General features: G+C 66.9%; 55 protein-coding genes, 1 pseudogene and 1 other annotated feature (1 of these 57 cut by a window edge). Of the genes and pseudogenes, 27 read left to right on the top strand and 29 right to left on the bottom strand.

The features are described 5' to 3' along the window. Positions 1 to 20: 20 nt before the first annotated feature. The 5 genes from PC39_RS10470 (at position 21) to merA (ending at position 3094) form a co-directional block, all read left to right on the top strand. Positions 21 to 419: a MerR family transcriptional regulator gene (locus tag PC39_RS10470; protein WP_353253398.1), complete on the top strand. Its 399-nt coding sequence runs from the start codon at positions 21 to 23 to the stop codon at positions 417 to 419. 89 nt (positions 420 to 508) lie between these two features. Beyond that, entirely contained in the window at positions 509 to 871 is a 363-nt protein-coding gene (locus PC39_RS10465; protein ID WP_353253332.1) for a mercuric transporter MerT family protein, read from the top strand. 27 nt (positions 872 to 898) lie between these two features. Then, positions 899 to 1198, top strand: a complete 300-nt coding sequence (merP, locus tag PC39_RS10460; RefSeq protein WP_353253331.1) for a mercury resistance system periplasmic binding protein MerP — start codon at positions 899 to 901, stop codon at positions 1196 to 1198. 6 nt (positions 1199 to 1204) lie between these two features. After that, a complete protein-coding gene (merF, locus tag PC39_RS10455; RefSeq protein ID WP_353253330.1) occupies positions 1205 to 1420 on the top strand; it encodes a mercury resistance system transport protein MerF in 216 nt (71 codons plus the stop codon). 24 nt (positions 1421 to 1444) lie between these two features. Further along, complete coding sequence (gene merA / locus PC39_RS10450) at positions 1445 to 3094, top strand: mercury(II) reductase (protein WP_353253329.1); 1650 nt, start codon at positions 1445 to 1447, stop codon at positions 3092 to 3094. On the opposite strand, the pseudogene arsB reads toward merA, so the two are convergent. The 13 genes and pseudogenes from arsB to PC39_RS10385 form a co-directional block, all read right to left on the bottom strand. Further along, positions 3054 to 4201: pseudogene (arsB, locus tag PC39_RS10445) on the bottom strand (ACR3 family arsenite efflux transporter). The gene merA and the pseudogene arsB sit on opposite strands and share 41 nt — an antisense overlap. Further along, positions 4198 to 4644 carry an arsenate reductase ArsC gene (locus tag PC39_RS10440; RefSeq protein WP_353253328.1) on the bottom strand — a complete coding sequence of 149 codons (447 nt, stop codon included), beginning with the start codon at positions 4642 to 4644 and terminating at the stop codon, positions 4198 to 4200. Before PC39_RS10440 ends, arsB begins: the two are co-directional and overlap by 4 nt. A 17-nt stretch (positions 4645 to 4661) precedes the next feature. Then, a complete protein-coding gene (locus tag PC39_RS10435) occupies positions 4662 to 5045 on the bottom strand; it encodes a metalloregulator ArsR/SmtB family transcription factor (RefSeq protein ID WP_353253327.1) in 384 nt (127 codons plus the stop codon). 250 nt (positions 5046 to 5295) lie between these two features. Beyond that, positions 5296 to 6300: an NHL repeat-containing protein gene (locus PC39_RS10430; RefSeq protein WP_353253326.1), complete on the bottom strand. Its 1005-nt coding sequence runs from the start codon at positions 6298 to 6300 to the stop codon at positions 5296 to 5298. Positions 6301 to 6425: 125 nt separating this feature from the next. Then, entirely contained in the window at positions 6426 to 6893 is a 468-nt protein-coding gene (locus tag PC39_RS10425; protein WP_353253325.1) for a DoxX-like family protein, read from the bottom strand. Between the two features lie 90 nt (positions 6894 to 6983). Further along, a complete protein-coding gene (locus PC39_RS10420; RefSeq protein WP_353253324.1) occupies positions 6984 to 7523 on the bottom strand; it encodes a heavy-metal-associated domain-containing protein in 540 nt (179 codons plus the stop codon). Between the two features lie 23 nt (positions 7524 to 7546). Next, positions 7547 to 8395, bottom strand: coding sequence for a hypothetical protein (locus tag PC39_RS10415; RefSeq protein WP_353253323.1), 849 nt, complete (start codon positions 8393 to 8395; stop codon positions 7547 to 7549). 229 nt (positions 8396 to 8624) lie between these two features. Continuing rightward, on the bottom strand, positions 8625 to 9743 hold the full coding sequence (locus tag PC39_RS10410) for a permease (RefSeq protein ID WP_353253322.1): 1119 nt from the start codon (positions 9741 to 9743) through the stop codon (positions 8625 to 8627). 131 nt (positions 9744 to 9874) lie between these two features. Beyond that, positions 9875 to 10195, bottom strand: coding sequence for a four-helix bundle copper-binding protein (locus PC39_RS10405; RefSeq protein WP_353253321.1), 321 nt, complete (start codon positions 10193 to 10195; stop codon positions 9875 to 9877). Between the two features lie 119 nt (positions 10196 to 10314). After that, positions 10315 to 10707, bottom strand: a complete 393-nt coding sequence (locus tag PC39_RS10400) for a heavy metal-responsive transcriptional regulator (RefSeq protein WP_353253320.1) — start codon at positions 10705 to 10707, stop codon at positions 10315 to 10317. After that, on the bottom strand, positions 10698 to 10961 hold the full coding sequence (locus PC39_RS10395; protein WP_353253319.1) for a hypothetical protein: 264 nt from the start codon (positions 10959 to 10961) through the stop codon (positions 10698 to 10700). The genes PC39_RS10400 and PC39_RS10395 overlap by 10 nt, the downstream gene beginning before the upstream one ends. Positions 10962 to 11099: 138 nt before the next feature. After that, positions 11100 to 11223: a sequence feature (AL1L pseudoknot), on the top strand. A 39-nt stretch (positions 11224 to 11262) separates the two neighbouring features. Further along, positions 11263 to 11832 (bottom strand): VapC50 family PIN domain-containing toxin, encoded by a 570-nt coding sequence (locus PC39_RS10390; protein WP_353253318.1) that lies wholly within the window; start codon positions 11830 to 11832, stop codon positions 11263 to 11265. Between the two features lies 1 nt (position 11833). Then, a complete protein-coding gene (locus PC39_RS10385; RefSeq protein ID WP_353253317.1) occupies positions 11834 to 12289 on the bottom strand; it encodes a helix-turn-helix domain-containing protein in 456 nt (151 codons plus the stop codon). Positions 12290 to 12795: 506 nt separating this feature from the next. Here PC39_RS10385 and PC39_RS10380 point away from each other — a divergent pair. The 6 genes from PC39_RS10380 (at position 12796) to PC39_RS10355 (ending at position 18501) form a co-directional block, all read left to right on the top strand. Further along, entirely contained in the window at positions 12796 to 14610 is a 1815-nt protein-coding gene (locus PC39_RS10380; protein ID WP_353253316.1) for a ThiF family adenylyltransferase, read from the top strand. Next, complete coding sequence (locus PC39_RS10375) at positions 14565 to 15155, top strand: Mov34/MPN/PAD-1 family protein (RefSeq protein WP_353253315.1); 591 nt, start codon at positions 14565 to 14567, stop codon at positions 15153 to 15155. The genes PC39_RS10380 and PC39_RS10375 overlap by 46 nt, the downstream gene beginning before the upstream one ends. Positions 15156 to 15204: 49 nt before the next feature. Continuing rightward, positions 15205 to 16389: a tyrosine-type recombinase/integrase gene (locus PC39_RS10370; RefSeq protein WP_353253314.1), complete on the top strand. Its 1185-nt coding sequence runs from the start codon at positions 15205 to 15207 to the stop codon at positions 16387 to 16389. A gap of 2 nt (positions 16390 to 16391) precedes the next feature. Continuing rightward, on the top strand, positions 16392 to 16619 hold the full coding sequence (locus tag PC39_RS10365) for a hypothetical protein (RefSeq protein WP_353253313.1): 228 nt from the start codon (positions 16392 to 16394) through the stop codon (positions 16617 to 16619). Positions 16620 to 16712: 93 nt separating this feature from the next. Further along, positions 16713 to 17363, top strand: a complete 651-nt coding sequence (locus PC39_RS10360; protein ID WP_353253312.1) for a helix-turn-helix domain-containing protein — start codon at positions 16713 to 16715, stop codon at positions 17361 to 17363. 313 nt (positions 17364 to 17676) lie between these two features. After that, positions 17677 to 18501 carry a hypothetical protein gene (locus PC39_RS10355; RefSeq protein ID WP_353253311.1) on the top strand — a complete coding sequence of 275 codons (825 nt, stop codon included), beginning with the start codon at positions 17677 to 17679 and terminating at the stop codon, positions 18499 to 18501. Here the strand turns inward: PC39_RS10355 and PC39_RS10350 are convergent. The 5 genes from PC39_RS10350 to PC39_RS10330 form a co-directional block, all read right to left on the bottom strand. Continuing rightward, positions 18490 to 19443 (bottom strand): XdhC family protein, encoded by a 954-nt coding sequence (locus tag PC39_RS10350; RefSeq protein WP_353253310.1) that lies wholly within the window; start codon positions 19441 to 19443, stop codon positions 18490 to 18492. The genes PC39_RS10355 and PC39_RS10350 overlap by 12 nt on opposite strands. Positions 19444 to 19530: 87 nt before the next feature. Then, complete coding sequence (locus tag PC39_RS10345) at positions 19531 to 20133, bottom strand: nucleotidyltransferase family protein (RefSeq protein WP_353253309.1); 603 nt, start codon at positions 20131 to 20133, stop codon at positions 19531 to 19533. Between the two features lie 36 nt (positions 20134 to 20169). Next, positions 20170 to 22512: a xanthine dehydrogenase family protein molybdopterin-binding subunit gene (locus PC39_RS10340; RefSeq protein WP_353253308.1), complete on the bottom strand. Its 2343-nt coding sequence runs from the start codon at positions 22510 to 22512 to the stop codon at positions 20170 to 20172. After that, positions 22509 to 22982 carry a (2Fe-2S)-binding protein gene (locus PC39_RS10335; protein ID WP_353253307.1) on the bottom strand — a complete coding sequence of 158 codons (474 nt, stop codon included), beginning with the start codon at positions 22980 to 22982 and terminating at the stop codon, positions 22509 to 22511. Before PC39_RS10335 ends, PC39_RS10340 begins: the two co-directional genes overlap by 4 nt. 185 nt (positions 22983 to 23167) lie before the next feature. Further along, complete coding sequence (locus tag PC39_RS10330; RefSeq protein WP_353253306.1) at positions 23168 to 24061, bottom strand: LysR family transcriptional regulator; 894 nt, start codon at positions 24059 to 24061, stop codon at positions 23168 to 23170. A 187-nt stretch (positions 24062 to 24248) separates the two neighbouring features. Here PC39_RS10330 and PC39_RS10325 point away from each other — a divergent pair, with 187 nt between their 5' ends. From PC39_RS10325 to PC39_RS10300, 6 genes are all read left to right on the top strand, one after another. Next, positions 24249 to 24644 (top strand): (R)-mandelonitrile lyase, encoded by a 396-nt coding sequence (locus PC39_RS10325; RefSeq protein WP_353253305.1) that lies wholly within the window; start codon positions 24249 to 24251, stop codon positions 24642 to 24644. Then, positions 24644 to 25375, top strand: coding sequence for a dihydrofolate reductase family protein (locus PC39_RS10320; protein WP_353253304.1), 732 nt, complete (start codon positions 24644 to 24646; stop codon positions 25373 to 25375). The genes PC39_RS10325 and PC39_RS10320 overlap by 1 nt, the downstream gene beginning before the upstream one ends. 91 nt (positions 25376 to 25466) lie before the next feature. After that, on the top strand, positions 25467 to 25940 hold the full coding sequence (locus PC39_RS10315) for a (R)-mandelonitrile lyase (protein ID WP_353253303.1): 474 nt from the start codon (positions 25467 to 25469) through the stop codon (positions 25938 to 25940). Positions 25941 to 25989: 49 nt separating this feature from the next. After that, a complete protein-coding gene (locus PC39_RS10310) occupies positions 25990 to 26736 on the top strand; it encodes an SDR family oxidoreductase (protein WP_353253302.1) in 747 nt (248 codons plus the stop codon). 233 nt (positions 26737 to 26969) lie between these two features. Next, positions 26970 to 27740: a hypothetical protein gene (locus tag PC39_RS10305; protein WP_353253301.1), complete on the top strand. Its 771-nt coding sequence runs from the start codon at positions 26970 to 26972 to the stop codon at positions 27738 to 27740. A 46-nt stretch (positions 27741 to 27786) separates the two neighbouring features. After that, a complete protein-coding gene (locus PC39_RS10300; protein WP_353253300.1) occupies positions 27787 to 29262 on the top strand; it encodes an alkaline phosphatase D family protein in 1476 nt (491 codons plus the stop codon). A gap of 105 nt (positions 29263 to 29367) precedes the next feature. Here PC39_RS10300 and PC39_RS10295 read toward each other — a convergent pair whose 3' ends face one another. Continuing rightward, the gene (locus tag PC39_RS10295; protein WP_353253299.1) at positions 29368 to 30000 is read right to left on the bottom strand and encodes a TetR/AcrR family transcriptional regulator; all 633 of its coding nucleotides are present in this window, start codon (positions 29998 to 30000) and stop codon (positions 29368 to 29370) included. A 128-nt stretch (positions 30001 to 30128) separates the two neighbouring features. Here PC39_RS10295 and PC39_RS10290 point away from each other — a divergent pair, with 128 nt between their 5' ends. The 4 genes from PC39_RS10290 (at position 30129) to PC39_RS10275 (ending at position 34475) form a co-directional block, all read left to right on the top strand. Then, positions 30129 to 31580, top strand: coding sequence for a flavin-containing monooxygenase (locus PC39_RS10290; RefSeq protein WP_353253298.1), 1452 nt, complete (start codon positions 30129 to 30131; stop codon positions 31578 to 31580). Positions 31581 to 31701: 121 nt separating this feature from the next. Further along, positions 31702 to 33156, top strand: a complete 1455-nt coding sequence (locus PC39_RS10285) for a sodium/proline symporter (RefSeq protein ID WP_353253297.1) — start codon at positions 31702 to 31704, stop codon at positions 33154 to 33156. 4 nt (positions 33157 to 33160) lie between these two features. Beyond that, the gene (locus tag PC39_RS10280) at positions 33161 to 33673 is read left to right on the top strand and encodes a universal stress protein (protein ID WP_353253296.1); all 513 of its coding nucleotides are present in this window, start codon (positions 33161 to 33163) and stop codon (positions 33671 to 33673) included. Positions 33674 to 33704: 31 nt separating this feature from the next. Continuing rightward, positions 33705 to 34475, top strand: a complete 771-nt coding sequence (locus PC39_RS10275; RefSeq protein ID WP_353253295.1) for a hypothetical protein — start codon at positions 33705 to 33707, stop codon at positions 34473 to 34475. Between the two features lie 51 nt (positions 34476 to 34526). Here PC39_RS10275 and PC39_RS10270 read toward each other — a convergent pair whose 3' ends face one another. The 3 genes from PC39_RS10270 to mrtJ form a co-directional block, all read right to left on the bottom strand. Further along, positions 34527 to 34904, bottom strand: coding sequence for a hypothetical protein (locus PC39_RS10270; protein ID WP_353253294.1), 378 nt, complete (start codon positions 34902 to 34904; stop codon positions 34527 to 34529). A 157-nt stretch (positions 34905 to 35061) separates the two neighbouring features. Then, positions 35062 to 36639, bottom strand: a complete 1578-nt coding sequence (locus tag PC39_RS10265; protein WP_353253293.1) for a choice-of-anchor F family protein — start codon at positions 36637 to 36639, stop codon at positions 35062 to 35064. A 143-nt stretch (positions 36640 to 36782) separates the two neighbouring features. Beyond that, the gene (gene mrtJ, locus PC39_RS10260; RefSeq protein ID WP_353253292.1) at positions 36783 to 37286 is read right to left on the bottom strand and encodes a JDVT-CTERM system glutamic-type intramembrane protease MrtJ; all 504 of its coding nucleotides are present in this window, start codon (positions 37284 to 37286) and stop codon (positions 36783 to 36785) included. A 379-nt stretch (positions 37287 to 37665) separates the two neighbouring features. Here mrtJ and PC39_RS10255 point away from each other — a divergent pair, with 379 nt between their 5' ends. Further along, a complete protein-coding gene (locus PC39_RS10255; protein ID WP_353253291.1) occupies positions 37666 to 39249 on the top strand; it encodes an FMN-binding glutamate synthase family protein in 1584 nt (527 codons plus the stop codon). Between the two features lie 5 nt (positions 39250 to 39254). On the opposite strand, the gene PC39_RS10250 is transcribed toward PC39_RS10255, so the two are convergent. From PC39_RS10250 to PC39_RS10240, 3 genes are read right to left on the bottom strand one after another with little or no spacing between them, the layout of a single operon-like run. Further along, positions 39255 to 39629, bottom strand: a complete 375-nt coding sequence (locus PC39_RS10250; protein ID WP_353253290.1) for a rhodanese-like domain-containing protein — start codon at positions 39627 to 39629, stop codon at positions 39255 to 39257. Beyond that, entirely contained in the window at positions 39626 to 41344 is a 1719-nt protein-coding gene (locus tag PC39_RS10245) for a SulP family inorganic anion transporter (RefSeq protein WP_353253289.1), read from the bottom strand. The genes PC39_RS10250 and PC39_RS10245 overlap by 4 nt, the downstream gene beginning before the upstream one ends. Positions 41345 to 41381: 37 nt before the next feature. Then, positions 41382 to 42086 (bottom strand): MBL fold metallo-hydrolase, encoded by a 705-nt coding sequence (locus PC39_RS10240; RefSeq protein WP_353253288.1) that lies wholly within the window; start codon positions 42084 to 42086, stop codon positions 41382 to 41384. A 162-nt stretch (positions 42087 to 42248) separates the two neighbouring features. Here PC39_RS10240 and PC39_RS10235 point away from each other — a divergent pair, with 162 nt between their 5' ends. After that, positions 42249 to 43223 (top strand): quinone oxidoreductase family protein, encoded by a 975-nt coding sequence (locus PC39_RS10235; RefSeq protein WP_353253287.1) that lies wholly within the window; start codon positions 42249 to 42251, stop codon positions 43221 to 43223. Positions 43224 to 43995: 772 nt separating this feature from the next. Here the strand turns inward: PC39_RS10235 and PC39_RS10230 are convergent. Genes PC39_RS10230 through PC39_RS10220 form a run of 3 tightly spaced genes read right to left on the bottom strand, consistent with a single transcriptional unit; the run spans position 43996 to position 49809 of the window. After that, positions 43996 to 47169: an efflux RND transporter permease subunit gene (locus PC39_RS10230; protein WP_353253286.1), complete on the bottom strand. Its 3174-nt coding sequence runs from the start codon at positions 47167 to 47169 to the stop codon at positions 43996 to 43998. Next, positions 47162 to 48328 (bottom strand): efflux RND transporter periplasmic adaptor subunit, encoded by a 1167-nt coding sequence (locus PC39_RS10225; protein WP_353253285.1) that lies wholly within the window; start codon positions 48326 to 48328, stop codon positions 47162 to 47164. Before PC39_RS10225 ends, PC39_RS10230 begins: the two co-directional genes overlap by 8 nt. Then, positions 48325 to 49809: a TolC family protein gene (locus PC39_RS10220; RefSeq protein WP_353253284.1), complete on the bottom strand. Its 1485-nt coding sequence runs from the start codon at positions 49807 to 49809 to the stop codon at positions 48325 to 48327. The genes PC39_RS10225 and PC39_RS10220 overlap by 4 nt, the downstream gene beginning before the upstream one ends. 164 nt (positions 49810 to 49973) lie before the next feature. Here PC39_RS10220 and PC39_RS10215 point away from each other — a divergent pair, with 164 nt between their 5' ends. Then, the gene (locus tag PC39_RS10215; RefSeq protein ID WP_353253283.1) at positions 49974 to 50573 is read left to right on the top strand and encodes a 2-hydroxychromene-2-carboxylate isomerase; all 600 of its coding nucleotides are present in this window, start codon (positions 49974 to 49976) and stop codon (positions 50571 to 50573) included. A 243-nt stretch (positions 50574 to 50816) separates the two neighbouring features. Further along, entirely contained in the window at positions 50817 to 51623 is an 807-nt protein-coding gene (locus PC39_RS10210) for an SDR family NAD(P)-dependent oxidoreductase (RefSeq protein ID WP_353253282.1), read from the top strand. Positions 51624 to 51740: 117 nt separating this feature from the next. Here PC39_RS10210 and PC39_RS10205 read toward each other — a convergent pair whose 3' ends face one another. Beyond that, positions 51741 to 53897 carry a PQQ-dependent dehydrogenase, methanol/ethanol family gene (locus PC39_RS10205; RefSeq protein ID WP_353253281.1) on the bottom strand — a complete coding sequence of 719 codons (2157 nt, stop codon included), beginning with the start codon at positions 53895 to 53897 and terminating at the stop codon, positions 51741 to 51743. A gap of 158 nt (positions 53898 to 54055) precedes the next feature. Between PC39_RS10205 and PC39_RS10200 the strand changes: the two genes are divergently transcribed. Together PC39_RS10200 and PC39_RS10195 are read left to right on the top strand one after the other, a co-directional pair. Continuing rightward, positions 54056 to 55570, top strand: coding sequence for a flavin-containing monooxygenase (locus tag PC39_RS10200; RefSeq protein WP_353253280.1), 1515 nt, complete (start codon positions 54056 to 54058; stop codon positions 55568 to 55570). Positions 55571 to 55610: 40 nt separating this feature from the next. Beyond that, positions 55611 to 55690 carry the beginning of an enoyl-CoA hydratase gene (locus PC39_RS10195; protein ID WP_353253279.1) on the top strand. 691 nt of this gene lie beyond the right edge of the window, so the window shows 80 of its 771 coding nt (coding positions 1–80); its start codon is at positions 55611 to 55613; its stop codon lies beyond the right edge, outside the window.

The following is a 55690-nucleotide window of genomic DNA, read 5'->3' as shown; positions in this document are numbered from 1 at the left end:
GTCGTGAGGTTGTGACCGATATCAAGCATGAGCTCACCATTGGCAAGGTGGCACAGGCTGCGGGCGTTAACCTCCAGACCGTACGTTACTACCAGCGGCGCGGTCTGATCGGGCAGCCGCCGAAGCCGCTCTCGGGCTACCGTCGCTACTCGCCGGCGACGGTGGATCGCATCCATTTCATCAAGCGCGCGCAAGCCCTGGGCTTTTCACTGGCCGAGATCGGCGAGCTGCTGGAGCTCGGCGATGGGTGCTGTGCAGACGTGCGGCGCGTGGCCGAACATCAGCGCGATCTGGTGGTGGAGCGGATCGAGGATCTGATCGCCATGCGTCATACACTGGACGAGCTTATCGAGCGCTGTTGCCAGGGCCGAGAGCCCGCTCATTGCCCCTTGATCGAAACCCTGTCCAAGCCCGAATAAGGCAGGTTCGGATTCGGGTTGACACGGTACCTACGTACCGCGTTTAGGCTTTGCTGCGTTCTTTGGAATATCGAATACGGAGCAAGGCCATGAACGATTCCACCCCGACTTCAAATCGCACCGCCTGGGCCCAGATTGGCGCCGTGCTGGCGGCGATCGGGGCCTCTCTGTGCTGTGTCGCACCGCTGGTATTGCTGTCCATTGGCGTGGGCGGCGCCTGGATAAGCTCGCTCACCGCGCTGGAGCCCTACCGACCGATATTTGTCCTCGCCACTGTGGCGCTACTGGGCTTCGCCGGGTGGCGGCTGTATCGCCGCGACGAGGATTGCGCGCCCGGTGAGGCCTGCACCAACCCGGCGGTCAAGCGCCGCCAGCGCCTGATCTTCTGGCTGGTGGCGTTGCCGGTGCTGGCCCTGCTGGCCTTTCCTTGGTACGCCCCGGCCTTTTTTTGAAGCCTGAATGTCCCGAGGAGTAACCCCATGAGACAACGCCGAATCTTTGCTTGCCTCACCGCAACATTGTTGCTGTTCGCGGCCTGGGCGCCGACCGTCGGCGCCCAGGCCGAGGAAACCGTGACACTTACAGTCGACAACATGACCTGCGCCATGTGTCCGATCACCGTGCGCAAGGCCCTGGAGCGGGTCGAGGGCGTTCAATCCGCCCAGGTCGATTTCGAGAGCAAGACCGCCACCGTGATCTACGACCCGGAGGTGGCGACGGTATCCGATTTGACAGAAGCCACGACCGACGCCGGCTATCCATCACAACGCAAGAAGTAGGACGCCATGACGCGTAACGACAAGCTGCTCGGCGCTGGCATCATCGGCACGGTCATCGCGGCCCTGTGCTGCTTCACGCCGGTACTGGTGATCCTGTTTGGCGTGGTGGGCCTGTCGGCGCTGGTTGGCTATCTCGACTACGTGTTGCTGCCAGCCCTGGTCTTCTTCATCGGCTTGACGATCTACGCCGTCTGGCGCCGCCAGTTCGCAGACAACTGTTGAATTTGTGTCTTTAGGAGTATCCTCATGCAACGGACCCTCGCCATTACCGGCATGACTTGCGAGCTTTGCGCGCGCACCGTTGAGGCCGCGCTCAATGAACTGCCCGGCGTGCACGCGGAGGTGTCCTATCCCGCGAGCTGCGCACAGATCGAGCTGGCAAATGGCGCGGACGAGGCCGCGTTGATCGAGGCGGTACGCGCGAAAGGCTACGACGCCCGGCCACTGGATCAGGACCAGGCCTACGCCGAGCCCCCGGCCGCGGTGGGCGGCGACGGCGATGGTCTGCACATCGCGATCATCGGCAGCGGCGGCGGTGCCTTCGCGGCCGCCATCCGCGCCGCCGAGGCCGGCGCGCGGGTGACCATGATCGAGTCCGGCGACGTCATCGGCGGCACCTGCGTCAATGTCGGCTGTGTGCCCTCCAAGATCCAGATTCGAGCGGCCCAGCTTGCCCAATATCAACGGGAAAACCCTTTCGCGGGACTGGCCGATCACGCGCCAGCCATCGATCGGCAGCGTATCGCCGCTCAGCAGCAGGAGCGGGTCGCTGAGCTGCGCCAGGCCAAATACCAGAAGATTCTCGACGACAATCCCGCCATCACCATGCGCCGGGGCCGCGCCTGTTTCGAGGACGCCCACACCCTGCTTATCGACTTGCATGGTGGCGGACAGGAGCAAATCACCGCCGATCGCGTACTGATCGCCACCGGCGCCTCGCCCACGATTTCGCCGATCCCCGGTCTGGCGGACGCACCCTACTGGACCTCGGACGAGTCCGTGTTCAGCGACGAGACGCCCGAGCACCTGCTGGTCATCGGCTCGTCGGTGGTGGCGGTCGAACAGGCCCAGGCCTTTGCCCGCCTGGGCTCGCGGGTAACTCTTCTAGCCCGCAGCACGCTGCTGTCGCGCGAGGATCCGGCTCTGGGTGCGGGCCTCACCGAGGCCTTCCGCGCCGAGGGCATCGATGTGCGCGAGCACACCCAGACCCGTGCAGTTCGTTACGAGTCGAATCAGTTCGTGCTGGATACCGGGAACGAAGTCATCCGTGGCGACCGGCTGTTGGTGGCCACTGGCCGCAGCCCGAACACCCGCGACCTGGCCCTGGAGCGGGCCGGCGTCGAGACCGACGATCGCGGTGGCATCGTCGTGGACGAGCGCCTGCGCGCGTCCGCCGAGGGCATCTACGCTACCGGCGACTGCACGAATCTGCCGCAGCTTGTCTACGTGGCCGCTGCTGGCGGCACCCGCGCGGCGGTGAACATGACCGGCGGCGAGGCCAGGCTTGATCTGTCCGCGATGCCGGACGTGATCTTCACCGAGCCGCAAGTGGCCACCGTGGGTTTGGACGAAGGCCAGGCACGGGTGCGCGGCATCGAGATCGAGACCCGCAGTCTGGACCTGGAGAACGTACCGCGCGCCTTGGCCAATTTTGAGACCCGTGGCTTCGTCAAGTTGGTCGCCGAGGCCGGCAGCCATCGTCTGCTGGGCGCGCAGATACTGGCCCCCGAGGCCGGCGAGATGATCCAGACAGCGGCGCTGGCGGTGCATCACGGCATGACCGTCGAGACCCTGGGCGATCTGCTGTTCCCCTACCTGGTTCATGTCGAGGCGCTCAAGTTGTGTGCCCAGACCTTCACCAAGGACGTCGAGCAGCTGTCCTGCTGCGCGGGTTGAGTCGCCAAACGCTTGTTCCGGAAGCGGCCGGTTCGGTCGCGGGTGCCACAGGGGCCTTAACCGGTCCGGTATACAACCGACGTCGGAAGAAAAGCGCTACGTGGACTAAGCCGATAAGCACCGGCACCTCGACCAGCGGTCCCACCACGGCCGCGAAGGCTACGCCCGACTCGATGCCGAATACCGCAATGGCCACCGCGAGGCGAGTTCGAAATTGTTGCCCGAGGCGGTAAAGGCCATGGTCGTGCTGCGGCCGTAATCCGCCCCCACTTTGTAGGCCATGAAAAAGCTGACCAGAAACATCAGCGCGAAATACAGCGTCAGCGGGAGGGCGATGCGTATCACATCCAACGGCAGGGCGACGATGGTCTCGCCCTTGAGCGCGAACATGACCACGATGGTAAACAGCAGGGCGACCAGCGTCAGAGGCGAGATGGCCGGCAGAAATCGGTCTTCGTACCAGGTCTCGCCTTTGGCACGCGTCAACAGCGCGCGGCTGAGAAAGCCAGCGGCAAACGGGATGCCTAGGTAGATCATCACGCTGGAGAAGATTTGCCCGACGGTGACGTTCACGGCCGCCCCCTCCAGGCCGAACCAGGTGGGCAGCACAGTCACGAAGACCCAGGCGTAGGCGCCGAAGGTAAGGATCTGGAAGATCGAGTTCAGTGCCACCAGCCCGGCCGCATACTCGCTGTTGCCCCGAGCGAGTTGGTTCCACACCAACACCATGGCGATGCAACGGGCGATACCCACCAGAATCAGACCGACCATGTATTCCGGATAGTCGTGCAGGAATAGCACCGCCAGCGCGAACATCAGCGCCGGCCCGATCAGCCAGTTCTGCACCGCCGACAGGCCGAGCACTTTTGCGTCGCCCAGCACCTTACCCATGAGGTCGTAACGGACCTTGGCCAGGGGCGGATACATCATCAGGATCAGCCCCACGGCGATGGGCAAGTTGGTGGTGTCCACCTCGAAGCGCTGAATGAAGGCGGGCGCACCCGGCACGAGCACGCCGATCAGGACACCCGCCGCCATCGCGGTGAAAATCCAGACCGTCAGGTAACGGTCGAGAAGGCCCATTCTACGACTAACGGACTCGCTCATTCGCTCGCCTCCGGTTGCCGTAATGCTTGCGGCAAGGTTTCGATGTAGTCGCGGATTTCATCGCGGACGCGGCGGTAGGGCGCGAGCGCCTCTTCCTCGCTGGCGGCGCCGGCGGCCAGTTGCGGTGGATCCTGAAACCCACGATGCCGCATCGGCGCGCGCCCTGGCAGCACCGGGCAAGTTTCTGCTGCGTGGTCGCAGACGGTGACCACATAATCCAGGGCCGCCGTATCCAGTTCGTCGACGTGCTTGGCGCGCTGGTGGGAGATGTCCACACCGAGCTCGGCCATGACCGCCACGGCTCGAGGGTCGAGGCCCTTGGGTGTCACACCAGCCGAGTAGGGCTCAATTGTGTCGCGCTTGAGAAAGCGCGCCCAGCCCTCAGCCATTTGCGAGCGGCAGGCGTTGCCGGTGCACAGGAAAAGCACTTTCAGCTTGGGCACGATAAACCCGTCCGATCTCAGTTACGGCAACGCTGGCTGGGCCGATCCGGCATGACGGCCAGGCGCCGTCGATCCTCGCGATAAGGCGCAAACGAGACTACGCTCGTGCAGGCGGCATCGAGTATCGTGCCAATCCATTTGGCTATGGCGGGCGCGATACGGTAGTGAATCCAAACCCGCTCGCGCCGGTCCGCCACCAGTCCAGCGTCGCGCATCAAGGCTAGGTGCCGCGACATCTTCGGCTGAGAAACCTCCAAAGCAATGGTGAGCTCGCAGACGCACAGCTCGCCCTCAGCGTGTAGCAACACCAGCGCGCGCAAGCGGGTCTCGTCCGCGAGCAGGCGGAAGATCTCGGGTGGTGTCAGCGTTGTTCGTTCGTCGTTGACCGCCTGTGCCCTCATGGTGTTACCTCGTTGCCGTGGCGGCCGATGGCGCAGATGAGTCACGGCGTCGGATGCCTGCATAATACGATCCATTATATGCGAATTAGCATATATATGGAAATCCCGATATATAAAAATCGCTCGGTAGAAGCTTACCAATGCGTCAATTCGAGAGCTGAGTGCTGGCCAGAGTGCCCAGCACGCCAGGGACCGCCAACAGTACACGCTTCAGAGTAAAGCAAGCAGCGGCAGTACGAAGTCGACGCGTCTAAGACGCCTCCCTCACGGATAGAATAATCACGCGATCGTTGGCCAAGTCGGTGGCGTAGACGCGCTGGCCGTCGGGCGAGACGGCCAGCTGCATGGGGGCGAACGGCCCGCCCCGGCGGTGCGCGAGCGTGTAGTCGGTAACGAAGCGGCCGCGCTCGTCCAGCATGACGACGCGGTAGTTGCGGGCATCGGCGACGTGAGTCCAGGGTTGTCCGGCGCCGAATGTTGCCCCGGTGGCCTCGCCGAAGCCCCCGGTTCCATCCCAAGGCAGCGGCCAGAGCCACAAGGCATGCCAGCCCCAGGCGGCCCGTGCCCGGCCATCCGCCCCGAACAGCTGCACCCGGTAGTTGTAGGCATCGGCGACCAATACCCGTCCCTCAGCCGTATCGACATCGGTCGGGTAATCCAGCGCCCCTAACCGCCAGTGGCCTGGGTGCCCCACTTGACGGAGGTAGGCCCCGTCCGGGCCGAATACCTTGATCACTTTGTTGTAGAAGTCGGCGACGTAGATGTCGCCATTAGTATCGACTGCCAGCCCGTTGGGGCTGTTGAACCGGGTCTCGCCGCTGCCGGAGTCGCCCCATTCGAGCAAATACTCTCCGTTCTCGGTGAATTTCTGGATGCGGTCCTGGTTGTAGTCCGCGACATAGATATGGCCCTGGGGTCCGACCGCCACGCCGGTGGGCAAGGCGAACTGCCCCGGGCCGTCGCCGTTTTGCCCGAAGGTGCGGACGACCCGGCCCGAGGGGTCGAAGACCACCACGCGCTGGTTGGCCGCGTCGGTGACCAGGACGTTGCCGTTACGGGGATCCACGGCGATGCCGTACGGCTGGTCGAGCGGCATGCCCTCGGCCTGCGTCCAGTAGCCCGTAAAGCGGTATTGGGCCTGATGGGGAGACAAATCCATACCCCAGCCCCACAGCAGATAGGCCCCGCCCAGCAACACCAGGGCCGTGGCAAAGACCGCGCCGGTCGTCATCAGAGAGATCGCCAAACGTCTCATTCACTGGCTCCTTTTGTTTACCCGGACAGGGCAGCGCTGACCGCCCGGCCGCTGCCGGTCGCATCGCAGCGGCATGGCTTGTAAATCTTGCGTCGCGGCTCCCAGTCGGGCTGTCGGATCTCTGCCTACCCTGTTAGCCAGGCGCCGCTGCCTACCAGAAGCAGGGAGGTCGCCGCGATGATTGACCAGACCGCCCAGAAGTAGGCCCGGGTGTGACCCGGCTCGGCCGACCCTTCGATCTCCAGCTTCCAGATGGCGTAAAGCGCTGCCAGCAGCACGAGGTTCTTGACCACGAATTCGCCTTCCATCGTGAGGAAGGGAAAGCGACCCAGGAACACGGCCGACGGTACCAGGATTAGGGTCCTGAACGTGCCGAGGAGATGGATGATGGCGGCCAGCAGCGTCCAGCGTTTCCGTAGACCGGCGAGAAACAGGATCCCGACGGCGACCTCGAAGAACGCCAGGCCGCAGTACAGCGGAACCGCAATGAAGGGGGATAGGCCTCCCCGACCAAGGGTACCGCCGGACTGATATTGAGCAGTTTCAGTGCCCCGAACCAGAGGTAGACGCATCCCAGTGACCAGCGGAGCCATTGGGAAGGTGTCGCCAGGGTGTCCAGCCGTGCCGCGACCCGGCCGAGGCCGGATTTCATCGCGGTGTGATCGATGCTGACCATGGCGGGATCATTCGGACACGCCGGTCACGTCCCGGGCCTGCAGGTGCTGGACTTGCTCCGTTCCGGCGGGGACCCGCGCGGTGACGAGGATCCGGCTGCCCTCGGAGAACGCCTGCAACCGTTTGCTGAGCGCATCCCGCGCATCTTTGGCGATCTCGAGACGGTATTCCTGGCCGCTTTCAGTGGTCAAAATGACCTGATCTCCGTCCCGTTTCAGGGCGCCCGCGACCCGGGCGGTGGCCGCCATCGGCTTGAACCCGCCTTTGCGAATCACGTCCCGAATCTGTTCGAACGTGACCTCGTTTCCGGGGGCCAGGGTCAACGTCCCCATGGCGTCGTTCAGGCTCACCTGAACGTCCTCCACACCGTCCAGCTTCCGCAGACTCTTCTGCATGCCGTAGGCGCAGGGCGCGCAATCCATGCCCCGGATCTCATGCTGCACCTGGCGTAGCGAGGCGGCCGCCGGTGTGGATGCCAAGGCGACGAGCAGCAATGACACGAGGCCCAGGTGGGGCCGGTGTGTCCATCGTTGTGCATTCGCAATCATGACCATGCCTCCTGTGAAAAAGCTCAGAACCAAACCACGAAATCCAGGGTCGCGCGGACGGTCTCGTCCGGCTGGTCGCCGTTGAGATCCTCGTGGACCGGGAACAGTACCCCGGCCTCAGCCCCGTACTTGCCGAACAGCCCGAGCACGGACGGCCCGGCCAGGACGACAGTCCCGCCGCTGTCCTGCAGCTCCCGGCCATTCCGTTCGTCCCGCTCGGGGAACTCGGCTACCGTCTCAAGGAAGAAGCGAAGGTCCGGCTTGGGGTAGTCCTGCTGGAAGAGGGGCGGGCGATAGCCGATGGCGCCGGTCAGGTACGGCAGACCGCCGAGACGGTCGTTGCCGCGCTCGAAGTAATGCTGGTAGCCGGCGGCGGCCCACCAATACCAGGTCCGGGACGCGTAGCCCGTCGCCAGGGCCGCATTCACCGAGGGCCCGACACCGATACCGCCGCGCTCCTCGTCGATCGGGACCGCCGTATTGATATAGAAGGTGCTTTCATATCTCTGGCCCTCACCTGGATATTGTTTGTGGAAGCGCCACCACAGCCCGCCTTCCACCTCGCTGAAACCGCCCATCATGACCTGGCCGCGGGTGCGCGGCGGGTTGTCGGCCTTCAGGTCGTTGGAGCCGGCGATCAGGGGAAACGAAAGGCTGGCGGTGAGATCCTCGGTGATGCCGTAGGCCAACATCTCCCGGAACATGAAGGCTTCGTCCTCCTCGGTGGTGAGGTTCATCATCGTGGTGTCGCTGCTCCAGGCGCCCTGGCCGAGCGTCGGCGTGCCGAGCGCAAAGGCGGGCCCATGGCCGGCACTGAATGCGGGGCTAGAAATCAGCGCCCATAACCCCGCCAGCAGTGCAAGCCGCCGCATCGCCGTATTTCTGTTTCTCATACACATGATCCCCAGCCGTTTTTCTCCGATGGGTGGAACGCTACTACCTGGAGTTGGCTCTAGGTCAAGAGGATATGTGGAAAATGCGCGAAACCGGGCACCGCCCAATCCATGGAACCCGCGCCGCTTGGGGGACGGGTTGCTCAGCTCGAATCGGAAGATTCAGAAGCTCAAGCGGCGCCTGTCCGGGCCCGGGTCCACTTGGGCACTACTCCGATGTGTTGGGTAGCGAAGCCGTGTGTCTGAGGATATAGAGCACGCCGGTGCCGAGCAGCGCGAGCACCGTCATGACCAGTGTGAAATCGAATTTGACCTCCAGAAAGCTCATGAGTCCCTCCGCGCTAAGGCGTGGCGGGATCCAGCCGAGCGCGCTGAATAGCTGCTCCATCAGCACCGCGCTGGTCACCATGGTCAGGAAGAAGATCGCGAAGATGTAGACGGCCGCCTTCCTGCCGAAGAACTTCTTCCACAGGTTCATGATCGGGATCGTGATTAGGTCGGCGTAGATGCAGGCGATCACCCCGGCGAATGACACTCCCGAGGCCCACAAGGCGGCCGCGAAGGGCACATTGCCGATCGAGCCGATGAAGCTAGCCACGCCCGCGAGCACGCCCATAACCGCGTTCTCGGCGATGCCGATCGGCCCGGTCGGTTCCAGAAACAGGGTGGTCCAGAACGCTGTCGGCACAAGGGCAACGATGAAGCCTGCGATCAGGAAGCCGAACAGGGCGCTCTTGTAGATTTTGCCCAAAGTGTGGAAATAGTTGTGGGCGATGCGTTGCCAGCCTTCGATCGTCGTCAATTGCTGGCGCCAGTCTGCCCGGGTGGCGACGCTGCGCGTGAATACCACCGGCGGGGGATCCTTCCGGAACTGCTCTCGCAGGCGGGTGCGTGCCTCTTCAAACATCCGCTTCGGCAGCGTCAACCGCACCAAGACGTACATGATACTGATCAGCAGAAAGCCGCCCAGCAGCTCGGCCAGCAGGAACTGCCAACCGAGCAGGGCGTAGATTAGGATGCCCAGCTCGATCACCAGGTTGGTCGACGCGAAGCTGAAGGCGAACGAGGCTTCGGCGGAGGCGCCTTTCTTGAACAGCGTCTGGGTGATGCTCAATGCCCCGAAGGTGCAAGCGGAGCTGGCGACTCCAGCCGCGGTGGCCTTGCCGGTGGTGAGCAGGTCGCGTCCGCCCAAGATATCCGCCAGCCGGTCCTGGTCGATCAGGGTCTCGATCAGAGCCGTCAGCATGACGCCGAATAGAATCGGCCACAGGGCCTTGTAGAACAGGCCCAGGCCAATGAGCAGGCTTTCAGCGAGTGCGTCGATCATCGGTCGATCTCGGCGTTGGCCGAATGTCGCATCGCGATTCGAGGATAAACGGCGCGACGTCCCGGGCTGCGGTTAGGCCGCACGCGCGGGAAGGGCCAGCGGGGCGCTAGGCCCCCGCTGGCAGACCGGTATCAGACCACCGCCCGGCAGGCCTCGGCACAAGTGCGGCAGGCTTGCGCGCACTCCTGGCAGGGCTGCTGGTCATACTTGGCGCACTCTTCGGCGCAGGCCTCGCACATCTGGGCGCAGTAGCCGCAGATTAGGGCGGCCTGGGTCGAGCCACGCGCCATTGATCGCGCGCAGGCCTGGCAGATATCCGCGCACTCGAGGCAGATGCGTAGACATTCCTCCATGCCCTCCTGCTCAAGACAGCAGTTCACGCATGTTTCACATGCCCGAACACAGGCGAGGGCGGACTCGACACAGCGCTCGTCGTATCTCAGCTCGGTCATAACGACCTCCTACGGGTTTTCGGATGAAGCTCCACGATCGCATCGCGATCGTTTTCCCCTCGCTTGCGGGCCGCATCCTATGATCTGGAGTCGGCTCCAGGGCAAGCTAGGGGTGCCCCTTACTCCCCTCCGAGGCTGTCGATGATCGGGCAGCCGTCCTGGCTGGTGCGGCACAAGTTGAGCAGAAGCTCCAGCTCGCGCTTGAGCCGGTCCAGATCGGCGAGTCGCTGCTCGATCTCGGCGAGCTTTTGCTCGGTCAGGTGTTGTACTTCGGGACGCGGGACCTCGGGCGTATCGCGCAGCGCGAGCATCTGCCGGATCTCCTCCAGGGAGAAGTTGCAGGCCTGGGCGCGGCGGATGAAACGCAGCCTGGACAGGTCGGCATCGTGGAAGCACCGCCGACCGCCGGGATCGCGTGCCACCCGGGGCAGCAGCCCGATCTTCTCGTAGTAGCGCAGGGTGTCGATCGACAGGCCGGTCGATCTCGACGTCTCGCCGATGCTCATCCGCATGGTGTCCTCTCGCGAATCCGGTGGTGCAGCGCCCCGAGATCCAGCGCCCCCTGCTGGATCAATTCGCCGTCTAGCACCAGGGCTGGCGCCCGTTGGATACACAGATCGACGGCGCGGTCGAGATGCTGCAACACGTCTCGTTGCACCAGCTCGACCGTGTCGCCGAGCGGCCAGGCAGCGAGCGCTGCCGCCAACTGCTCCCGAGCCGACGAGCAATGGGGACAATATGGCGCGGTGAACAGCTCCAGGCGCATGCGTATCCAGCTTAGCAGCATGGCCGGCGGGCGGGCAGACCCCCCTGAACCGCCCTGAGATTCCCAGAGGCTCCATTTCTTGCAGAGGATGGAGTCATGAACACGACGAAGCGATATTCCGCAGAGGTGCGAGGCCTCGGCTTTGCCCAGGCGAAGCTCGACCGCTGATACAAGTGATGGTGGCGTTTATCGACGACCACCGCGAACTCTACGGTGTCGAGCCGACTGGTCCGAGATTCAGGGAGCTTCCTGGAGTCCACCGCTTTCTTGCTACGGTTCGATCGATCTCCCAAATTGGAATTCATAGAAAATTACGCCAACCGCGCAGCGTCTCGGCGGTCGCTGGGTAGCCGCTGGCGGCGAGATGAGTCAGGTAGGCATCGACATCGTAGGGTGGATTGTGCAGTCGCCCACGGATCAACCGGACGGCTTCGCAAACTGTCGCTTGTGCCAAGTCGCACTGGTACGACACGAAGGCATCGGGGTGGAGGGCCTCAACATCGTAAGGCGCCAGCGCCGCTTCGGGAAAATCCTTTAGATTGAAGGTCACGATCGCATCGGCACCGGCGCGAAGCGCCGCAGCGAGGACGTGGCGATCGTCGGGGTCGGGTAAATGCAGTCCCTCAATCAGGGGTTCGTAACCGGTGACCCGAGCGTCATCCACCACTCGGTCCATCAACTCACGCGTGCGGGTGAGGGCCGCGTCCGATAGCTCGGGCCGCTTGGCTTTGAGGTTGCGGATCCATTCGTCGTGAATCTCCTTGGTCCAGTGTGCCCGGAATAGACCGGTGGTGGCCAGCTGCACCAATAGGTCACGGGACGGCGCGGGATACAGGACATTGGCATCGAAGATGACGGTGAACCGGGACACGTCAATAGCCCATGTCGTGATCCACAGCGATAGCCGTCAATTCCTCGAGGTCGCGTTTTTGCTCGGCCCTGCGCCGTTCTTTGTGGTCGAGTAGGTCGCTGACCAACACCCGACGATGGGTGCCGACCTTGCGATAGGGGATTTCGCCTTTCTCCAGCAATTTCACTAGATACGGCCGCGAGACATTGAGCAGGTCGGCGGCCTCCTGGGTAGTCAATTCCGCGTGCACGGGCATCAGCGTAATCGCGTTCCCGCTGGCCATCTCACTGAGGATGCGCAAAAGCATCTTGGCCGCTGACGTCGGCAATTCAAACACGCTGGAGCCCGCCCCATCGCTCATGCGCACGGTGCCGTTCGGCTGCTCGAGCAGCTGCGCCAAGGCTTGGCTGGCTTCTCGGGCTTGTGCCGACTCGTCGCTGGACGGCAACTTCAAGTCGTCATCTGGGTAGCGCGTCATGGCGTACTCTGTTTCTCATCCATAGCCGCAATATACGAAACAATCGAAATAAACGCAACAACTCCGCTGAGTCTGGCCGGGAGCAACCAACCCAGGTTACTCATCGGCCGGAACCGCCGTGGCCGACTGACGCCAGCCCGTGTGCCGCCGGGTCGCGCGAAGCCAGGGTTACCGGCCTTTCGATGAACGTTCACGATGAACCGCCGATTGGCCATCACAATCGCCTTCGGTCACGTGTTGCAACGACCGGTTGAATCCGCTGCCGTCAGTCACTTGAACCACAAGATATAGTGCGGTATGTTATTAATGAACCGATATGTAGCGGATGGGTGGACCAATGCTTGGTAGACCTAACGATCCCGGTAACAAGCCTCCCGAGAATCCCGGCCAGGGCGGCGGCCCGCCTGAAGGCGTGCCGCCCGGCCCGCCAGGCGACGTCCCGCCGGGACCGCCCGAACCACCGGAGCCGCCGCCGCGAAAGGTTGGTTAAGAAGGTCGGTTAACGGGTGTTTGATCCGCCCAGTGTTCAGGATGTGCTCGACGAGTTGGGCGCTTTCGAGCCCTCCTGGGAGAAGCGATACCCTGGGCGTCTGCACCACGAAATCAAAGTACTGCTGAGCGCGGACATTCGGCCTGAGCCTAGCCCCGAAGCCATCCAAGCCGGGTTGCTCGGCATTCAATTCGACTGGCCCCTGGACGCGACAACAACACTGCGGCTGGGGGTTGTATATCCGCACGAGTTCCCGGAGATGCGCCCGCAGGTGGCGCTGATATCGGGGCTCGATCCCGTGCCCGACCGTCATGTGAGCCCAGTTGAGGGCGACCTGTGTCTGCTCGGTCGGGACACGAGGCAATGGCAATCTCGCTGGACCTTATGCGAGCTTCTTCAAATGCAGCTTGAGACAACGTTGCGGGGAGGTGGCGACGAGGATCCCCAGGGCGAACCGGCGGAATATTGGTGGAACGGCCTCGGCATACGTGGCGCCTACTGTCTTGTCGACAGTGCGTGGGATTTGGGTTCGGTCGAAGAGGGCTACTTAGAGCTTCGCTACACCCTTAAGCCACCCACTGTTATGCCAGCGCTCGAGCGGGGATCAAATGTGCCCCTGCTTCGCGCAGCAGTGACGAAGGTTCTCGACCACCAAAGGCGTGTCGTGCACTGTGCAACCGGGCCTTTGCCCAAGGAGATCGCGGACGACGGTAAGGCAGCCTTTATTCCGTGGGCGCGTTTGCACGACACACTGCTGCCACGCGGCAGGGCGGGGTGGGGATCGCAAATGGCGCAGCTGCAGCAAGAGCGCGATTGGCTTCGCCGCAACCGTCGCCCGGCGATCGCAACGCACCGTCGTCGCATCGACTTGTTTGCGATCGCGTACCCCATGGAAATCGCGGCAGAAGAAAAAGCGGTCGGGTGGACGCTGTTTCAGCTGTCCGACAAGCCGAATACCCCGAAGCAAAGGGGAAAGCGTAAACGCCAAAAGCCTGACCAGAATAAAGCCTCCATCGTGCCTGTCTATCGCGCCGGCGACCACGATTTGGGGTACCGTGTGCCGGCCGTGCGTCAACTGCGCGAACGATGCATGGTCATCGTTGGTGTCGGGGCGGTCGGTGCACCCCTCGCGGTGGAATTGGCGCGCAACGGTTGCCGCACCCTTCATCTCATTGAGTCCGACATCGTCGAGCCCGGCAACAGCGTGCGCTGGCCATTGGGGGCCTCGTGTTGGGGCCTGCCCAAGGCCCAGGCCTTGAAGCAGTTTCTGGTATCCGAATACCCCGCAACATCGGTGGAAATCCACCCATGGCAACTCGGGCTGCCCGATCCAGCAGTCGGTTGCGGGCAGGGGCCAGATTTGGACGATCTGTTAACAATAACCGACCTCGTGATTGACGCCAGCGCGTCACACGGTGTGGTGAGCTACTTGGCGCAGCGTTGCCGTGCCCACGACCGCCCATTGATCAGCTTGTTCGCGATGCCTAATGTCCACGGCGGTGCTGTTGTCCGCCACACCCCGACCGGCGGCTGCCCTAACTGCCTGCTTTGCGCATGGCATGACCAGGAGATCGAGCCGCCGCCGGGCTACCGTGAAGACGATTCGCTGCGCCAGCCGCCGGGCTGCGCGGAACGCACGTTTATGGGGGCCAGCTTTGACCTTCAGGAGCTGTCGTTGCAGACCGCGCGGCTCGCGCTCGAGACGCTGGAGCAGGGCAGTGCCGGCAACTCACTCGTGCAGACCCTAAGCTTAGTGGATCAGGATGGACGTCGCGCGCCGCCATCGTGGCACGTCGTCGACCTGCCACGACACCCGAGCTGCGGGTGTTGAACGCCTCTACGGAGAGGCCGACCGATACCGCGGCATGGATCCCGGCAAGCATCCTGCAGGCGTGCCGCGACGAGGCGAATGCCAAATTCCCACTCGAGACCGGCGGCGTGTTCATGGGGTACTGGTGCCCGGGCAAAGGCCCCGTGGTCACGGCCTTGATCGGCCCGGGCCCCGCTGCAGTCTACGAGCGACGTGCCTTCGCGCCGGATCAAGCTTGGCAAACGGCGCGTATCGCCGAGCATTACCAGGCATCCGGACACCGAAAAACCTATTTGGGGGATTGGCATACTCATCCGAGTGCCCGGCACGGCGAGTTAAGCCACACCGACCGGGGCGTCTTATGTTGCATTATCGACACGCCGGCAGCCCGCTGTCCGAATCCGCTCATGGGCATCTGGGCAGGTGACCCCGAAGTGGGGTGGCGACTGCACCTGTGGTTGGCGACCAGGCGACGTCGTCGGTGGTTTCGGCCGGTCCTAACGGTGACACAATTGGCGTTCCACATCGTACCGGACGGGGAGCGTAATGTCGCCATTCATTCGTGATTACGCCTATAATCACGAATGAATTTTGCGGCCGAAAGGGCGGTCAAACATGGGCCTGTCACAACGCTTTCTCGCCCCCGCGTCTCACAATCCCACCTGGGCGATTCCGGCCGAGCTCGACGGCCGCAACGGCGGCAACCGCACGTTCGCATGCCAACCGCTGATCGGCGCCACCAACGACCTCGAGGCGATCGCGTGCTGGCTGGCGGAGTTCGCCAACACGCCGACCACGTTTCGCAACTACCGCAAGGAGGCCGAGCGCCTGGTCCTGTGGGCCACCCAGGAACGGGGCGTGGCCGTATCCGACTTGTCCCGCGAGGACCTGCGGGCATACCAGGCATTTTTGGCGGATCCGCAACCCCGCGAAGTGTGGTGCGGCGGCCGGGCGCCGCGCACGAGCCCGGCATGGCGGCCGTTTCGTGGGCCGCTTGGCCCGAGCAGCCAGGCCCAGGCCCTGACGATCCTCAATGCGATGTTTGCCTACCTGGTCTCGGCCGGGTATTTGGCCGGCAACCCGCTGGCGTTGGCACGCGGCGACACGGCCAAGCTGCGTCAGGCCAAAGCCACGCGTGCCACCGTCGAGCGCTTCCTCGAACACGAGATCTGGGCCTATCTGTTGGAGTTTATTCTGGCGTTGCCGCGCGAGACGCCCACCCAACGGGCGCGGGCCGAACGCACCCTCTATGTCTTCTCACTGCTGTACTTGATGGGCCCGCGCGTGAGTGAGCTCGCCAATGGCCGCATGGGCGATTTCGAGTTGCGGCGGGGCAAGTGGTGGTGGCGCATCAAGGGCAAAGGCGGCAAGACCGAGCGCGTGCCCGCGAACAGCGATGTGCTGGCCGCTTTATCACGCTACCGACGGTTTTACCACTGGCCGGCCATGCCGGAACCCCACGAGGATCGGGCGTTGGTCCTGGATCTGCGGGGACAAGCGGGCATCAGCGCCGACATGATCTATCGCATCGTCCGCGACACCTGCCGGCGAGCCGCGGCCGTGTTGGCCCGTTGCAACGCAGCCCAGGCGGCGAAGCTCCGCCGGGCGACCACCCACTGGCTGCGGCACACGGCGGTCACCCACCAGGCCGACCGCGCCATCGAGCTCCGGTACCTCAATAAGAGCGCGCGCCACGCGAAACTGGAGACAACGGGGATTTATCTGCACGCCGATGAGGACCAATGGCACCAGGCGATGGAACGGCATAGGCTTGGCAGAATGCCCTCAGAAGGGAGCTAGCGATGTCCAAATTGGACGCAGTGAGGGAGCGGGTAAAGCTATACCGGGACCTGACAATCGGCTGCGTGATCGTTGCCGGTGGCTATTTCACGGCCTTCTTTATCGTCGGGCTTGCCGAGAATGCCCGGGAGTATGCCATCGGTTGGGCGCTCATCCTGGCAGTGTTGGTAGGTGCGCTGTGGTGCGGCCTAAAGTTCTATAAGCATCTCGATCAACTCGAGAGGCTATAAAAACTGGCGAGCGCTTGATGAGGCCGCTCCAGGGTCAATCGGTGCCTGCTATTGCAGGCCTGGACTGACGCGCCAGGGCATGAGGATGCTTCGATGAAAGGCTCCAGACGCCGCAACACCACCGCTAGTCGCGACATCGAGCAGAAGATTGAGATATTACTCAATCGAGTACGTCGTGTACTTGATGTGTTACCTAAAGAACAAATTCACGAGGCCTGTAAACGCGCGGACACATTTGAGGGAATGCTGCGTGACGCCCTGGCGCAAATCGCACAGCGCAGCATCGACGTGCCTCGGGGGCCAACGTACGACGACGAACTGTTGTCTATCCAGGGCACTCGCGAATTGCCCATGACGCCCGCGGAGGCTGAGGCCGCCTACGCGCGCCTCCCCAAACGCAAAGGTCCGAAGTTGCATCTGCTGTCCACCAAGGAGGTTGCCGAACGCGCGGGCGTGTCGGCTTCAACCGTGCGGCGCTGGATCCGTGAGGGTCGGGTGGTTGCGTGGAAGCGCGACCGGCGAGCGTATGTGTTGCCCGCAAAACAACTGGCCGCGAGCGGGCGGCCTGTAGAAGGGTTGCATGCGATCGTTGCCAACTTCGGGAACGGCTATATGGCGTGGGATTGGCTAAACGCACCGTCTGCGTCACTTCGCCGCCGCACGCCGCTCAAGGCTCTAATGGCCGGGGAGCGCCAAAAGGTGCAGTGGCTCGCGATTGCCCACTTAGATGGCGCGTTCTCCTAACGGCTGCGTGCCTCAGTGTGGCAACGCTTCCGAATTACGTTTCAAACACTCAGGTTGGCAAAACCGACAGTTAAAAGTCTTTAGCTGGCGATTCAAAGCCTTTAGTTGGCGAATGTAAAACGTCTAAGTTGGTTGTCCAAAATGTTCTATAAGCTAACACCGCCATGACCGCTAAAATTACGCATAATGTATATTATGTTAAATAATGTCTGAATGGATGTAGAGGCCCGCTATCGCCGTCGACAAGGCCCTCTCACAGCCGCACGATCCGCGTCGCGTGCACTCGACGCCCCGGACCCGCATCATTGTGTCCATGAGTGATTCGCGTGGCGCCCTTGAGCGCGTTTATTTGCCGTTCGTGTATCTGTCGTGCGTCAAGCGCCCTGGCGCGCGCTATCTCTGGCGCAGCGTGATCCAGGAGGATTACGTGTTCTGGGTACTGGCCACCCTGGCCGGCGCGGTCGCCCTGGGGCCGCACGTGCTGGGGCTGGCGTTCCTGCTGGTCTCCTTCTGGGCGATCTACGAGACCGGTTACGTCGACAACGACCGGATCGCCGAGCGTTACGAGGAGGCGCCCCAGCTTAGCGAGCGCTATAACGGCCACCGGGTGCCGACACCGACGGTTATGCCTTGGGTCTGGGCGGTCGCGACCGGATACGCCGGATTGGCCGCCATATACCTGTCTTGGCTTCCGCCCGCGGGCGCCGTGCTCGGATGGTTTGCGGTGCTGGTCGCGACATTCGGGTGTTTCCGGCTGTTCAACCGGATCGACAAGCGCAGCCGGATCTGGCCTTTCGCGCTGCTGCAGTTCTGCCGGACCTCGTCGGTCGGGGTCGTGGCGGCCATTTCGCCCATCGGCGTCGCCGGATTGGGCGCGCATCTCGTGGCCCTGTGGGTGCCCTACCTGTTCTACCGCTACAACGGCGGCGACGGGTGGCGGAATCTGCCGATCGCCAGCATGCGTCTTTTGTTCTTCCTGCTTCTCGGCCTGTTGATCCTGGCCGCGTCCGGCCCGGACGGTATCCACTGGGAGATCGCCGGTGCGTTCCTCGCCTGGAACCTGTTCCGTGCGCGCAGCGAGCTGCCGCGGCTCCTGCGGCAGGCGGAGCGACTCGACAGGACGCCCTCAGGCCGCTGAGGCCATGCGGGCCGAATCACGGGGTCGGGATTCCAGCAATTCCGCCAAGATCGACAATGCGATCTCTTGCGGCCCCTGTGCGCCGATGTCGTGGCCTGCCGGGCTGCTGACGCGCTCGATCCGGTCCTCGTCGAAGCCCTCGGCGCGCAGGCGCTGGAAGCGTTCCGCCGCCTTGCGCTTGCTGCCGAGCGCGCCGATCGCGAAGGCGTCGGATGCGAGCGCGGCCGTCAGGACAGCGTGATCGTCGTCCATGTCGTGGGCCAGCGTATAGACCGCGCTGTACGGGTCGATCCGGAGCTCATTCAGCGCCTTGTCCAGGCGGCGGTTGTCGTAGTGCGTCACCGGCATGCCGGGTGGCGGCTCCGGCGGTCCGGACGGCCGGAGCAGCACGACCTCGAAGCCCAGCATGGGCGCCTGCCGGCACAGGGCCAGCGTGACCGGGTCGCCACCCACCAGCACCAGGCGCGACGGCGGCACGTGACGTTGGCGGAATACGTGCTCGCCGGGCTCGCTCGACGGGCGTGCCGCGAAGCGATACGTGCCATCCCGCAGATCCAGGTCGCGGGTGATGGCGTGCCGGGCGTCGCGGGCCCCGCGCAGCGCGCTGGTGTAGATACCGAGGTCGCCCGGCGACCAGACCAGGATGCCGATCCGCCCCCCGCAGGCCAGCCGCACGTCCAGTACCGGGCTGCCGGTGCCGTAATCGAGCATGACCGGCTCGCCGTTCGCCAATACCTGCCGCGCCTCGGCCGCGACCGAGGCTTCCACGCAACCGCCGGAGACATAGCCCGCGACCTCGCCGGCGTCGTTGACCGCCATCTCGCTGCCCAGGGGGCGCGGCGAGGACCCGCACACGCTCACCAGGGTCGCCAGCGCGGCGCGATGCCCGCGGGCGTGCCAATCCTCGAGGATGGGCAGCAGATCGCTGTCGAGTCCGTACACCGGCCAATCGGGCCACGCCTGCCGGACGGGCCATACCGGGGGTGAGGCTGTCACGGCGGATCGGACCGGGCTCGTGTCAGTCACCGTTCAGGCCCCCTCTTCCGTGGCTGTCATTGCCATGCACGCCAATCGTCGCAAGTCGGAGTCGGTATCCACGTCGGCGAGCACGCCGGCGTCGTCGGTGTCGAACGTCCGCAGCCAGGCCCGGTGGGATTCGAGCACCGGGCGAGCGCCCCTGTCACCGCCCAGGGCGCGCAAGTCCGGACCATGGGCGCGGCCGAAACCGACCGGGTGCCCCCGCCGTCCCTCGTGCACCGGGGCCGCGATCGCGCGCGGCTCGCCCGTCAGGAGGTCGGCCACCCGGGCGATGGTCTCGCGCCGGATGAGCGGCATATCGGCCAGGCCGACGATCCAGCCGTCGGCATCCGCCGTATGGGCCACGCCGCAGGCGAGACTGGCCCCCATGCCCTCTTCCGCCGTCCGGCACACCCGGATCTCGCAACCGGCCTCCGCGAGCACGCCGGCCAGCACGCGATCGCCCGGCCGCACGATCGCGACGACCCGCTGCAGGACGCCCGCCATGGCGCTGGCCGAGGCGTCGGCGAGCGTGCGGCCGTCCGGCAGCCTGGCAAGCAGCTTGTCGCCGCCGTAGCGGGCGCCGGCACCGGCGGCCAGCAGCAGCCCGACCATCAGACGCGCCGCCCGATCCGTGTGTATCCCGGCACCCTAGCCCGCCAGTTGGTCGCCGACCGGCAGCTGCCGGATGCGTTTGCCGGTCGCGGCATGGATCGCATTGCACAGGGCCGGCGGCACGGGCGGCAGTCCCGGCTCGCCGACACCGCCGAGCTCCGCGTCCTCGGCGGGCTCGATCAGATGGACACGGACCGCGCGCGGTGCCTGCGCCATGCGCGGGATCAGGTACTGATGGAAGTTGTCCTGCTGGACCCGGCCCTCGGCGAAGCTGATCTCGCTCTGCAGGGCGATCCCGATCCCCATGACGCAGGCGCCCTCGAGCTGCGAGCGGATGCGCTCCGGGTTGACCTGGGGGCCGCAGTCGAACGCGATATCGGCGTTGTGCACGGTTACGTTGCCGTCGTCGTCCACACCCACGTCGAGCACCACCGCCGTGTAGGAGGCGAAACTGTGGTGCATCGCCAGGCCGAGACCGCGTCCGGGCGGCATCTCCCTGCCCCAGCCCGCGGCCTCGGTGGCGGTCTCGATCACCTTGCGCATGCGTGCGATGTCGATCGGGTACAGTGCGGGATTCTCGCCGTAGTTCCATTCGTCGCCCAGCTTGCGCGGGTCGATCTCGCGCGGCGGGCCCAGCAGCTCCAGCAGGAAATCGCGGTGGTCCCGGCCGGCCGCGGCGGCGAGTTCGGCGGCGAAGCTCTGGATCGAGAAGGCGTGCGGCAGGTTGTAGACGGAACGGAACCAGCCGATGCGCACGTGCGCGGGCGCCTCCGGGTTCTCCAGCCGGATGGCCGGGATGTCGAAGGGCATCGTGTTGAAGCCCATGCCGAGCTCGAAGCCGGCCTTGTGCTCCGGGTCCTCCTGGAACAGCGAGCTGATGCTGGGGGACAGCGTCCGGTGACGCCAGCCCGTCACCTTGCCGCCGTCGTCCAGGCCGGCGTCGAGGCGCTCCACCGACACGGCATGGAAATAGGTATGGTGCAGATCGTCCTCGCGCGTCCATTGCACCCGCACGGGACGGCCGTCGAGGGCCTTGCTCAGGTCGACGGCCTCGAACACGAAATCGGGCTTGGACTTGCGCCCGAAACCACCGCCGAGGAGCGTCACGTTCACGGTGACGTCCTCGAAGTCGATGCCCAGCCGCTCCGCGACGCCTTCCCGTGTCGCCTGCGGATTCTGGACCGGCGCCCAGACCTCCGCCTTGCCGTCGACGATCCGGGCGATGGCGACCGGCGGCTCCATGGGGGCCTGCGCCATGTGCGGCATGTAGTAGGTCGCCTCGACGACATTCGACGCCTCGGACAGCGCCCGTTCGATATCGCCGCGGTCGCGGATCTTCTTGCCCGGCGAGCGTGAGGCGGTTTCGAGCATCTCCTTGTAAGCGACCGAATCGTAAGAGGCATTGTCGCCGGCGGGCCCGAAGTCCCATTCGATGGCGAGCGCCTTGCGCCCCTCGATCGCGGCCCAGGTGTTCTCCGCGACCACCGCGACTCCGCCCAGCGGCTTGAAGCCGGCCGGCTGGCCGGTGCCCTCGATCCGGATTACGTCCAGCACGCCCGGCATGCCGCGGGTCTCGGCGTCGTCGACGGCCTTGACGGTGGCGCCGTAGGCCGGCGCCCGGGCGACCGTGGCGAAAACCATGTCGTCGAGGACGATGTCCGCGCCGTAGGCCGCCTCGCCGCTCACGATCGCCTTGCCGTCGATGGCCAGCGGACGTTCGACCTCGAAACCGCGCGCATGACGGGACGGCCCGGTCTCGCGGCCGATGAAACGCCACTCGTCCGGCGACTTGAGCACCAGTTCCTTGCGGTCCGGCACCGGCAGTTCGCGGGCGGCGGCGGCCAGCTCGCCAAAACCGAGCTCGCGGCCGGAAGGCTCGTGACGCACGACATGCACCTCGGCCCGGCACTCGCCGACCGGCACCTGCCAGCGCTCGGCGGCGGCGCGTTCGAGCATGGTCCGGGCGGCCGCGGCGCTGCGGCGCATGGGATCGAACCAGTGCCGCATGCTGCGGGAGCCGTCGGTGTTCTGGTTGCCGTATTTCTCCTCGTCGCCCGGCGCCTGCTCGACGCGCACCCGGTCCCAGTCGGCTCCGAGCTCGTCGGCGGCCACCATCACCAGACTGGTGCGGATGCCCTGCCCCATCTCGGAACGGTGGTTGGTGATGGTGACGGTGCCGTCGGTGTCGATGCGGATGAACACGTTGGGATCGTCGACCCAGCCGTGCGGCATGGCATCGGCACCGTATTCCTTGTCCTCCTCGGCGAGCGCCAGGTCCCAGCGCGCGGCGATGACGAGGGCCCCGCCCGCGGCCAGACCCTGCAGGAAATGCCGGCGGCTGACGTTCGCGAGCAGCAGGGTGTCGCTGTCCTGGCTCATGCCTGCCCCTCCTCGCGCGGTTCCTGCGCCGCGCGGTCGACGGCCTGCTCGATCCGGTTGTACGTGCCGCACCGGCACAGGTTGCCGTTCATCGCGTCGCGTATCTCCTGCCTGTCGGGAGCGGGATTGTTCTTGAGCAGCGCGGTGGCGGTCATGATCTGGCCGCCCTGGCAGTAGCCGCACTGGGCTACGCCGAGATCGAGCCAGGCTTGCTGCACGCGCCGCCCCACGGCGTCATCGCCCATCGCCTCGATGGTCGTGACCGATTTGCCCGCGGCCTGCGAGACGGGGGTGACGCAGGAGCGGGTCGCCTGTCCGTCCAGGTGGACGGTGCAGGCGCCGCAGAGCGACATGCCGCAACCGAACTTCGTGCCCCTGAGCCCGACGACGTCGCGCAGCGCCCACAACAGGGGCATTCCGTCGGGCACGTCGAGCTCGTGCTTTTCTCCGTTGATCGTCAGGGAAATCATGCGAGTCTCCTCGATGCCATCGCATAGTCACACCGGCAGGGTCGCTCGATTTGCGGCATCCCGCAAATAACCATGTCGGTGCCGTCATCGGCGAACCGGCGAGAAGCACGCCGATGTGGCGGCCGCATGCCCGGTTTCACATGGAAGCCAATCATGCGTGCTGCGCGCCGACAATGACGTCGTTGTCATACCGGATAACGCATTGCCTCGACGACGACGTCGAATGCCGGCGAGAAACGCCGGCGATGTGGGTAGTACAGATAATAGCCCGGGAATGGCGGACTCCAGTCCTCGAGCACGGATGCCAGGCGTCCCCGGTCGATATGACGACGCACCAGGTCCTCCGGGACGTAGCCGATCCCGTACCCCAGAAGCGCGGCATCGACGACCGAGTAGACGGTATTGAAGGTCAGTTGTCCGTCGACGCGCACTCGCAACTCGCGCCCGCCCTGCTCGAATTCCCAGGCATAGATAGCACCGTGTGTCGCCAGACGCAGATTGATGCAGCAATGCTCCGTCAGGTCCTCCGGCACGCGCGGCCGTTCCCGTCCCCGGAAATACGACGGCGCGGCGACCGCGAGCATGCGGAAATCCGGTCCGACCCGGACGGCGATCATGCCCTCTGACACCTGCTCCCCGAGGCGCACCCCGGCATCGAAACGCTCGGCCACGATATCGGTCAGGGCGTAATCCGTGACGATCTCGACCTTGAGCTCCGGATAATCCTTGAGAACGGGCGCCAGCTTGGGCCAGATCACCGTATCGGCGGCATGGTCGGTGGCCGTAATCCGGATCGTTCCGGCCGGCCGGTCCCGCATCTCCACCAGGGCCTTGAGTTCGTCCTCGATCTCCGCGAAATGCGGGGCGATCCGCGCCAGGACGCGTTCGCCCTCCGAGGTCGGTCTGACCTGGCGGGTCGTGCGGGCAAGCAAGCGGATGCCGAGGCGCCCTTCCAGCCCCCGTACGGCATGGCTCAAGGCGGATTGCGAAACGCCGACCTGGGCGGCGGCGCGGGTGAAGCTGCCCGCTCGCGCCACGGCCACGAAGGACATCAGATCGACGACATTCTCTCTCAGCACCGATAAAACTCCCTCACGAATGCGCGCGATTGCCTCGGTCCCGACCGGGTCGATGACGATGGTATCGGCGGCATATTATTGAATTTCATTCATAACTGTAAGCTAGCATCCCCTGTTTATTCACGGCTGCCGCAACAATATCGTTCCTGTCATGCGGTTGTCAGACAGGGGAAGGAGGCGTCACCCCATGCAGATCACGCGAGTCGATACCCGGCCATCGCAGGCGGGGCCCGAGGCTTATTTCACCGGCACAGTCCGGATCGATCCGCTTTTCGCCGCCGAGGCGCCGGGCCGAACATCGGGCGCCGCCGTGACCTTCGAGCCCGGCGCGCGCACCGCTTGGCACACGCACCCACTAGGCCAGACCCTGGTCGTCACGCAGGGCGTCGGTCGCGTACAGCGCGACGGCGGACCGGTCGAGGTGATCCACCCAGGCGACGTGGTCTGGATCCCGCCGGATGAGAAACACTGGCACGGGGCGGCGCCGGATATCGCCATGACCCATATCGCCATCCAGGAAAGTCAGGACGGCTCGCCCGTGACCTGGCTGGAGAAAGTCAGCGACGCGGACTACGCCGGCTGATGCGTCCCAAGATCACCTGCCACATGATCACCTCGCTCGACGGCCGCCTGGACCCGGACCGCTGGACCGATCCGGCGGACGGACGGGTGTCGGAACTGATCGAGGAACATTACGAGGATACGGCCGAGCGCCTGGGCGGCGACGGCTGGATCGTGGGCCGCCGCAGCATCCTCGACCATCTCGACCAGGACACCACGCCCGACCTGCGCGAGACCCCGGAGGCGCGCCCCGCCCATTGGGCCGATCCCGGCGATCGCGGGATCGCCGTGGTGATCGACCCACGGGGCCGTCTTCGCCATACCCGGAACGACATCGACGGCGATCACGTCGTGACCCTGCTCTCGGAACGGGTGACGGACGATTGTCTCGCCCGACTCCGACGGGCGGGGGTCTCTTATGTTTTCGCCGGCCCGGATGGCGAACGCCTCGGTCCGGCGATGGCGGAGATCGGGGAGGCGCTGGGGAGTCGTCACCTGATCCTGGAGGGCGGCGGCATGACCAACGGCGCATTCCTCGCCGCGGGCCTGATCGACGCGACAAGCACGCTGATCTGCCCCGCCATCGACGGCCTGTCGGGCGTGCCCGCGATCTACGAGCATGCGGGCCCGCCGGATTCTTTGCCGTGCGAGGGGCAGCATCTGCGTCTGCTCTCTTGCGACACCCTCGCGGGTGGCGTGGTCTGGCTGCGGCACGAGATCGTACGCGCGGACCGCGCCGATACGGGCGTATAACGCTCGGCACGCGATCGACGCATGCCGGGAGGATGCCCGCGTCGATGGCATCCTCGTCATTCTTGCCCGAACACGACACGGGAGATACCCCATGACACACCGAGCACTGATTGCGGCCGCCTGCCTGATATGGACCGGCGGCGCGTTCGCTCAGGGGATGCAGGTTTCGCAAAACGGGGATCGCGAGGGTTACATCGGCCCGGACGATTACTTCACGGGGACCGCCTACGTGGAACCGCTATTTTCCGCCGGCGACAGCTTCCGCTCGAACGGCGCATCGGTCACCTTCCTGCCCGGGGCCCGTTCGCACTGGCACACGCACCCCGCCGGACAGGTGCTGATCGTGACCGAAGGCACGGGCTGGGTTCAGGCGGAAGACGGCGAAAAGCGAATCATGCGGCCCGGCGACGTTATCCGGACCCCGCCCGGCGTAAAGCACTGGCACGGGGCCACCGATACGAACGCGGTGACCCATCTCGCCATCCAGCAACTCAAGAACGGCGAAAACGTTATCTGGAAAGAGCCGGTGACCGACCGGCAATACAACGGCGGTGCCGCCGAATAACGGAAGTTGCGGCACCGTCCGACCATGCACGCATGAAGGAGAATATCGCATGACCGACAACATCCAAGGCAAGGTCGTCGTCATCACCGGTGCGAGCAGCGGCAACGGCGAAGCCACCGCCCACCATCTCGCCGAGCGGGGCGCCGTCGTCGTGCTCGGTGCTCGCCGGAAGGAACGCCTCGACAGGCTGGAGCGCGAACTGATCGACGCCGGACACAAGGCCAAGGCGGTCGCGACCGACGTCACCGAGCGCGATCAAGTCAAGAATCTGGTCGATACCGCGGTCGAGTCGTTCGGCAAGGTCGACGTCTTGCTCAACAACGCGGGCCTGATGCCCCTCGCCCCGATGGAGCGGCTCAAGGTCGACGAATGGGACCGGATGATCGACGTCAACCTCAAGGGCACGCTCTATGGGATCGCGGCCGCCCTGCCCTACATGAAGGAACAGCAATCCGGTCACATCATCAATGTGTCCTCTGTCTACGGCCATAAGCTCGGCCCCGATGCCACGGTCTATTGCGCCACGAAGTTCGGCGTCCGGGCGCTTTCCGAGGGCCTGCGCCAGGAGGTGAAGCCCTACAATATCCGCACGACCGTGATCTCGCCCGGCGCGGTGGCGACCGAACTGCTCGATCAGATCAGCGAAAAGGAGATCCGAGAGCAAACCAAGGCCTTCGTCGACCAGATCGCCATCCCGGCCGACAGTTTTGCCCGGATGGTCGCCTTCGCCGTCAACGAGCCCGCGGAGGTCGACGTGAATGAAATCCTGTTCCGCCCCACCGCGCAGCCCATCTGAAAATTCAGGGCGATCGCGGCACGTGAGGCCGCGCGCCAGGGCATTCCGGGCCGGTCTCGCCGCTTCCAGCGCCGTCCGGCGACATACACACGGGTACGGGTAGCCGCCCTTGATGCCTCGCATCCGTGGCTTACCGTGGGTCCGCGGCTAGAGTATCGGTCCGGGCCTGTGCAATAGTGCCGGAACCTGATCCGGCACACGCCAGTCCGCCATCCGCGCCCCAAGGGAGAGTCATGCCGCGATTGCTAGCCGCGCTTCCCGTCGTGCTGTGCACGGCCGCATCGGCGGAACTGCCGTCGCATTGCTATACGGGCTACGCCTACCACGCGCACTCGGATGACCTGGCGTTCACGGCCCACTACAGGCCGGTCGACGAGCACGATCCCCCGTTGCGGTGGCGGGTGGTGTATCGCGATGCCGGCGGCGAGATCATCGGGCGCAAATCGATGGACTTGTCGCACAACCGGTTCATCCCCGAGTTCCGGCTGCGTGTCCTGAGCTCCGGCGACACCGCCGGCATCCGGCGCGGTCCGGAAGGCGACTGGCGGATGTTCAAGCGCGAGGGCCCCAACGGCGAGGTCGTCGTGGAGCCGTTCGAGCCGCGGCCCGGCATGGTCGGGGATTCCGGCATCCATCCGTTCGTGCAGTCGCGTTTCGAGCGACTCATGGCCGGCGAGCCGGTGACGTTCGATTTCGTCCTTGCCGCGCGTCAGAAAATCGCCGACATGCGGATACATCGGATCGAGGACACCATGCTGGACGGCGAGCGGGCTGTGCGCTTTCGCGTGACGGTCGATATGTTGTTGGCGGACTGGTTCGTGGAGGATCTGGTGCTGACCTACGACCCCGGGAGCAAGCGGCTGCTGACGTATCGCGGCATCTCCAACATGCAGGACGAGAGCGGCGAGCCCTATCCCGTGCTGGTCCGCTATCGCCCCGGCAGCCCGCCCCCGGTCACCCAGGCCGGCGGCGGCTGCGGCGCCGGCGGCGAGACGGCCCGGTGACGGGTGCGACCCCGAACGTCCCCGACACGGTGCTGTCGGACAGGCCATGAGTCCCATTCCCATCGACGACCAGGCGCGCGCCGACAGGCCCGCGGCACCGCGCATCGATCGCGCCGGGCCCTTCCTGTATTTCCGCGGCCATCACGGCGAACGGATCTCGCTGGCGGCGATCCTGGTCCGGCCGGAGCGCGAGAACCCGCCCGACCTGCACGCCGAAGGCGGAACCGTGAAAGCCGAGCCGCTGTACGTCTGGCACGGCGTCAAGGTCTGGCGCTACAGCTTCGATCTCGCGACGCAGCCGGATGCGTCGTACACGCTGGACGGCGCCCGCTACCCCGTGGAAACCGTCATGGCGGGCGATCTACGCCTCGCCTACGTGTCCTGCAACGGCCAGGAGCACGGCGATCGCGAACGGCCGCTCGAGGAACGGAACGTGCTCTGGCACCGGCTCGCCCGACAGCACGAGGCCGCCCCCTTCCATCTGCTGTTGCAGGGCGGCGACCAGATCTATGCCGACGAGATGCTGGATTCGCGGCCGGAGTTACGGGCCTGGCGCGACGGCGAACCCGCCGCGACCCGCGATCCGAACGTCCTGCTGGCGATCCGCAACGCGCTGCGCACGCACCTGTTCGAGCGCTACCTGCAGCTCTACACCCAGGAAGGCCCCGCCGCCCTGCTGGCCCGGATACCCTCGTTGTGCATGTGGGACGACCACGACATCTGCGACGGTTGGGGGTCCCTGAAACCGGCGCAGCTCGATTCGCCGATCGGGCGCGCGGTCTTCGGCGTGGCGCGGGAGCTGTTCATGCTGTTCCAGCTCGGCGCGCATCCGGACGGGCCGCCGCCCATCTGCCTGGACGCCGGCGGCGGGACGCTGTCCTGGGCGACATCGTTGCCGGGCGTGGACCTGGTGGCCCCGGATCTGCGTTCCGGTCGCCGCCCGGATCGGGTCATGAGCGAACTCGGGCACGACACCTTCGAGCGCGCGATGAACGCGGCGACCGCGGAGCGGGTATTCGTCCTGTCCAGCGTCCCGGTACTGGGGCCGCGGCTGTCCTGGGTCGAGCGGAGCCTGTTGCTCATGCCCGGCGTGCAGAAATACGAGGACGACCTGCGCGATCAGTGGCAGAGCCGGGCCCACCGTGCCGAATGGCGGCGCTTCCTGCGCCGCCTCCTGGACAACCACGGCCAGCCCGGGCAACACGTGACGGTGCTCTCGGGCGAAATCCATCTGGCGACACACGGGACCCTGGCCTACGGCCCGCGGCCGATGCACCAACTGATCGCCTCCGGCATCACGCATCCGCCGCCGCCGCGTTGGTACGCGCGCAGCCTGGGCGCCCTCGCCCGCCTCGGCGAATCGCCCCTGCCCGGCCATCCGATCCGGCTGCATCCCCTGCCCGGCCGCCGCGGCATCTATACCGCCCAGCGCAATTACCTGGTCCTGGAACGCACGGATGGTATCTGGCACGCCCGCTGGGAACTGGAGCACGACGGCGGCACACCTCGCCTGCCCCTCTGACGCTCCGCCCGCCGGGGTGACCGGCATCGTCCGTCGACGTACCGGCCGGAGCAACATCCCAGGTCTGCCGGATTCCGTTCCGGGACCGCCGCCTGGCGGTCCGAGCTAGCGGTTGCCGCCGTCGGCGAAGACCGCGCGCCAGGTGATATGCGCGAGGTGGCCGGACAAGACCGCCACCCGGTCCGCCCCGCCCTGCCCCAGCATTTCATGGGTGGTGTAGAGCGAGGACCAGGTCAGCACTTCCGCCAGTTCGGGGTCCGCGTCCGGGTGCGCCCGGCCGGTCTCCCGCAGGCGCACGATGGCATGGCGCACGCGCTCGATCAGCCGCGCCATCATGTCGTCCAGCGCCGCGCGCACCGAGGCATCGTGGGTGGCGGTCTCGATCGCGGCAGTCATCACCGCCCTGTGGCGATCATAGACGGTGAGCGCGCCCAGGAAGGCGTCGTCCAGGGCGCGCCGGTCGGTGGCCTCCGGCAGCGCCAGCCAGACGCCGGTGGCCTCGATGATCTCGTCGGCCACCCGCTGCAGCAGCCGCCGCAGGAGCATGCCCCGGTCCCGGAAGTAGAAATAGAACGTCGAGCGGGCGATGCCCGCTTCGCGCGCCAGGGCGGCGACGCTCACCGCGGCGAACCCGCGCCCCGAGTCGATCAGGCGCTCCATGGCGTCGACCAGGCGGGCCTCGATGGCCTCGCGGTTGGCGACCCGCCGTCCGCCGATACTGTCCGCTGTCGCTTTCATGAGCGCCGCATTATGCCATTGCCGAGTCGGCGGCGATCCGCTAGCATCAAGGGATCGGACAAACTGTCCGACCATAAATACTGATATTACAGTGCATCGCGGGCGCAAGGCCCGGGAGGAGTGACAATATGGCCATCACGCAGCCGCGAGTCGCGATCGTCGGCGCCGGCATGTCCGGCATGCTCATGGGTATCCGGCTCAAGAACGCCGGGATCGAGGATTTCACCATCCACGAGAAGGCCTCGGAGGTCGGCGGCACCTGGCGCGAGAACCGCTATCCGGGCCTTTCCTGCGATGTCCCCGCCCACTATTACACCTACACGTTCGAGCCCAACCCGGAGTGGGAGCACCGCTTCGCGCAGGGCCCCGAGATCCAGCGCTACATGCGCTCGATCGCCGACAAGTACGACCTGCGCCGGCACATCCGCTTCAACAGCGAGCTGACCCACGGCCGCCACGACGGCAACCGCTGGCACCTGACCACGCGTGACGGCGCCACCGACACGGCCGATGTCGTGGTCGCCGCCACCGGCGTCCTGCACCACCCGTCGTATCCGGACATCGAGGGCCTGGACAGCTTCGCCGGCGACTGCTTCCACTCGGCCCGCTGGCCCGAGGACCTGGACCTGACCGGCAAGCGCGTGGGCCTGATCGGCACCGGCTCCACCGGCGTCCAGATCACCACCGAGCTCGGCCGCCGCGGCCAGGACCTCACCGTGTTCCAGCGCACGCCGCAGTGGATATTCCCCTACCCCGACCGCAAGTACGGCCGCCTCGGCCGCACCCTGGCGCGGCGGGTGCCGGGCCTGATGCGGGCCCTGTACAAGCTCTATCAGCTCGGCTGGGAGCGCGTCTTCTCGTACGCCGTGGTCAACCGCAACAGCCTGCGCTACAAGCTCATCGACCGGGTCGTAAACTGGAACCTCAATCGCGTGCGCGACCCCGAACTGCGCCGCAAGCTGACGCCGGACTACGCCTCCATGTGCAAGCGCATGATCCTGTCCTGGGGCTATTACGACGCCATGCAGCGCCCGAACGTGAACCTGGTCACCGACGACATCGAGCGTGTCGTGCCCGAGGGCGTGGTGACCCGCGACGGCAAGCTGCACGAACTGGACGTGCTGGTGCTGGCCACCGGTTTCCGGGCGCACGACTACGTCCGCCCCATCGAGCTGGAGACGGCCGACGGCCACACCCTGAGCGAGGCCTGGGCGGACCGCCCGCACGCCCACCGCACGGTGGCGGTGCCCGGCTTTCCCAACTTCTTCCTGATCCTGGGCCCCAAGACGCCGATCGCCAACTACTCGGTGATCTCGATCGCGGAGACCCAGACCAACTACATCATGGCCTGCATCGAGCGCCTGCGGCGCGACGAGGGCACCCTGCTGACGCCGCGCGCGGATGCCGCCGCCCGCCTCGACGCCGAGATGGAGGCGGACATGGACAACACCGCCTGGGTCACCGGCTGCGCCAACTGGTACCTGGATGATCGCGGCGTGCCGGATACCTGGCCGTCCACGCCCGACGATTACCGCAAGTACATGGCGGCGCCGGTGCCGGCCGAGTTCGAGTTGCGCTGAGGACGACCGACCGCAACACGGGAACGGCGTCCGCCCGCGACGCCGCGGGGCGATAGCGGCCGAAAACGGCGGTTGATCCAGATCAACCGGCCCTGCGCGACGGGGCGCTACCCTCCGGGCCATGTCACTGGTCGCCGTCAGCTTTCTCGCGAGCCTGCTGCTGTTCGTCGTCATCGGCATGCTGTCGATGCGCAAGAAGACGGCGAGCGTCGAGGACTACCTGGTGGCCAGCCACAGTGTCGGTCCCTGGCTCACCGCCCTGTCGTCGGTGGTCACGAACAACAGCGGCTACATGTTCATCGGCCTGATCGGCTATACCTATGCCCAGGGCCTTTCCGCGATCTGGCTGATGGCCGGCTGGATCGCGGGCGACTGGGTCGCCTGGCACACCGTGCACCCGCGCCTGCGCCGGGTCTCGGAACTCCAGCCGGCGAACACCATCCCAGCCTTCCTGGCGAACCGTGGCGGCCGGGTCGAGCGCCGGGTCGCCCGCGCGGCCGGCCTCGTCACCCTGGTTTTCCTCACCAGTTATGCCGCGGCCCAACTCACCGCGGGCAGCAAGGCGCTGCACGTAATGTTCGACTGGCCGGAGGCCGCGGGCGCAGTCGCCGGGGCCGGCATCATCCTGCTCTACAGCTTCGCCGGCGGCATCCGCGCCTCGATCTGGACCGACGCGGCGCAGGCGGTCGTGATGCTCGGCGCCATGCTGGCCCTGGTCGTGATCTGTATGCTCCGGCTCGGCTCGCCGGTCGCGCTGCTGTCCCTGCTGGCCGCCGAGGATCCCTCCCTGGTGCGGTTGGTGCCTGCCGACCTTGAATTCGGCTTTCTCGCTTTCGTGCTGGGCTGGATCGCGGCCGGACTGGGCGTGGTCGGACAACCGCATATCCTGATCCGGACCATGGCCCTGCGCTCGACCGAATTGATCCGGAAGACGCGGCGCATCTATTTCACATGGTATGTGCCGTTCGCGTTCGCGACCGTCGCCGTGGGCCTGTACGCCCGCATCCTGTTGCCCGAGACCTCGGCCTTCGATCCCGAACTGGCCCTGCCGGAGCTGGCACAACGCTTCCTGCCGTCGTTACTGGTCGGCTTCGTGCTGGCGGGCCTGTTCGCCGCCACCATCTCCACCGCCGACTCGCAACTGCTCGCCTGCTCGGCCGCGATCAGCCAGGACCTGGTGCCGGGCATGGGACAGTCCTACTGGAAGGCGAAGATCGCGACGGCCGTCGTCACCCTGGCGGTGCTCGCGGTCGCGGTGACCTCGGGAACGACCGTGTTCGCGCTTGTGATCATCTCCTGGTCCGGACTGGCCGCCGGCCTGGGACCCCTGATGCTGGGGCGGCTTTATTGGGGCAGCCTACCGCCGGGACGCTCGGTCGCGGTGATCGCGAGCGGCGTCGCCACCGTGATCGTCTGGCGTTTCATACTGGGCTGGGGCGACGACGTCTACGAAATCCTGCCCGGCATGATCTCGGGTATCGTCGTCTACGGCGCGATGCGCCTGCTGCCCGGCGCCCGCGCACCGCGAGCGCTGCGCCATGCCGAACGCCGCCCCCTGCTGACTCCGACGGAGTGACGACATGTTCGACCGTATCCTGTTCGCCACCGACGGTTCCGAGGCTTCCCGCGAGGCGGGCCGGCGTGTCAGGGAACTGGCCCTGCTCTGTCATGCCCGCGTGATCGTGTTCCTGGTCTACGAAATCCCCGACGAGACCCTGGAGCTGGCCCGCAAGTCCCTGGTGGAAAAACGCTACGTGGAGCGCCTGGCCAACGCGGAGAGCGTCGAGGGCGTGGAGATACTGCGGGCGGCCGAGAGCGAGCTGCGGGAGGCCGGCATCGAGACTGTGCCGGTGCTACAGAGCGGCCGTATCGGCCCGGCGATCGTCGAGGAAGCGGAACGCCGGGGCGCCGACCTGATCGTGCTCGGCTCGCGCGGCCACGGTGCCGTCGCGAGCCTGCTCCTGGGCAGCGTCACCGACCATGTCCTGCACAACAGCATGCGTCCCATGCTGATCATCCCGCACGATGGCGGCGGCGAGACCGAACAACCGTCGACGCCACCGGCGACCGACCCCGACACGCCCACCGGCTGACGTTTCCCACCCATACCGAAACGGAGATCCCATGCGCAAGATCGCAACCACAATCCTGGCCGGCGCCGCGCTGCTGGCGGCGGGCGTCGCCGCGGCCGAACCCACCGGGATCACGGTCCGCGTGCTCAGCAAGGACGCCAAGTTCGTCGGCACCAGCATGGGCGGCGTGCGCATCACCCTGCGCGACGCGCACACCGGCGAGACGCTGGCCACGGGACTGACCCGGGGCGGCACCGGCGATACCGGCCGGCTGATGCACGAGGACGGCGGCCGGCGCGCCGGCCTGGCGGATGCCTCGGCGGCCGCCTTCGAGACCACCCTGGACCTGGACGCGCCACGGCTGGTCGAGGTCGAGGCCTATGGGCCGCTGGCCCAGCCCCAGGCCGCGCACCGGATCGTGTCCACCCAGTGGGTCGTCCCGGGCCGCGATATCACCGGCGGCGACGGCTGGGTTCTGGAACTGCCCGGCTTCGTGGTCGACGTACTGGCGCCACCGGCCCACATCAAGCTGTCCGCCGATACCGCGAGCGTGCCGGTGACGGCCAACGTCACCATGATGTGCGGCTGTCCGATCGAGCCCGGCGGCCTGTGGGACGCCGACGATTACGAGGTGACCGCCCTGGTCCGCCGCGACGGCGGCAAGACGCGCCGCGTCGCCCTGGACTACGCGGGCGAGACCAGCCGTTTCGGGGGCGAAATCCGCGTGGACGGACCGGGGGTATACGACGTGACGGTCTACGCCCACGATCCCGGCAACGGCAATACCGGGTTGGACCGGACGACCTTCATCGTGAACCGCTGAAACGAGCGTGCCCGGGCACCGGGCATCCCCGACGGAACAAGGGCAACGGGACTATGGCGCGTCCGCCCCGCTAAGGCGGATATAAGTCCAGAGATGCTGGATCAGACCCTGTAAGCGGCGCTGCTGCCGCTTGAGCAGACGGACCTGCTCGGCCGGGTCGCCGGCGCCACCGATGTCGGGATTGGCGGCGCGCGGCAGCGACGACATGCCCTCGGCCAACGCCCCGCGATAATCCGCCAGCAGCCGTGCCCGCGACGCTTTGTCCTCAGTGGTCTGCAGTCGCGCGCGCAGACGATCCATCTCTCGCAGGGCGGCCTCCAGGCGAACGGCGTTGCCGGACGAATGTACGGCATCGGGTGACTGTTGCATGGTGGCGTCCGCGGCGCCCGCCAGGCTCGACGCGGGCGCCGCGCCGATCAGTGCGAGCATTATCCCGGTCGCCAAGTGCCAGAAGGCACCGTGCCGCCGGGACCGTCGTATCGATACATTCATGGGCAAGCTTCTCGTGTTATCCGGCGGGATCGGGCAAGCCCGCCGGCGGCGGGACCGCCGGCGGGGAATCCCGGTCGTGGACCCGTCCGGACGCTCAGGCCCGGCGCCGCAGCCCCATGCCCAGGAGCGCGGCCGCGAGCAGCACGAGGACGGTGGGATCGAACGGTGCCCGCGGGTTGTAGCTGCAACCCAGGAAGTCGTCGTCGTCGCTGCCGCCACTATCCGACGGCCGATAGTCGTCCAGGGCGGGCGGCTCGCTGCCGGCCGCCATCCACGCCGGCGTCTCGCTACCGGCGATGGTGTCGCTCTCAACCGAATGGGCGGTAAAGCGCAGGGTCAGCGTGTCGTGCGCCTCGACGTCGAAGTCCTCGCCGATATAGATGAAGGTGTCGACATTGAGGCCCGCCATGTCGTCGATCAGGCCGATCTCGTAGCGCGGCGGCTCCAACACTTCGTCCTCGCTGAGGGGACGTTTCGCCCAGGCCTTCAGCTGGTCGTCGGAGACCACCGCGAAATCCTGTTCATGGCCATAGCGCCAGTCGCTGCCGTCCCACCAGGCGACCAGTTCGCCCTCGGTGGCCGGATCGCCGTCGTCGTCCTCGTAGATGCCGGTCGGCAACAATTGCACCGGCAGCATGTAGCCCAGCGGGCTGCCGGCGAGGCCGGCGCCCGCGGCCTGGTTGGCACTCATGTCGAAATAGTTGACCGTGGTGGGACCGACGATGCCGGTGGCGCCGTCGACGTCGTCGCCGCTGTCGATGTACTGGGTCTTGTCTCCGGCCTCGACATCCTGCGGCGGCACCAGGCCCGCGATGTCGTCGTCGAAGAAGCCCGTCTCGCCCGGGTACCGACCTTCCAGGACATCGAACATGGCGGGCGAGAACGTAGCGTATTCGCCAGGGGTCCATACCTTGCGGCCGTTGTCGTCCTCGCGATACTCGCCGAAGAACGCCCGCGGCACATTCGTGCGCAACTCGAAGGCGACATCATCGGTCGCGAAATCCGCCGGCACGAAGCTGTCGCCGGTGCCGAAACCCACCTCGATCCGGAAACCGGTGAGACGCTTGCCGGTGTCGTTGATGTACTTCTGGATCACCCGATAGATCCGGCCGACCTCGAAATCCTCGGCCGTGGGATCGATGGGATCCGCGTACACCAGATCCGCGTTGCCGGTATTGAAGACCAGGTCCACCGGCTGATCGGGCTCGGTGATGGCCAGTCGGAAGCGCTTGCTGCTGCCCTGGGGGTCGCTGCAGGTCTTCCGCTCGCCCGACGTGGCGTCGGTGCCCGAGGCCATGAGGCAGTTGCGGCGCGGGAAATTCAGGTCGTTCGTGACCACCTGGATGCCCGGCGACTCGCCGAGCCCGCTGTCGAGCGTCCAACTGATGAAGGCGCGGCTGCCGGTGCCGTCCTGATCGGTATCCGCGTCGCGCGTCACGGCATCCGGATACAGGTAGGTCCGGCCGTCCTCGGCATCGGGATTGACGGTGAGCGCGTTGACGTCGCTCCAGGTCATCAGGGCCGGTACTTGCAGCGTGGTTTGCGCACCGGCGATACCTGCCGTCAGACCGACGGCCATCGCGGTCGCCGCGGCCAGGGGCGACGACGCCCCCCGGACATGCGTTCCGGCGCGCCCGGGCCGTTGGATCGCCGACTCGATTGTGTGCCTCATCTCGGGTGTCCTCACTAATTAATAAGATGAAAGTCGCACAGGTCCCTCTGCGTCGATTGATATAATAAACGAGCATTTAATTATAACTATAAACGCTTAAAAAGCGGGATAAGACCTGGATCGAAAACGCGGGTTACCGCGACTCAAGGTCGGAAGGAGACGGCGAGCAGGAAGGTGGCGTTGTACCAGGCGTGCAGGCACAGGGCCGCGTAGATCGTCCCGTATCGATCGCGGAAGTAGCCGAAAATCAGTGAGGGCACGAATACCAAAAGCGCCGCCCCGCCGCCCTGGTAGAGCCCGTGCCAGGCGACGAACGCGAGGCTGGTCAGGATGTTGGCCAGGGAGACGCCGCCGAGGCCGCGCCTGGCGACGGCGTGGCCGCGCAACCATCCCTGCAGCCCGCCGCGAAAGGCCACTTCCTCGACCAGCGGGTACCAGAGCACGAGCGAGAACACGAGAACGGCATCGATCTCCCGCGCCGCCGGTAGCGGCGGAGATACCGGCAGCGTCCGCAGGGCCAGCCAGAAGAGCGGCGCGCAGGCGAGCGCGACGGCCAGGTGCCGGTCGAAACGCGGCCGGCCAAACGGCAGCAGCCCCAGAGCCGACGCCCAACGCGTGTCATGACCGGTCGACCCCGTGTCCCGCATGTCGATACCGTAACCGGACCTGGGCGAATCCTAGCACCGGGATCACCGGATCGGGTCGCGCCGCCCGCGATCCCTCAGGACGCGTTTGCGTGACGCCGCTTCATCATGCCTTCCTTCACGCGCCGTAGCGCAGCAGCACGAGGTTGACCGGCCGCGAACAGGCCCGCCGACAGGGAGAGGGTCAGTACCGACCGGACGGCAAGCGCGATGGCCGTGACGTTCTCCGTCCGGGGCGTATCCCGCGACGCGGACGCGGCCTCCCGATCCCGCCGACGGTCACCCTGGTTGCCCCCGCCACCGCCGCAATAGGCATTCACCCCCGGACACGGGAGGCGCGCCGGCCTTGTTATCCTGTGCCCGATCCCTCCGGAGGACTCCGATGTTCGGCTTTCCGATCCCCCTGTTCGCGCTCTATGCCTGCCTCGTGCTCGGCCTGTCGGGGCTGGCCCTATGGCTCGAGCCCCTCTGGCTATGGGCGCTGGGCCCGTTTCTGCTCAGCCTGCCCGTGGGCCTGTACGACCTGTATTCCCGCCATAACGTGCTGCGCAACTATCCGCTCGTCGGCCACATCCGCTATCTGATGGAGTTCATCCGGCCCGAGCTGCGCCAGTATCTGTTCGAGTCCGAGCAGAGCGGTCGGCCCTACAACCGGGAACAGCGCACGGTCATCTACGAGCGCGCCTACGGTCTGCCGGACACGTCTCCCTTCGGCACCATCCGCGACGTCGAGGCCGCCGGCGCCGACTTCGCCGAGCACTCCCTGGCGGTCAAGACCCCGCCGGCCTCGGCCGGCCGCCATCGCATCGGCGGCGAGCAATGCGCCAAGCCCTACGATGCCTCGCGCCTGAACATCTCGGCCATGAGCTTCGGTTCGTTGTCCTCGAACGCGGTCCTGGCCATGAACAAGGGCGCGCACATGGGCGGCTTCGCCCACAACACCGGCGAAGGCGGCATCAGCGAATACCATCTGGCCCACGGCGCCGACCTGATCTGGGAGATCGGCACCGGCTACTTCGGCTGCCGTACGCGCGAGGGGCGTTTCGATGGCGGCGCGTTCGAGGCCAAGGCCGCTGGCGACACGGTCCGCATGATCGAGCTCAAGCTATCGCAGGGGGCGAAGCCGTCCCACGGCGGCGTACTGCCGGCGAACAAGGTTACCGAGGAGATCGCACGGGTTCGCGAGATCGACCCCTGGACCACCTGCGTGTCGCCGCCGGCGCATCCCGAATTTGACACGCCCGCGGGCCTGCTCGAGTTCGTCGCCCGCCTGCGCGATCTCTCCGGCGGCAAGCCGACCGGCTTCAAACTGTGCCTGGGCCGCAAGAGCGAGTTCATGGCCATCTGCAAGGCCATGCGCGAGACCGGCATCCGCCCGGACTTCATCACCGTCGACGGCGCCGAGGGCGGCACCGGCGCGGCGCCGGTGGAGTTCTCGGATTCCCTGGGCACCTATATCAACGAGGGCATCAATTTCGTGCACAACGCCCTGGTCGGGGCCGGCCTGCGCGACGATATCCGTCTGCTGGCCAGCGGCAAGGTGGCCATGGGCTTCGATATGCTGGTCAAGTGCGCCTTGGGCGCCGACGGCTGCAACGCGGCGCGGCCGTTCATGTTCGCGGTCGGCTGCATCCAGTCGCGCCGCTGCCACACCGGCACCTGCCCCACCGGCGTGGCGACCCAGTCCCCGCAACGTATGCGCGCGCTGGACGTCCAGGGCAAGGCGATCCGGGTGCATAACTACCACCGCCTGACGCTCCAGTCGTTCCTGGACCTCACCGGCGCGCTCGGCATCGCGCATCCGGACGAACTGACCCCCGACCTGATCTATCATCGGCCGGAGTTCGGCCCGGCCCGCACCTATGCCGAACTCTATCCGGCGACGCCGCCCGGCGGCCTGCTGGACGGCGACGCCCCCGACGAGGCACTGAGGCACTGGCGGCAGGCCAGTGCCGACCGTTTCTGAGCGGCTCAGTCCGGCTTTTTCACGGGCTTGCCGCTGTCGTGCCAGGCGTTGAAGCCCCCCTCCATGGACACGGGCCGCGCGGCACCGAGGGCCTTCAGGGTCTCCGCCGCCAGCAGCGAGCGCTTGCCCGAGGCGCAGTAGACCAGGGTGTCGCAGTCCTTGACCTTCTGCAGCGCGTCGTTCTGGATCGCCAGCATCTCCAGACGGCTGCGCGGGACGTTGATCGCGCCCGGTATGTGCCCCTTGGCGAACTCGTCCGCCTCGCGCACGTCGAGGATCAGCCAGCCCTCCAGGTTGTCCGGATCGATCTTGTCGGCGTCCACGCATTCCACGCACTCGGCGGCCTCTTTCAGACGCTGTTCGGCAGCTTTCTTGATCATGTCGGTTCAGTCTCCTGGGTCAGCGACCGGACGGCCCGGTCGGTGGTCAAGTGGATACGGTCCGCGATGCGGGCGTACAGGTGGGTTTGCTTCAGGCGGTCCTGCACCGGCCCTTTCACCTCGGACAGGTGCAATGTCACGCCCGCATGGGTCAGATCCTCCTCGAGATGCTCCAGCATCTCCAGCCCGCTCGCGTCGATGTAATTGACGGCCGCCATCACCAGCAGCAGATAGCGGGCCTGCGGCGCCGAGGCGAGGTGCCTGGCGATATAGTCCTCGACCTGGCCGGCGTTGGCGAAGTACAGGTTCTCGTCGATGCGGATCGCCAGCACGCGCGGATCGGTCTCCACCGTGTGCCGCTTGATGTTGCGGAAATGCTCGGTGCCGGGCACGCGTCCGACCACCGCCATGTGCGGCTGGCTGGTGCACCAGAGGTACAGCGCCAGGGACAGGCCGATACCGATCACCAGGCCGATCTCGATGCCGAGCGTGAGCACGGCGACGAAGGTCGCCGCCAGCGCCAGGCCGTCGGCGCGATCGTAGCGCCAGATGCGCCGTGCGCCGTCCAGGTCGATCAACCGGGCGACCGCCACCACGATGATCGCCGCCAGGACCGCCTGCGGCAGATAATGGAACCAGCCGGTGAACAGCAGCGCCACCAGGCCCACCAACACCGCGGTCACGATGCCGGCGAGCTGGGTCCGGGCACCGGCGTCGAAATTCACCATGGAGCGCGAGAAGCCGCCCGCCACCGGCATGGCACCCGCCACCGAGGCCGCCAGGTTGCCGGCGCCCAGTGCCACCAGCTCGCGGTTGGCGTCGATCTTCTGGCGCCGGCGCGCGGCCAGGACCTTGGCCACCGACACGCTCTCCACATAGCCGACCAACGCGATCAGCGCCGCCGACGGCGCGAGTTCGATCCAGCCCGGCGCCGACAGGAAGGCCAGGTCCGGGCGCGGCAGACCGGCCGGGATCGCCCCCACGATCGAGAGGCCCTGCACGCCCGACGCATGCAGCGCGGCCGCGGCCGCGGTGGCCATGGCGACGACCGCCAGCGGCGCCGTGCGCGACACGGTCAACGCCCGCTGCTGATCGACGCCCAGGGCGGACAACGCCCGCACCAACGGCCCGCGTGCCAGCAACAGGAGAACGATGGCGGTCGCGGCGAACGCCGCCGTGGGCCAATGGATCTCGCCGATATGGGCGACCGCGGCATGGACGGTATCGAACGCGTCGCCCCGCGCCAGGTCGATGCCGGTGAGATGGCGCAACTGGCTGGTGATGATCAGCAGGGCCGCGCCGCTGGTGAACCCGGACAGCACGGGATGGCTGATGAAGCTCACCAGCGCCCCCATCCGCAAGGCGCCCAGCAACAACAGCAGCAGCCCCGTTTCGGCGGCCAGGATCAGCGCCCCGGTCAGCCAGCGCGCCTCGTCGCCTCCGGCGTAATGGCCGAGGGCGTTCGCGACCATGAGGGCGGCGACCGCCACCGGCCCCACGGCCAGGGCGCGGCTGGTACCCAGAAGCGCGTAGACCAGCGGCGGCACGATCGAGGCGTACAGCCCCGTCTCCGGCGGCAGGCCCGCGAGCAGCGCGTAGGCCATGCCCTGCGGCACCAGGAGGATCGCCGTGACGGTGCCGGCGATCAGATCCTGGACCCAGTCCCCGGGACAGGCCTCCCGAAGCTGCGCGATCAGCGGGAGACGGTGCCCCATCCCCCGCCCGACGCCTCGGCGTGCCATCCGCGACGGCTCAAGCGGGCTGACCGCAGGCAAGGTTCGCCGGCACCGCGACGTCCATCAGCTTGGGGTCCGGCAGGTCCAGGTTGCGCATGATCTCCGCGTACTCCTCGGCGCTCTTGCCGGCGAGCCGCGGGTTGTAGCGGCGCTCCTCCCAGATCGTCGAGACCGTGAAGCCCTTGTAGTCGTGGGCCGGGTAGACCAGCGTCTCGTCATCCAGCGTGAACAGCTTGTTCACGATGGAATCGTAGGACTTGTAGGGATCGCCGCCCTGGAAATCCGTGCGGCCGGAGCCGCGGATCAGCAGCACGTCGCCGGTGAACACCGAGTCCGGGGTCTCGCCGCGTCCGTCCAGGAGGAAGCTGAAGGACTCGTTGGTGTGACCCGGCGTATACAGCGACTTCAGGCGGATACCGTCCACGTCGATGATCTCGCCCTCGGAGACATGACTGGAAACGCATTCCGCGCGCGTGTATTCGCCCATCACCGTGACACAGCCGGTCTCGTCGCGCAGATCGCCGAGCGCGGTGACATGGTCGGCGTGCGTGTGCGTGTCGATGGCGCGCACCAGTCGGATGCCGAGCTGGTTGATCAGGTCCAGGTAGACGGGCAGTTGTCCCTTCACCGGGTCGATGATCAGCGCCTCGCGACCGCGTCCGGACGCGATCAGATACGTGTAGGTGCTGGATTCGTGGTCGAAGAGCTGACGAAAAAGCATGCGGCACCTCGCTTGGATATAACTATTTAATATATCCATATATCATGTAGTTTTATGATAACGCCGACACCCGCCGATTTCAAGGTGGGACGGGCCGTCGCGGGCAGCACCCGCGCGCTTGTCCTACACTGTCGCAAACCCATCGGAACCCGCACTGCGCCCATGCCTTTGGCACTACGGATAGAAGAGCACGGCGGCCCCGAGGCGATCCGGGCCACCGACGTGGCGGTCCCCGCCCCCGGTCCCGGCGAGGTTCGGCTGCGGCATACCGCCGTCGGCGTGAACTTCATCGACATCTATCACCGCTCCGGCCTGTACCCGCTGGATCTGCCCAGCGGGCTGGGACTGGAGGCCGCCGGCGAGATCGTGGCGGTCGGCGAGGACGTGACCGACCTGCGTACCGGCGACCGGGTCGCCTATGCCGGCGGCCCGCCCGGTGCGTATGCGGAAGAACGGCTCTACCCCGCCGACCGGCTGGTGCGGCTGCCCGACGACATACCCGACGAGGCCGCCGCCGCCCTGATGCTCAAGGGCATGACGGCCTGGTATCTGCTGTGCCGGACGTTTCCGGTGGCCGCGGGGCATACCCTGCTGGTGCACGCCGCCGCCGGTGGCGTAGGCAGTCTTCTGGTGCCCTGGGCCAAGCACCTCGGGGCCACGGTGATCGGCACCGCGGGCGGCGAGACCAAATGCGAACGGGCGCGATCCCTGGGTTGCGACCACGTGATCGACTACCGTGAGCGGGACGTGCCGGAAGCGGTCGCGGGCATCACCGGCGGCCGCGGCGTGGACGTGGTCTACGACTCGGTCGGACACGACACCTTCCGGGGCTCGCTGGATTGCCTGCGGCGTCGCGGCATGCTGGTCTGCTTCGGCAACGCTTCCGGCGCCCCGCCCGCGTTCGAGCCCAATGAACTGGCGGCCAAGGGCTCCCTGTTCCTCACCCGGCCGACGCTGTTCCACTACATCGAGGATCGTACCGAACTGGAAACCGCCGCGGCAGCGGTGTTCGACCTGGTGCGGGCGGGCGTGATCGAGCCCGGCGTGAACCAGCGCTACGCCCTGAAGGACGCCGCCGACGCCCACCGCGATCTGGCCGCGCGCCGCAGCGTCGGCAGCTCGGTGCTGGTGCCTTAGTGCCCTAGCGCGCAAAGGCATACCGCAGGCCGGGATAAGCGACGCGTTCCCGCCATCCCCCTGCCGAAGAGCACGACGGCGGAAAGCGCCTTGGCATCCGGCCAGCCAGAACATTAACCATAGAGGCGCACAGAGGGACACAGAGGAAACTGACTGTTGTCCCGGAAGCCGCAAAGAAGCCTGCCCCGGACTCGATCCGGGGGCTATCCGGAACCCGGGGAAACGTTCGCCAAGCCAGGGGTTATCTGGAGACGGGATCCGGCACGAAAGCCTGTCCCGGACACGATCACGGGTTTCGGCGGATAACCCACCAAGGGCCGTTGCCAACCCGGCAATTCGGTCGCCGGGGCGCTTCGCGGTCGGTGCCGTGCCGAGTCAAGGCATTTGTTTATCCGCGGATGGACGCCGATTAACGCAGATTGGTCAGGGCTGCTCTTGAATCTGCGTCCATCAGCGTCATCTGCGGATCGCTTCTTCCTGGAACCGCCCGTCAACGCCCATGTCCAGCTCGGCAGTTCAGTCGCCGAGGCGCTTCGCGGTCGGTGCCGTGCCGAACCAAGGCATTTGTTTATCCGCGGATGAACGCCGATTAACGCAGATTGGTCAGGGCTGCTCTTGAATCTGCGTCCATCGGCGTAATCTGCGGATTCTATCTTCCGGGAAGCGCCCAGCAAGAACCTCTGCGCGCCTCCGTGCGCCTCTATGGTTTCATGTCCCGCCAACCAAAGCCTGTGACCGGGATAAGTGAAGCGTTGCCAGAGGAGGCTGCTTTTCAGAAGCTCCCTAGCGGGATACCGGCCTCGCGGCCCAGGCGGCGCCGGCCCCAAGCCTTGATGTCCTCCAGGATCAGATAGGCCGCGGGTACCAGCACCAGGGCGATCACCGTCACGAACAGCACGCCGAAGCCGAGCGACACCGCCATCGGGATCAGGAAGCGCGCCTGCACCGAGGTCTCGAAGATCATCGGCAGCAGGCCGAAGAAGGTCGTCAAGGACGTCAGCAGCACGGCGCGGAAACGCCGCACCCCGCCGATCATCGTGGCCCACGCGCGGCCGTGGCCGCGGGCGCGGGCGTCGTTGACGGCGGTCACCAGCACCAGCGAATCGTTGACCACCACGCCGGACAGCGCCACCAGACCGAAGATGCTGACCAGCGACAGGCTCAATCCCAGCATGGCGTGCCCGATCACGGCCCCGATCAGGCCGAACGGGATCGCGATCATGACCAGCAGCGGCTGCACGTAGGAGCGGAAGGCCACCGCCATCAGGGCGTACATCACGCACAGCGCCAGCAGCATGCCCCGCCCCAGCGCGGCCATGGAGTCGGCGCGCTCTTCCTGGCCGCCGGACAGCTCCCAGGACAGGCCCGGGTAATCGCGCATCAGCCCGGGCAGGACCGTGCGGCGCAGGTCCTCGGTGATCTGAGTGCCGGAGGTCACGGCCGGGTCCGTGGCCGCGGTGACATCGATCACGCGACGCCCGCCCTCGCGTTCGATGGTGGTGAACGAACGCGAGAACCGCAGCTCGGCGGCCTGGTCCAGCGGCACCTCGCCGCCCGCCGGCGTGCGCAGGATCAGGTTCTCCAGACTCTCCAGCCGGTTGCGCTCGGCCTCGGGCAGGCGGACATAGATGCGCAGCTCGTCACGGCCGCGCTGCTGGCGCTCGGCCTCGGCGCCGAAGAAGGCGCCGCGCAACTGCCCGGCGACGTCCTCGGCATCCAGGCCCAGGGCCCGGCCCGCGGGCTTGAGCGTGACCTCGTACTGGGGCTTGCCGCGCTGGACGCCGTCGTCGACGTTGTAGGTACCGGCATACTGGGCGATTTCGCCGGCCAGCCGCTCGGCGACTTCCTCCAGGGTATCGCGATCGCGATGGGCCAGCTCGATGCCGATGTCGGCGGCGGATGACGGCCCGATCCCGAACACGAAGCTGATCCGGTCCAGCCCCGGGATCTCGCCCACCTCCTCGCGCCAACGGCGCACGAAATCGCGCGCGCTGAAGTCGCGCAGGCCGGCGCCGATGAGCTGGACCTCGACGAACCCCTGGTGGCCCGCGCCCTGGGAACTCGATCCGCCGGTGGGCCCGCCCTCGGGCGGGCGGCCGCCCACCTCGGCATAAATGCCCTCGACGACCGCGCGCTCCCCGCTCAGTGCCGATCCGGTGCGGCGGGCCGCCTCGATCAGGGACTGGATCGCCGATTCGGTCTGGCTCATGGCCGCGCCCACCGGCAGGACCACGGTCGCGGTGACGGTATCGTTCTCGATGTCCGGCAGGAAGCGGACCGGCATGCGCCCCGAGCCGATCAGACCCAGCACCACGATCAGGGCCGCGAGACCCGTGGCCAGGGTCAGGTAGCGGGCGCGCAGCGCGCGTGCGAGGAACGGCCGGTAACGGCGGTGGATGAACCGCTCCATGCGCTCGGACAGGCCCTCCTGGAACCGTTGCAGCGCGCCCAGCGGCCCGCGCCAGGGCCGCACCTCGCGCACGCTGGACAAGTGCGCGGGCAGGATGAACAGACTCTCGACCAACGAGATCAACAGGATCGGGATCACGATCAGCGGGATCGTGATGAAGAACTTGCCCATGGTCCCGGGCACGAACAGCATGGGCGCGAAGGCCACCACCGTGGTCAGCACCGCGAATACCACCGGCATCCCCACCTCGCGCGCGCCGTGCACCGCGGCCTCCAGCGGTTTCATGCCCCGCTGGCGGTGATGGAAGGTGGCCTCGCCGACGACGATGGCATCGTCCACGACGATGCCCAGTACCAGCAGGAAGGCGAACAGCGAGATCATGTTCACGGAGACGTCGAACACGGGCATGAACAGGAACGCGCCCAGGAACGACACCGGCAGGCCCAGGGTCACCCAGAACGCCAGCGCCGGCCGCAGGAACAGACCCAGCACGAGCAGCACCAGGATCACGCCGAGCTGGCCGTTGTCCACCAGCAGGCCGACGCGATCCGCGTACAGCTCGGAACGGTCCCGCCAGAAGGTCACGCCCACCGAGTCCGGCCACTCCCGCCGCTTCTCTTCGACGTAGTCCTTGACGATCGATGCGATCTCCAGGGGCGACTGGTCGCCCACCCGGTAGACCCGGACCTGGGCCGCCCGCCGGCCGTCGAAATAGGCCTGGCGGTCGATGTCGCGGAAGGTGTCCTCCACCTCGGCGATATCGCCGAGACGCACGATGCCGCCGTCGGGATTGGCCAGCAGCTCGAGTTCGCGGAACTGCTCGGCGGTCTCCCGGCGTTCATCGACCCGGATCAGTATCTCGCCGCCGCGGGTCTCGATGGCGCCCGCGCCGAGCTGGATCGAGCTCTGGTCGACCAGCCGGGCGACCTCGGGCAACGTCAACCCGTAGCGCCGCAGGTCGTTGCGCCGAAGCTCGATGCTGATCTCCGGCGGCGGGATCGCGCCCAGCTCCACCAGGCTGATCTCGCGCCGGTCCAGCAGTTCGTCGCGGGCCTGCTCGGCCAACCCCTTCAGCGTGGCGGTATCGTGGTCGCCGTGCAGGATCAGGGTGATGACCTCTTGCCGGGTGGTGGCCGGGGAGATGATCGGCTCCTCGGCCTCGGCCGGGAACGAGGTGATGCGATCGACGGCGCTCTTGATGTCGTTGAGGGCCGCGATGGTGTCGGAATTGGCGAACAGTTCCGCCACCACCACGCCGCGGCCCTCGACCGCCGTGGAGCGCAGTTCCTTGATCTCCTCGATGTCGCGCACCGACTCCTCGATGGCGAGCACCACGCCCTCCTCCACCTCGGTGGGCGTCGCGCCCGGGAACGGCACCTCGATCACGATGGTGTCGAGCTCGATGCGCGGGAAAACCTCCTGCTTGACGTTGAACGCGAACGCCAGGCCGCCCACCAGGAAGACCAGCATCAGGAGGTTGGCGGCGACGTGATTCTCCGCCATCCAGGCGATGGGACCGCCGCGGTGTTCAGGCATCGTCGCCGTCCGCGCGTTTCAGGCGCAGGCCCTGGACCGGGTGATTGATGGGACTCGTCACCACCCGTTCGCCCGGCGCCAGACCGCCGTCGATCAGCACGTGCCCGGGCGCGCGCCAGACGACCTCGACCTCGCGGATATCCAGCCTGCCGTCGGCGAAGACCCAGACCGTGTCGCGCTCGTGCAGGTAGGCCCGCGGCAGCTTGATGACCTCGCGCTCGCGCGGGCTGCGCAGGCGGACGTCGACGAAGGTGCCCAGCAACAGCGGCAGGGAATCGCCCTGCCGACCCGTGGGGTCGGGCACCTCGACCAGGACCTGCGCCAGACGGCCCTGGTCGGTGACGCCGCCGTAGAGCCGCAGCACCCGGCCCTCGCGCCGCAGACTGTGACTGCCCGTATCCTGCTCGACGATCGCCGTCGATCCTTTCTCGGCGTTATAGCCGGGCACTGCCAGGAACGGCAGGTGGCCCATGGGCAGGGTCGCGCGCACCCAATAGCGATCCACCGCCACCAGCCGCGCGAGCTGGGTCTGCGGCCCCACCTGGGCGCCGACATCCACCGACTCGGATTGGATCAGGACATCGAAGGGCGCCTCGATGGTGGTGCGCGCCAGGTCCGCGCGTGCCCGGCGCAACCGGGCCGCCGCCTGGCGCACGGCGGCCTCCGCCGATTCGAGCTGCGGGCGGCGGCGTGCCAGTGATTCGTCCACCGGCACGTCCAGTTCCCGGGCGTAGGTCTCGAACTCCGCCGCCGCGACCTCGCTGCGTCCCTTCTCCAGGGCCAGGTCCGCACGGGCCCGGGCCAGCTGGCCCTCGGCCTCCGCCACCGCGGCCTCGAAATCGGTGGGCTCGATCGTGACCAGGGTCTCGCCCGCCGGGATCACGGCGCCCGGCTGCAGGTCGTCATGGACCGCGATCACGCGGCCGCTCACCTGCGGCTGCAGGTCCACCGCGCGGGCCGGCATCACGGTGCCGGTGGCCCGGACCTCGATACGCTCCGCGGTACGCTCGACGGCCTGTGTGCGCACCAGGCGTGCCGGGGTTTCGCCGGCGTCGGCGCGCGAGGGCGGCTCGCGGGTGGCCATCATCACGACCACCACGGCCAGGGCCGCGGCAATCACCAGCAGTGGCAGAAACCACTTGACGGCTGGGCGCTTCATGACGCTTCTTCCCCTTCCTCCGGCGCCCGCATCAGGACGGGCTCGGGCAGCGGCCCGGACACCCCGGCCGCCAGGCCGCGGCACAGGTTCACGCGCTGCACGAACACCCCGTTGCGGGCGGCGAGCAGCTCCAGCTCGGCGCTGTTCACGGCCTGCTGGGCGGACAGCACCTCGAGATAGGCCGACTGACCCTGGGCATAGCGGCGGTGCGCCAGGGCCAGACGTTCCCGGGCCCGGTCCAGTTGTGCCGCCAGCTCGGTCTGCCGGGCGCGCGCGGCGGCCTCGCCGTCGAGGGCACGCTGCACCTCGCCGAGGGCCCGGAGCCACGCTTCCTCCAGCGCGTACAGCCGCTCCAGCGCACGCGCCTCGGCCCGGTCCTGCTCGGCCGCGAGACGGCCGCCGCTGAACACGGTCCAGTCGAGGGCGGCGGCGATCTGGCGCACCGACTCGTCGAACAGGTCCTCGAACTCGGCCGCCTGGTAGAACAGGTTGGCGGACAGGGTCAGGCGCGGCCAGCGCTCGGCCGCCGCCGCGGCGGCCTCGGCGTCGGCCGCCCGCAGCCGCAGCCAGGCGGCGCGCAGGTCGGGCCGCGCCGACAGCAGCTCGCTGGGCACGCCGGGCGCCGGATCGCCCGCCGGCGCGGGCAGACGTACCGGTGCCGACACATCGACCGCGGTCGGAGCGGCACCGAGCAGCATCGCCAGGCGCACACGTGCATTGTCGGCATTGCCACGGGCCTCGGCCAGCCGCGCCGACACCGCGGACAACTCCTGCCGCGCCTGGGTCAGCGCCAGCGCGTCGCTCTGCCCCTGCCCGAAACGCAGCGCCTGCAGCCGCGCCAGTCTCTCGGCGTCCGCCTTCTGGTCGGCGAGCGTGGCGACCCGACGGACCGCCGTGACCCATTCGGCCCAGGCGGTGGCGGTATCGGCCGCGAGCGTCAGGGCCGCCGTGCGCAGATCCGCCTCGGCGGCCTCGGCCGACAGCCGCGCCGCCGCGCGCCGGCTATGCAGGCGGCCCCAGAAATCCAGTTCGTAGCTGGCGGCGGCGCCCGCCTGCCAGGCCGAACTGCCGCCCGATGCGCCCGTGGTGCCCGGGGATGCGCCCGCCGTGGCCGAGGCGGCGCCGGCGTCGGTTTCGGTCTCGGTACGTTCCGCGGACAGGGACAGGCTGGGCAGCAGCGTCCCGGCCTGCGCGCGCGACGCCGCGCGTGCCTGGCGCAGGCGGGCCCAACTCTGTGCCAGGCCGGGACTCTCGGCGAAGGCGGTACGGATCAGACCCTGCAGGTCATCGCCGCCCAGGTCCGCGCACACGGCGGGCGGATCGTCGCCGCCGCCGGCGAACAGGCCGCCGTCCGGCAATGACTGCCGGGCGCGCGGTGCCCATTGCGTGGCGCAGGATACCGTCAGCACGGCCGCGGCGAGCGCGAGCGCGGCCCGGGGCCGGCGGCGGTCTCGATTCGGCTGTGGGATGCGATGGCGCATAGGTTCTTGTTCGACGTCCCTGCCACGGTGCCGGCGGCCGGCGCTTTCGGAGGCCGAAGTATGCGGAACCGGCCGCCTCGCGGCAAAGACGATAGCCGCCCGCGGGCGAATCGGCGCGAAACGTTTTACCCTGGTGCCGGCCCCGACCGAGAGTGACCGTAGACATGAGCCAGAGCGTGGAGTTCCTGTTCGACCTGGGCAGCCCGTCGGCCTACCTGGCCTACACCCAGATGCCCGCCGTGGCCGCGGAGGCACATGCCGAGATCGTCTGGCGCCCGGTGCTGCTGGGTGGCATCTTCAAGGCCACCGGCAACGCCTCGCCGCTGACCGTGCCGGCCAAGGGCCGTTACCTGTTCACCGACCTGGCGCGCTTCGCGGACCGCTATGGCGTGGCCCTCACCCCGAACCCGCATTTCCCGGTCGACACCCTGCGCCTGATGCGCACGCTCACCGGGCTGCGGATGCACGAGCCGGAGCGCTTCCTGCCCGCCGTGGACGCGCTGTACGAAGCGATGTGGGTGGACGGCCGCGATCTCGGCGACGAGGCCGTGGCCCGTGAGGTCCTGGCCACCGTCCATCCGGACCCGGAAGCCGCCCTGGCCCTGGCCGGACGCGACGACGTCAAGGCTCGGCTGCGCGAGGAGACCGACGACGCCGTGGCCCGCGGCGTGTTCGGTCTGCCGACGATGTTCGTCGGCGACGAGATGTTCTTCGGCCAGGACCGCCTCGACTTCGTCGCCGAGGCCCTGGCCCGCGGCAACTGAAATGCCGTGCGGCATTTGATTTATCCGCAGATTGACGCAGATATACGCAGATTGAAAATCGAGTAAAAAATCCGTGAAATCTGTGTAATCGGTGGATTGTCTCAAGCCCTTGTCCACTGGAAACATCGTCCGGATTTCCGCGAAGCGCCGAGGCGTTTGAATCGCCGAACATGCCAATCGGCGTTCATCGGCGTTCATCTGCGGATCGCTTCAAGCGGATAGATTCAAAAGCAAAGATCGACCATGCGTGATTTTCGGGACAAGACGGTCATCGTCACCGGCGCCTCGGCGGGTGTCGGCGCGGCCACGGCGCGGTTGTTCGCGGCCGAGGGGGCGCGCGTGGTGCTCGCCGCCCGCAGCGCCGAGCCGTTGCGGGCCCTGGCCGGGGAACTCGGCGACCGGGCGATCGCGGTGCCCACGGATGTCGCCGACCCGGCGGCGTGCGCGGCCCTGATCGATACGGCGCTGGACGCGACCGGGCGCATCGACGTCCTGGTCAACAACGCCGGCTGCAACCATCGGGGCGCGGTCGCGGACCTCGACGTCGAACACATCGAGCGGATCCTGGATATCAATCTGAAGGCGCCGCTGCGCCTGAGCCGGCTGGCCCTGCCCCACCTGATGCGCCAGGGCGGCGCGATCGTCAACGTGGCCTCGCTGGCGGGCCGCGTGCCGGTCGACCACGAGGCCAGCTATTCCGCCAGCAAGTTCGGCCTGCGCGCCTTCAGCCGCGCCCTGGGCGAGGAACTGGCCGGCACCGGGGTCACGGTCTCGGCGGTCTCGCCCGGCCCCATCGACACCGGCTTCATCATGGACCACCTCGACCAGGTGCCGGACCTCGTGTTCTCGCAGCCCATGAGCACCGCCGAGGAAGTCGCGCGACAGGTGCTGGCCTGCGCCGCGGACGGCCGCCGCGAGCGCGCCATGCCGGCACTCTCCGGCATCCTGACCAACCTCGTCTACCTGTTCCCGGCCCTCGGGCGCCTGGCCCGTCCCCTGCTGGAGGCCAAGGGTCGCCGCGTGAAGGCGCGCTACCGGGATCGGGGATAATCAGTATCTAAGCGATCCACAGATCACACAGATGTACACGGATTAAAGAGCAAGCCAACAAGAAATCCGTGGCATCTGTGTAATCTGCGGATCAAGCATTGCCCAGGGCACCGAGCCTTACTGACCCTCCGAATCACGCACCCGCGCCGCCAGGTCGTGGCTGCGCTTGATCACGTATTCGTGGATCAGATCGATCTGCGTATCGTCCAGGACGTGGCCGAAGGACGGCATGCCGCGCACGGTCCGGGCGCCCTTGACGATGTCCGCGAACTGCTCGTGGGTCGCGGCGTCCAGGTAGCGCAGGTCCGGCACCACACCGCCGCTCACGGCGTTGATGCCGTGGCAGGTCGAGCACAGGCCGTTGTAGAGGTACTTGCCCTGGGCGAGCTGCTCGGCGTCGATGTCGGTGTCGCGCGCCGGCGGTTCGGGCACCGGCGTCGGTTTGTTGCGCGGCGGCGGCAGCTCGCCCTCGCCGTCCAGCTTGTAGGTGAGCACGCGCGACTCGGGCTGGACCTTGATCCGCGACGCCAGGGTACCGGTCATCAGGGTGTAGGCGCCGCCCCAGCCGGCCATGAAGGTCACGTACTGCTCGCCGTCGATCTCGTAGGTCATGGGCGCCGCGATCACGCCGGTATTGGCCGGCGAGGACCATAGCAACTCGCCCGTGTCGGCGGCGTAGGCGCGGACCTCGCCCTCGGCGTTGCCCTGGAACACCAGGTTCCCGGCCGTGGTGAGGGTGCCACCGTTCCACAGGTGCGGATGCTCGACCTTCCAGGCCGCCTTCTGCTTGACGGGGTCCCAGGCCAGCAAGGCGCCATGGAAGGATTCCGCCATGGCGTCGATCGCCGCCGGGTCCTCCGGCAGCGAGATCGGCTCGACGCCCACGTTCCAGACATTCAGCGCCAGGAACGGCTCCACCGCCGAGGCCTCGTACACGAAGCTGGAATACTGCGCCGGGATGTAGACCAGGCCGGTATCCGGGTTGAAGGACATCGGCTGCCAGTTGTGGCCGCCGAACGGGCTCGGCGTGACCGTCTTGGCCTCCTCGGAGAAGTCGCCGGCCTCGCTGAAGATCGGCCGGCCGGTCTCGGGGTCGATGCCCTCGGCCCAGTTCACGGGCACGTAGTTCTCGGCCGAGAGCAGCTCCCCGGTCTCGCGGTCGATCACGTAGAAGAAGCCGTTCTTGGGCGCCTGCATCAGCACCTTGCGGGTCTCGCCCTCGATCTCCAGTTCCGCCAGGATCATGTGCTGGGTGGCGGTGTAGTCCCAGGTGTCGCCGGGGGTGGTCTGGTAGTGCCAGACGTAGTCGCCGGTATCCGGGTCCAGGGCCACGATGGAGGACAGGAACAGGTTGTCGCCCTTGCCCTCGCTGCGGTCGTCGATATTCCAGGGCGAACCGTTGCCGACGCCGATGTAGAGCAGGTCCAGCTCGGGGTCGTAGGCGATGGAATCCCAGACGGTACCGCCACCGCCCTGCTTCCAGTACTCCCCGAACCAGGTGTCGCGGGCCTTCTTCAGGATCTCGTTCTCCACCGGCTCGTCGGGGTCGCCGGGCACGGTGTAGAAGCGCCAGTCCAGCTCGCCGGTCTCGGCGTCGTAGGCACTGACATAGCCGCGCACGCCCAGCTCGGCGCCGCCGTTGCCGATGATCACGTGTCCCTTCACCACGCGCGGCGCGCCGGTGATGGTGTAGTTGCGGGAGCGGTCGACGATGGTGTCGGTCTCCCACAGGACGCTGCCGTCGGCGGCGTCCAGGGCGATCAGGCGGCCGTCGAAGGCGCCGACGTAGACCCGTCCCTTCCAGACCGCGACGCCGCGGTTGACCACGCCGCAGCAGGCCTTGCCGCCGGTCTCGCGCGGCACCTGCGGATCGTATTTCCAGAGCAGCTCGCCCGAGACCGGGTCCAGGGCGTAGACCATGCTGTAGGGGCCGGTGGTGTACATCACGCCGTCCACCACGATGGGGGTGGCCTCGACGCCCCGGTCCACGTCCAGCCGGTAGCTCCAGGCCAGGCCCAGGCGATGGACGTTATCGGTGTCGATACGATCCAGCGGCGAATACCGCTGCTCGGCATAGGTCCGGCCGTGGCTCATCCAGGCGCCCGGCTCGCGGTCGGCCGTCCGCAGCCGTTCGCCGTCGACCGCGGCGACCGGCGCGGCGTCCGCCGCCGTCTTGTCCGCATCCGCATCCGACCCTGACTGCGAACAGGCCGCCAGCACGGCGACCGCCGCACCCGCGATCAACGCGCGCACGCTTGCATACCGATCCCGCATCGCACCGCTCTCCTCTCTTTTGTCGTCGCTTATCGTGCTGTCGTGGTAATTTATTGCCGCAGCGCGGCAATGCCGCGCAGGCAACCACGCGCAAAAATTAAACGTACAGTCAATCCGGCCGCAACGCCAGTGCGGCCGCGGGGTGCGGGGAGGCACGGATGACGACAAGCATGGGCGTGACCAGCCGGACCGATATCGCCGTGATCGGCGCGGGCTTCGGCGGTATCGGCATGGGCCACTACCTGCGCGAGGCCGGGATCCGCTCGTTCGCGATCTTCGAGAAGCGCGGCGAGGTCGGCGGCGTGTGGCGCGAGAACACCTATCCCGGCGCCGGCTGCGACGTGCCTTCGCACTTCTATTCCTTCTCGTTCGCGCGCCGGCATCCCTGGACCTACCGCTACGCCCGCCAGCCGGAGATCCTGGACTATCTCAAGGGCTGCGCCCGCGCCGACGATCTCTATGAGCACATCCGGTTCCACCACGAGGTGATCGGCGCCGATTTCGACGAGGCGCGCGGGATCTGGGTACTGCGTTTCGCCAACGGCCGTCGGCACGAGGCCCGTTTCCTGGTGAGCGCGGTCGGCCAGCTCCACCGGCCGAGCATCCCGGCGATCCCCGGCCGCGAGCGTTTCCGGGGGCACGCCTTCCACTCCGCCGAGTGGGACCACGACGTCGACCTGACCGGCAAGCGCATCGCGGTGATCGGCACCGGCGCCAGCGCCGTGCAGTTCGTGCCCCGGATCGCCGACGCCGCCGAGCGGGTGCACGTATTCCAGCGTTCGCCCGGCTGGGTGGCGCCCAAGTTCGAGAAACCCTTCACGCGCCTGGAGCACAAGCTCATGAACCGCTTCGGGCTGCTCAAGGATCTCGACCGCCTGCGCATTTTCCTGCTAACCGAGGCCCTGGGCTTCTGCTACCGCGGCCACAAGTGGGCCGAACGCCTGGTGACCTGGATGTCGCGCGCCCAGATCCGGATCCAGGTGCGCGACCCGGCGCTGCGCGCCAAGCTGACCCCGGACTTTCCCATCGGCTGCAAGCGCATCCTGCTGACGACCGAATGGCTGCCGGCGCTGACCCGCCCGGACGTGGACCTGGTCACCGACGGCGTCCGCGAGATCACGCCCGAGGGCATCGTCACCGCGGACGGCCGCGAGTGGCCGGTGGACGCGATCATCTACGGTACCGGCTTCGCCGCCACCGAATTCCTGGCGCCCATGACCATCCGCGGACGCGGCGGACGGCTGTTGCACGAGGCCTGGCGCGACGGCGCCCAGGCCTATCGCGGCGTGGCGGTGTCCGGCTTCCCGAACCTGTTCACGCTATACGGTCCCAACACCAACCTGGGTTCCGGCTCCATCGTCTACATGTTGGAGCGCCAGCAGCGCTACATCGTGCGCATGTGGCGACTGCTGGAGCGGCGCGGTCTCAGCCACGTGGAGGTGCGCGAGTCCGCCGAGCGCGCCTATAACGACTGGCTGGGCGAACGCAGCCGCCGCTCCACCTTCGAGGCCGACTGCCAGAGCTGGTACAAGAACGCCGCCGGGATGAACATCAACAACTGGGTCGGCTCGCAGCTCGAATACGCCCGCCTCATGCGCACACCCGAACCGGCCCACTACCGCCTGGTGGCGCCCGGCGAGGCCGGCGAGGATGCCGGCCGGCGCGCCGCATGACCCATATTCCCATTCCAATACAAGGCATTAGATAAAAGACATGAGCGAGAACATCAGCACCGAAACCCGGGACCGTGTCCGGGTGATCCGCATCTCCCGCCCCGAACGCAAGAACGCACT

Source organism: Salinisphaera sp. PC39 (genome assembly GCF_040361335.1).
Taxonomy (GTDB): Bacteria; Pseudomonadota; Gammaproteobacteria; order Nevskiales; family Salinisphaeraceae; genus APNM01.
This window is presented reverse-complemented; position numbering and strand designations above follow the sequence as displayed.

What these genes read in the sequence shown, in the direction of transcription:
- PC39_RS10465 (WP_353253332.1), top strand. Translation starts at nt 509, where the DNA reads ATGAACGATTCCACCCCGACTTCAAATCGCACCGCCTGGGCCCAGATT.
- merP (WP_353253331.1), top strand. Translation starts at nt 899, where the DNA reads ATGAGACAACGCCGAATCTTTGCTTGCCTCACCGCAACATTGTTGCTG.
- merF (WP_353253330.1), top strand. Translation starts at nt 1,205, where the DNA reads ATGACGCGTAACGACAAGCTGCTCGGCGCTGGCATCATCGGCACGGTC.
- merA (WP_353253329.1), top strand. Translation starts at nt 1,445, where the DNA reads ATGCAACGGACCCTCGCCATTACCGGCATGACTTGCGAGCTTTGCGCG.
- PC39_RS10435 (WP_353253327.1), bottom strand. Translation starts at nt 5,045, where the DNA reads ATGAGGGCACAGGCGGTCAACGACGAACGAACAACGCTGACACCACCC.
- PC39_RS10430 (WP_353253326.1), bottom strand. Translation starts at nt 6,300, where the DNA reads ATGAGACGTTTGGCGATCTCTCTGATGACGACCGGCGCGGTCTTTGCC.
- PC39_RS10425 (WP_353253325.1), bottom strand. Translation starts at nt 6,893, where the DNA reads ATGGCTCCGCTGGTCACTGGGATGCGTCTACCTCTGGTTCGGGGCACT.
- PC39_RS10420 (WP_353253324.1), bottom strand. Translation starts at nt 7,523, where the DNA reads ATGATTGCGAATGCACAACGATGGACACACCGGCCCCACCTGGGCCTC.
- PC39_RS10415 (WP_353253323.1), bottom strand. Translation starts at nt 8,395, where the DNA reads ATGCGGCGGCTTGCACTGCTGGCGGGGTTATGGGCGCTGATTTCTAGC.
- PC39_RS10410 (WP_353253322.1), bottom strand. Translation starts at nt 9,743, where the DNA reads ATGATCGACGCACTCGCTGAAAGCCTGCTCATTGGCCTGGGCCTGTTC.
- PC39_RS10405 (WP_353253321.1), bottom strand. Translation starts at nt 10,195, where the DNA reads ATGACCGAGCTGAGATACGACGAGCGCTGTGTCGAGTCCGCCCTCGCC.
- PC39_RS10400 (WP_353253320.1), bottom strand. Translation starts at nt 10,707, where the DNA reads ATGCGGATGAGCATCGGCGAGACGTCGAGATCGACCGGCCTGTCGATC.
- PC39_RS10395 (WP_353253319.1), bottom strand. Translation starts at nt 10,961, where the DNA reads ATGCGCCTGGAGCTGTTCACCGCGCCATATTGTCCCCATTGCTCGTCG.
- PC39_RS10385 (WP_353253317.1), bottom strand. Translation starts at nt 12,289, where the DNA reads ATGACGCGCTACCCAGATGACGACTTGAAGTTGCCGTCCAGCGACGAG.
- PC39_RS10370 (WP_353253314.1), top strand. Translation starts at nt 15,205, where the DNA reads ATGGGCCTGTCACAACGCTTTCTCGCCCCCGCGTCTCACAATCCCACC.
- PC39_RS10365 (WP_353253313.1), top strand. Translation starts at nt 16,392, where the DNA reads ATGTCCAAATTGGACGCAGTGAGGGAGCGGGTAAAGCTATACCGGGAC.
- PC39_RS10360 (WP_353253312.1), top strand. Translation starts at nt 16,713, where the DNA reads ATGAAAGGCTCCAGACGCCGCAACACCACCGCTAGTCGCGACATCGAG.
- PC39_RS10355 (WP_353253311.1), top strand. Translation starts at nt 17,677, where the DNA reads ATGAGTGATTCGCGTGGCGCCCTTGAGCGCGTTTATTTGCCGTTCGTG.
- PC39_RS10345 (WP_353253309.1), bottom strand. Translation starts at nt 20,133, where the DNA reads ATGGTCGGGCTGCTGCTGGCCGCCGGTGCCGGCGCCCGCTACGGCGGC.
- PC39_RS10340 (WP_353253308.1), bottom strand. Translation starts at nt 22,512, where the DNA reads ATGAGCCAGGACAGCGACACCCTGCTGCTCGCGAACGTCAGCCGCCGG.
- PC39_RS10335 (WP_353253307.1), bottom strand. Translation starts at nt 22,982, where the DNA reads ATGATTTCCCTGACGATCAACGGAGAAAAGCACGAGCTCGACGTGCCC.
- PC39_RS10325 (WP_353253305.1), top strand. Translation starts at nt 24,249, where the DNA reads ATGCAGATCACGCGAGTCGATACCCGGCCATCGCAGGCGGGGCCCGAG.
- PC39_RS10320 (WP_353253304.1), top strand. Translation starts at nt 24,644, where the DNA reads ATGCGTCCCAAGATCACCTGCCACATGATCACCTCGCTCGACGGCCGC.
- PC39_RS10315 (WP_353253303.1), top strand. Translation starts at nt 25,467, where the DNA reads ATGACACACCGAGCACTGATTGCGGCCGCCTGCCTGATATGGACCGGC.
- PC39_RS10310 (WP_353253302.1), top strand. Translation starts at nt 25,990, where the DNA reads ATGACCGACAACATCCAAGGCAAGGTCGTCGTCATCACCGGTGCGAGC.
- PC39_RS10305 (WP_353253301.1), top strand. Translation starts at nt 26,970, where the DNA reads ATGCCGCGATTGCTAGCCGCGCTTCCCGTCGTGCTGTGCACGGCCGCA.
- PC39_RS10300 (WP_353253300.1), top strand. Translation starts at nt 27,787, where the DNA reads ATGAGTCCCATTCCCATCGACGACCAGGCGCGCGCCGACAGGCCCGCG.
- PC39_RS10295 (WP_353253299.1), bottom strand. Translation starts at nt 30,000, where the DNA reads ATGAAAGCGACAGCGGACAGTATCGGCGGACGGCGGGTCGCCAACCGC.
- PC39_RS10290 (WP_353253298.1), top strand. Translation starts at nt 30,129, where the DNA reads ATGGCCATCACGCAGCCGCGAGTCGCGATCGTCGGCGCCGGCATGTCC.
- PC39_RS10285 (WP_353253297.1), top strand. Translation starts at nt 31,702, where the DNA reads ATGTCACTGGTCGCCGTCAGCTTTCTCGCGAGCCTGCTGCTGTTCGTC.
- PC39_RS10280 (WP_353253296.1), top strand. Translation starts at nt 33,161, where the DNA reads ATGTTCGACCGTATCCTGTTCGCCACCGACGGTTCCGAGGCTTCCCGC.
- PC39_RS10275 (WP_353253295.1), top strand. Translation starts at nt 33,705, where the DNA reads ATGCGCAAGATCGCAACCACAATCCTGGCCGGCGCCGCGCTGCTGGCG.
- PC39_RS10270 (WP_353253294.1), bottom strand. Translation starts at nt 34,904, where the DNA reads ATGCTCGCACTGATCGGCGCGGCGCCCGCGTCGAGCCTGGCGGGCGCC.
- PC39_RS10265 (WP_353253293.1), bottom strand. Translation starts at nt 36,639, where the DNA reads ATGAGGCACACAATCGAGTCGGCGATCCAACGGCCCGGGCGCGCCGGA.
- mrtJ (WP_353253292.1), bottom strand. Translation starts at nt 37,286, where the DNA reads ATGCGGGACACGGGGTCGACCGGTCATGACACGCGTTGGGCGTCGGCT.
- PC39_RS10255 (WP_353253291.1), top strand. Translation starts at nt 37,666, where the DNA reads ATGTTCGGCTTTCCGATCCCCCTGTTCGCGCTCTATGCCTGCCTCGTG.
- PC39_RS10250 (WP_353253290.1), bottom strand. Translation starts at nt 39,629, where the DNA reads ATGATCAAGAAAGCTGCCGAACAGCGTCTGAAAGAGGCCGCCGAGTGC.
- PC39_RS10245 (WP_353253289.1), bottom strand. Translation starts at nt 41,344, where the DNA reads ATGGGGCACCGTCTCCCGCTGATCGCGCAGCTTCGGGAGGCCTGTCCC.
- PC39_RS10240 (WP_353253288.1), bottom strand. Translation starts at nt 42,086, where the DNA reads ATGCTTTTTCGTCAGCTCTTCGACCACGAATCCAGCACCTACACGTAT.
- PC39_RS10235 (WP_353253287.1), top strand. Translation starts at nt 42,249, where the DNA reads ATGCCTTTGGCACTACGGATAGAAGAGCACGGCGGCCCCGAGGCGATC.
- PC39_RS10230 (WP_353253286.1), bottom strand. Translation starts at nt 47,169, where the DNA reads ATGCCTGAACACCGCGGCGGTCCCATCGCCTGGATGGCGGAGAATCAC.
- PC39_RS10225 (WP_353253285.1), bottom strand. Translation starts at nt 48,328, where the DNA reads ATGAAGCGCCCAGCCGTCAAGTGGTTTCTGCCACTGCTGGTGATTGCC.
- PC39_RS10220 (WP_353253284.1), bottom strand. Translation starts at nt 49,809, where the DNA reads ATGCGCCATCGCATCCCACAGCCGAATCGAGACCGCCGCCGGCCCCGG.
- PC39_RS10215 (WP_353253283.1), top strand. Translation starts at nt 49,974, where the DNA reads ATGAGCCAGAGCGTGGAGTTCCTGTTCGACCTGGGCAGCCCGTCGGCC.
- PC39_RS10210 (WP_353253282.1), top strand. Translation starts at nt 50,817, where the DNA reads ATGCGTGATTTTCGGGACAAGACGGTCATCGTCACCGGCGCCTCGGCG.
- PC39_RS10205 (WP_353253281.1), bottom strand. Translation starts at nt 53,897, where the DNA reads ATGCGGGATCGGTATGCAAGCGTGCGCGCGTTGATCGCGGGTGCGGCG.
- PC39_RS10200 (WP_353253280.1), top strand. Translation starts at nt 54,056, where the DNA reads ATGACGACAAGCATGGGCGTGACCAGCCGGACCGATATCGCCGTGATC.